The sequence below is a fragment of the Roseibium sp. AS2 genome (assembly GCF_038900065.1).
GTDB lineage: Bacteria > Pseudomonadota > Alphaproteobacteria > Rhizobiales > Stappiaceae > Roseibium.
In genome coordinates this window covers 281,789-339,459 of sequence record NZ_JBBMQN010000004.1, presented here as the reverse complement: position 1 = coordinate 339,459, position 57,671 = coordinate 281,789, and the positions used below count along the sequence as shown (strand labels likewise).

At 62.7% G+C, this 57,671-nt stretch carries 51 protein-coding genes and 1 tRNA gene (2 of these 52 running past the window's edge); 28 read left to right on the top strand and 24 right to left on the bottom strand.

Annotation, left to right across the window (positions count from 1 at the left end; all coding sequences use genetic code 11):
• Together WNZ15_RS13560 and WNZ15_RS13555 are read right to left on the bottom strand one after the other, a co-directional pair.
• Positions 1-146, bottom strand: the 5' portion of a protein-coding gene (locus tag WNZ15_RS13560; RefSeq protein ID WP_342893514.1) for a di-heme oxidoredictase family protein. Its footprint begins 1,384 nt before the window's first position; the window shows 146 of its 1,530 coding nt (coding positions 1-146); it begins with the start codon at positions 144-146; its stop codon lies beyond the left edge, outside the window.
• Positions 147-229: 83 nt separating this feature from the next.
• The gene (locus WNZ15_RS13555; protein WP_342893513.1) at positions 230-1,492 is read right to left on the bottom strand and encodes an imelysin family protein; all 1,263 of its coding nucleotides are present in this window, start codon (positions 1,490-1,492) and stop codon (positions 230-232) included.
• Between the two features lie 510 nt (positions 1,493-2,002).
• Between WNZ15_RS13555 and WNZ15_RS13550 the strand changes: the two genes are divergently transcribed.
• Together WNZ15_RS13550 and WNZ15_RS13545 are read left to right on the top strand one after the other, a co-directional pair.
• On the top strand, positions 2,003-2,479 hold the full coding sequence (locus WNZ15_RS13550; RefSeq protein ID WP_342893512.1) for a TerB family tellurite resistance protein: 477 nt from the start codon (positions 2,003-2,005) through the stop codon (positions 2,477-2,479).
• Between the two features lie 132 nt (positions 2,480-2,611).
• On the top strand, positions 2,612-3,367 hold the full coding sequence (locus tag WNZ15_RS13545; protein ID WP_342893511.1) for a glutamine amidotransferase: 756 nt from the start codon (positions 2,612-2,614) through the stop codon (positions 3,365-3,367).
• Between the two features lie 255 nt (positions 3,368-3,622).
• Here WNZ15_RS13545 and pyc read toward each other — a convergent pair whose 3' ends face one another.
• Positions 3,623-7,066, bottom strand: a complete 3,444-nt coding sequence (gene pyc, locus WNZ15_RS13540) for a pyruvate carboxylase (RefSeq protein WP_342893510.1) — start codon at positions 7,064-7,066, stop codon at positions 3,623-3,625.
• A gap of 883 nt (positions 7,067-7,949) precedes the next feature.
• On the opposite strand from pyc, the gene WNZ15_RS13535 reads away from it, so the two are divergent.
• The 5 genes from WNZ15_RS13535 (at position 7,950) to WNZ15_RS13515 (ending at position 14,418) form a co-directional block, all read left to right on the top strand.
• Positions 7,950-11,213 carry a DEAD/DEAH box helicase gene (locus WNZ15_RS13535; RefSeq protein WP_342893509.1) on the top strand — a complete coding sequence of 1,088 codons (3,264 nt, stop codon included), beginning with the start codon at positions 7,950-7,952 and terminating at the stop codon, positions 11,211-11,213.
• Positions 11,214-11,248: 35 nt separating this feature from the next.
• Entirely contained in the window at positions 11,249-11,614 is a 366-nt protein-coding gene (locus WNZ15_RS13530; RefSeq protein ID WP_342893819.1) for an RNA-binding S4 domain-containing protein, read from the top strand.
• 221 nt (positions 11,615-11,835) lie between these two features.
• Positions 11,836-12,168, top strand: coding sequence for a ferredoxin FdxA (gene fdxA / locus WNZ15_RS13525; protein ID WP_342893508.1), 333 nt, complete (start codon positions 11,836-11,838; stop codon positions 12,166-12,168).
• Between the two features lie 460 nt (positions 12,169-12,628).
• Complete coding sequence (locus WNZ15_RS13520; RefSeq protein ID WP_342893507.1) at positions 12,629-13,216, top strand: CarD family transcriptional regulator; 588 nt, start codon at positions 12,629-12,631, stop codon at positions 13,214-13,216.
• A 344-nt stretch (positions 13,217-13,560) separates the two neighbouring features.
• On the top strand, positions 13,561-14,418 hold the full coding sequence (locus WNZ15_RS13515; RefSeq protein WP_342893818.1) for an RNA polymerase factor sigma-32: 858 nt from the start codon (positions 13,561-13,563) through the stop codon (positions 14,416-14,418).
• Positions 14,419-14,778: 360 nt separating this feature from the next.
• Here WNZ15_RS13515 and WNZ15_RS13510 read toward each other — a convergent pair whose 3' ends face one another.
• Both WNZ15_RS13510 and WNZ15_RS13505 read right to left on the bottom strand, forming a co-directional pair.
• Positions 14,779-16,323 carry a M48 family metalloprotease gene (locus tag WNZ15_RS13510; protein ID WP_342893506.1) on the bottom strand — a complete coding sequence of 515 codons (1,545 nt, stop codon included), beginning with the start codon at positions 16,321-16,323 and terminating at the stop codon, positions 14,779-14,781.
• On the bottom strand, positions 16,316-17,113 hold the full coding sequence (locus WNZ15_RS13505; RefSeq protein ID WP_342893505.1) for a hypothetical protein: 798 nt from the start codon (positions 17,111-17,113) through the stop codon (positions 16,316-16,318). The genes WNZ15_RS13510 and WNZ15_RS13505 overlap by 8 nt, the downstream gene beginning before the upstream one ends.
• Positions 17,114-17,447: 334 nt before the next feature.
• Here WNZ15_RS13505 and WNZ15_RS13500 point away from each other — a divergent pair.
• The 8 genes from WNZ15_RS13500 to WNZ15_RS13465 all read left to right on the top strand — a co-directional run bounded on the left by WNZ15_RS13500 (position 17,448) and on the right by WNZ15_RS13465 (position 26,271).
• Positions 17,448-17,524 (top strand) — tRNA-Arg (locus WNZ15_RS13500).
• A 589-nt stretch (positions 17,525-18,113) separates the two neighbouring features.
• Positions 18,114-19,325, top strand: coding sequence for a transporter substrate-binding domain-containing protein (locus tag WNZ15_RS13495; RefSeq protein WP_342893504.1), 1,212 nt, complete (start codon positions 18,114-18,116; stop codon positions 19,323-19,325).
• Complete coding sequence (locus tag WNZ15_RS13490; RefSeq protein ID WP_342893503.1) at positions 19,322-19,924, top strand: ANTAR domain-containing protein; 603 nt, start codon at positions 19,322-19,324, stop codon at positions 19,922-19,924. The genes WNZ15_RS13495 and WNZ15_RS13490 overlap by 4 nt, the downstream gene beginning before the upstream one ends.
• A complete protein-coding gene (locus tag WNZ15_RS13485; RefSeq protein ID WP_342893502.1) occupies positions 19,902-20,804 on the top strand; it encodes an ABC transporter permease in 903 nt (300 codons plus the stop codon). The genes WNZ15_RS13490 and WNZ15_RS13485 overlap by 23 nt, the downstream gene beginning before the upstream one ends.
• Positions 20,805-20,806: 2 nt before the next feature.
• A complete protein-coding gene (locus WNZ15_RS13480) occupies positions 20,807-21,727 on the top strand; it encodes an ABC transporter permease (protein ID WP_342893501.1) in 921 nt (306 codons plus the stop codon).
• A 74-nt stretch (positions 21,728-21,801) separates the two neighbouring features.
• Positions 21,802-23,424, top strand: a complete 1,623-nt coding sequence (locus WNZ15_RS13475; RefSeq protein WP_342893500.1) for an ABC transporter substrate-binding protein — start codon at positions 21,802-21,804, stop codon at positions 23,422-23,424.
• Positions 23,414-24,367 (top strand): acetamidase/formamidase family protein, encoded by a 954-nt coding sequence (locus tag WNZ15_RS13470; protein WP_342893499.1) that lies wholly within the window; start codon positions 23,414-23,416, stop codon positions 24,365-24,367. Before WNZ15_RS13475 ends, WNZ15_RS13470 begins: the two co-directional genes overlap by 11 nt.
• A gap of 158 nt (positions 24,368-24,525) precedes the next feature.
• Complete coding sequence (locus WNZ15_RS13465; RefSeq protein ID WP_342893817.1) at positions 24,526-26,271, top strand: ABC transporter ATP-binding protein; 1,746 nt, start codon at positions 24,526-24,528, stop codon at positions 26,269-26,271.
• A 27-nt stretch (positions 26,272-26,298) separates the two neighbouring features.
• Here WNZ15_RS13465 and WNZ15_RS13460 read toward each other — a convergent pair whose 3' ends face one another.
• The 6 genes from WNZ15_RS13460 to WNZ15_RS13435 form a co-directional block, all read right to left on the bottom strand.
• Complete coding sequence (locus WNZ15_RS13460; protein WP_342893498.1) at positions 26,299-28,188, bottom strand: alpha/beta fold hydrolase; 1,890 nt, start codon at positions 28,186-28,188, stop codon at positions 26,299-26,301.
• Between the two features lie 13 nt (positions 28,189-28,201).
• Positions 28,202-29,326, bottom strand: a complete 1,125-nt coding sequence (locus tag WNZ15_RS13455) for an ABC transporter permease (protein WP_342893497.1) — start codon at positions 29,324-29,326, stop codon at positions 28,202-28,204.
• A gap of 3 nt (positions 29,327-29,329) precedes the next feature.
• Positions 29,330-32,080 (bottom strand): ribosome-associated ATPase/putative transporter RbbA, encoded by a 2,751-nt coding sequence (gene rbbA / locus WNZ15_RS13450; RefSeq protein ID WP_342893496.1) that lies wholly within the window; start codon positions 32,078-32,080, stop codon positions 29,330-29,332.
• Positions 32,081-32,118: 38 nt separating this feature from the next.
• Complete coding sequence (locus WNZ15_RS13445; protein ID WP_342893495.1) at positions 32,119-33,138, bottom strand: HlyD family efflux transporter periplasmic adaptor subunit; 1,020 nt, start codon at positions 33,136-33,138, stop codon at positions 32,119-32,121.
• Between the two features lie 201 nt (positions 33,139-33,339).
• Positions 33,340-33,486, bottom strand: a complete 147-nt coding sequence (locus WNZ15_RS13440) for a hypothetical protein (RefSeq protein WP_342893494.1) — start codon at positions 33,484-33,486, stop codon at positions 33,340-33,342.
• Between the two features lie 281 nt (positions 33,487-33,767).
• Complete coding sequence (locus WNZ15_RS13435; protein WP_342893493.1) at positions 33,768-34,499, bottom strand: GntR family transcriptional regulator; 732 nt, start codon at positions 34,497-34,499, stop codon at positions 33,768-33,770.
• Positions 34,500-34,731: 232 nt separating this feature from the next.
• Here WNZ15_RS13435 and acuI point away from each other — a divergent pair, with 232 nt between their 5' ends.
• Positions 34,732-35,727: an acryloyl-CoA reductase gene (acuI, locus tag WNZ15_RS13430; RefSeq protein ID WP_342893492.1), complete on the top strand. Its 996-nt coding sequence runs from the start codon at positions 34,732-34,734 to the stop codon at positions 35,725-35,727.
• 98 nt (positions 35,728-35,825) lie between these two features.
• Here the strand turns inward: acuI and WNZ15_RS13425 are convergent, their stop codons facing one another.
• Complete coding sequence (locus tag WNZ15_RS13425; protein WP_342893491.1) at positions 35,826-35,966, bottom strand: hypothetical protein; 141 nt, start codon at positions 35,964-35,966, stop codon at positions 35,826-35,828.
• Positions 35,967-36,082: 116 nt separating this feature from the next.
• On the bottom strand, positions 36,083-36,979 hold the full coding sequence (locus WNZ15_RS13420; RefSeq protein ID WP_342893490.1) for a LysR family transcriptional regulator: 897 nt from the start codon (positions 36,977-36,979) through the stop codon (positions 36,083-36,085).
• Between the two features lie 98 nt (positions 36,980-37,077).
• Between WNZ15_RS13420 and WNZ15_RS13415 the strand changes: the two genes are divergently transcribed.
• From WNZ15_RS13415 to WNZ15_RS13390, 6 genes are all read left to right on the top strand, one after another.
• On the top strand, positions 37,078-37,695 hold the full coding sequence (locus WNZ15_RS13415) for an NAD(P)H-dependent oxidoreductase (RefSeq protein ID WP_342893489.1): 618 nt from the start codon (positions 37,078-37,080) through the stop codon (positions 37,693-37,695).
• 281 nt (positions 37,696-37,976) lie between these two features.
• Positions 37,977-38,174, top strand: coding sequence for a 50S ribosomal protein L35 (rpmI, locus tag WNZ15_RS13410; protein WP_342893488.1), 198 nt, complete (start codon positions 37,977-37,979; stop codon positions 38,172-38,174).
• Between the two features lie 26 nt (positions 38,175-38,200).
• Positions 38,201-38,560 (top strand): 50S ribosomal protein L20, encoded by a 360-nt coding sequence (gene rplT, locus WNZ15_RS13405; protein ID WP_342893487.1) that lies wholly within the window; start codon positions 38,201-38,203, stop codon positions 38,558-38,560.
• 116 nt (positions 38,561-38,676) lie between these two features.
• Positions 38,677-39,204 (top strand): MAPEG family protein, encoded by a 528-nt coding sequence (locus tag WNZ15_RS13400; protein ID WP_342893486.1) that lies wholly within the window; start codon positions 38,677-38,679, stop codon positions 39,202-39,204.
• Between the two features lie 5 nt (positions 39,205-39,209).
• Positions 39,210-39,848: a 3'-5' exonuclease gene (locus WNZ15_RS13395; protein WP_342893485.1), complete on the top strand. Its 639-nt coding sequence runs from the start codon at positions 39,210-39,212 to the stop codon at positions 39,846-39,848.
• 360 nt (positions 39,849-40,208) lie between these two features.
• Positions 40,209-40,538 carry a hypothetical protein gene (locus WNZ15_RS13390; protein ID WP_342893484.1) on the top strand — a complete coding sequence of 110 codons (330 nt, stop codon included), beginning with the start codon at positions 40,209-40,211 and terminating at the stop codon, positions 40,536-40,538.
• A gap of 52 nt (positions 40,539-40,590) precedes the next feature.
• On the opposite strand, the gene WNZ15_RS13385 is transcribed toward WNZ15_RS13390, so the two are convergent.
• Positions 40,591-41,976 (bottom strand): multicopper oxidase family protein, encoded by a 1,386-nt coding sequence (locus WNZ15_RS13385; RefSeq protein WP_342893483.1) that lies wholly within the window; start codon positions 41,974-41,976, stop codon positions 40,591-40,593.
• Between the two features lie 95 nt (positions 41,977-42,071).
• Positions 42,072-43,667 (bottom strand): gamma-glutamyltransferase, encoded by a 1,596-nt coding sequence (gene ggt / locus WNZ15_RS13380; protein WP_342893482.1) that lies wholly within the window; start codon positions 43,665-43,667, stop codon positions 42,072-42,074.
• A 248-nt stretch (positions 43,668-43,915) separates the two neighbouring features.
• Between ggt and WNZ15_RS13375 the strand changes: the two genes are divergently transcribed.
• A complete protein-coding gene (locus tag WNZ15_RS13375; RefSeq protein ID WP_342893481.1) occupies positions 43,916-44,350 on the top strand; it encodes a heme-binding protein in 435 nt (144 codons plus the stop codon).
• Between the two features lie 274 nt (positions 44,351-44,624).
• On the opposite strand, the gene phaR is transcribed toward WNZ15_RS13375, so the two are convergent.
• Positions 44,625-45,200, bottom strand: coding sequence for a polyhydroxyalkanoate synthesis repressor PhaR (phaR, locus tag WNZ15_RS13370; protein WP_342893480.1), 576 nt, complete (start codon positions 45,198-45,200; stop codon positions 44,625-44,627).
• A 557-nt stretch (positions 45,201-45,757) separates the two neighbouring features.
• On the opposite strand from phaR, the gene WNZ15_RS13365 reads away from it, so the two are divergent.
• The gene (locus WNZ15_RS13365; RefSeq protein ID WP_342893479.1) at positions 45,758-46,939 is read left to right on the top strand and encodes an acetyl-CoA C-acetyltransferase; all 1,182 of its coding nucleotides are present in this window, start codon (positions 45,758-45,760) and stop codon (positions 46,937-46,939) included.
• Positions 46,940-47,068: 129 nt separating this feature from the next.
• Complete coding sequence (gene phbB / locus WNZ15_RS13360; RefSeq protein ID WP_342893478.1) at positions 47,069-47,797, top strand: acetoacetyl-CoA reductase; 729 nt, start codon at positions 47,069-47,071, stop codon at positions 47,795-47,797.
• Between the two features lie 46 nt (positions 47,798-47,843).
• Here phbB and WNZ15_RS13355 read toward each other — a convergent pair whose 3' ends face one another.
• Positions 47,844-48,587 carry a DUF3299 domain-containing protein gene (locus WNZ15_RS13355; RefSeq protein ID WP_342893477.1) on the bottom strand — a complete coding sequence of 248 codons (744 nt, stop codon included), beginning with the start codon at positions 48,585-48,587 and terminating at the stop codon, positions 47,844-47,846.
• 139 nt (positions 48,588-48,726) lie between these two features.
• Here WNZ15_RS13355 and WNZ15_RS13350 point away from each other — a divergent pair, with 139 nt between their 5' ends.
• Complete coding sequence (locus tag WNZ15_RS13350; RefSeq protein WP_342893476.1) at positions 48,727-49,365, top strand: septation protein A; 639 nt, start codon at positions 48,727-48,729, stop codon at positions 49,363-49,365.
• 306 nt (positions 49,366-49,671) lie between these two features.
• On the opposite strand, the gene WNZ15_RS13345 is transcribed toward WNZ15_RS13350, so the two are convergent.
• From WNZ15_RS13345 to WNZ15_RS13330, 4 genes are all read right to left on the bottom strand, one after another.
• Complete coding sequence (locus WNZ15_RS13345; RefSeq protein ID WP_342893475.1) at positions 49,672-50,094, bottom strand: hypothetical protein; 423 nt, start codon at positions 50,092-50,094, stop codon at positions 49,672-49,674.
• A 210-nt stretch (positions 50,095-50,304) separates the two neighbouring features.
• A complete protein-coding gene (gene rpmF / locus WNZ15_RS13340; protein WP_306142215.1) occupies positions 50,305-50,490 on the bottom strand; it encodes a 50S ribosomal protein L32 in 186 nt (61 codons plus the stop codon).
• Positions 50,491-50,673: 183 nt separating this feature from the next.
• Positions 50,674-51,417: a monofunctional biosynthetic peptidoglycan transglycosylase gene (gene mtgA, locus WNZ15_RS13335; RefSeq protein WP_342893474.1), complete on the bottom strand. Its 744-nt coding sequence runs from the start codon at positions 51,415-51,417 to the stop codon at positions 50,674-50,676.
• Entirely contained in the window at positions 51,404-52,624 is a 1,221-nt protein-coding gene (locus WNZ15_RS13330) for a cyclopropane-fatty-acyl-phospholipid synthase family protein (protein WP_342893473.1), read from the bottom strand. The genes mtgA and WNZ15_RS13330 overlap by 14 nt, the downstream gene beginning before the upstream one ends.
• 146 nt (positions 52,625-52,770) lie before the next feature.
• Between WNZ15_RS13330 and WNZ15_RS13325 the strand changes: the two genes are divergently transcribed.
• Positions 52,771-53,679: a polyprenyl synthetase family protein gene (locus WNZ15_RS13325; protein WP_342893472.1), complete on the top strand. Its 909-nt coding sequence runs from the start codon at positions 52,771-52,773 to the stop codon at positions 53,677-53,679.
• Positions 53,680-53,745: 66 nt separating this feature from the next.
• Here the strand turns inward: WNZ15_RS13325 and WNZ15_RS13320 are convergent, their stop codons facing one another.
• From WNZ15_RS13320 to WNZ15_RS13310, 3 genes are read right to left on the bottom strand one after another with little or no spacing between them, the layout of a single operon-like run.
• Positions 53,746-54,690, bottom strand: coding sequence for a prephenate/arogenate dehydrogenase family protein (locus WNZ15_RS13320; RefSeq protein WP_342893471.1), 945 nt, complete (start codon positions 54,688-54,690; stop codon positions 53,746-53,748).
• Between the two features lie 8 nt (positions 54,691-54,698).
• Positions 54,699-55,847: a histidinol-phosphate transaminase gene (gene hisC, locus WNZ15_RS13315; RefSeq protein ID WP_342893470.1), complete on the bottom strand. Its 1,149-nt coding sequence runs from the start codon at positions 55,845-55,847 to the stop codon at positions 54,699-54,701.
• Positions 55,844-56,719, bottom strand: a complete 876-nt coding sequence (locus WNZ15_RS13310; protein ID WP_342893469.1) for a chorismate mutase — start codon at positions 56,717-56,719, stop codon at positions 55,844-55,846. Before WNZ15_RS13310 ends, hisC begins: the two co-directional genes overlap by 4 nt.
• A gap of 227 nt (positions 56,720-56,946) precedes the next feature.
• Here WNZ15_RS13310 and WNZ15_RS13305 point away from each other — a divergent pair, with 227 nt between their 5' ends.
• Positions 56,947-57,671, top strand: partial view of a homoserine O-acetyltransferase gene (locus WNZ15_RS13305; RefSeq protein WP_342893468.1) — the 5' portion only. The gene runs 478 nt beyond the window's last position; only the first 725 of its 1,203 coding nucleotides appear in the window; the start codon lies at positions 56,947-56,949; its stop codon lies off the right edge, out of view.

Here is a 57,671-nt window from a genome sequence, read left to right as displayed (position 1 = left end):
GACATCACCTTCGAGACCTTGGCCTTGTCCTTTTCGGACAGGTCGTCCCGGTGCGTCAGCACGGTGTCGGCCGGAGCCGCGCCTGAAGCGAGGCAGATGCACAAAAGGGCGCCGGTCATTGCGCCCACGCTGGGGACCCGGTTCATTGCTCGCATCCTGGCTGGTTTCCGCGAGCCCCAATTCACGGAAGAACCGGCAGGCATCCGGAAATGCCTGCCGGGAGTTGATTTTATTCGAAGACGGCGCCCGGATTGTCCAGGCTGTCGGAGCCTTCGAAGGCAATCTCGTCCAGTTCGAGCACTTTCACAACGCGCTCGATCGACGCGGTCTGGTCAACCAGGGCATCGACGGCGGTCTGGACAACCGCGTTGCCTTCTTCATTGCCTTCGCCGAGCATCTGATCGTAGGCTTCGCCGCCTTCCGCGCGGGTCTTCATCGCTTCAAAAGCGGCCAGGGTCGCGTCGAGCTTGACCTTCATTTCCTCGGCCAGCGCCGGATCCTTCTCGGCGACCATTTCGGCCAGAGACGCCCCCGAAACATCGTTGCCGAGCGGGCTCTTGTATTCGCCGAAATAGACATTCCGGATGCCGACCACGTCGTTGTAGTGAGACATGTGCGTGTTGTCGGAGAAGCAGTCATGCTCTTCTTCCGGATCGTGCAGCATGAGGCCCAGCTTGATACGCTCGCCGGCCAGTTCGCCGTAGGAAAGCGAGCCCATGCCGGTCAGGATCGTGGCAAGACCGCCGGCATCACCCTTGGCGGCCAAGTCTTCACGTGCCGCGCCGCCCGGCGTCCAGGCGGAAACCATTTCTTCCAGATCGGCGATCAGCAGCTCGGTCGCGGCCTTCAGGTACTGGCTACGGCGTTCGCAGTTGCCACCCGTGCAATTGGCCGGATCGAAATCGGTCGCAGGGCGGGTGCCCGCACCGGCATCCGTGCCGTTGAGATCCTGGCCCCACAGCAGAAATTCGATGGCGTGGTACCCGGTCGCGACATTGGACTCCACTTCACCAGCTTCCTGCAGGGTGTCGGCCAGCAGGCTCGCGGTGATTTCGGTGGCGTCGATGGTCTCGCCGCCGACCTTCAGGGTCGGGTTGGCAATCACATTGGCGGTGTAAAAACCGTTTTCTTCCGACTCTTCGCCATACGACACGTCGACATAGTCGATCAGGCCTTCATCCAGCGGCCAGGCATTCACCTTGCCTTCCCAGTCGTCGACGATGGCGTTGCCGAACCGGTAGGCCTCGGTCTGCTGGTAGGGATTGCGGGCTTCGGTCCAGGCCGCACGGGCAGCTTCCAGATTGGCTTCGGTCGGCTCCGCGATCAGCTTGTCGACCGCGGCTTCGAGGGCTTTCGCGGTTCCCAGGGAGTCCGTGAATTTTGCCTGTGCAATATCGCCGTATGTCGACAGCACATCGGCGGGCGCAGCGGCAAGCACCGGGGTTGCGAAAAGGGCGGTTGCGGCCAGAAGGCCGAATTTGAATGATTTCATGGGTTGATCCCCTCACCTGGCGGATGCGGCGCCACAACTCGGCTTCCCCGCATCTTTCCAATTTTCGAGCGGCACCTTGGTGCCTGCAACGACCCGGTGAAACCATTTCATGAGACCGGAAGTCAAGTTATAAATGTAAAAACATCAATAGTTTAGAACTATTCCAAAAAGTTGACTGGAAAATACCGGAATTGAATCCCAAGTCTTGGTGACGACCGGGTTGTGGTCATGATCCGGCCAAGCCGTCCGGAGCCGGAGTGCCGCTGGACAGGTTTTCGCCGGCCAAGCCACAGGAAAGCTCCTGGAAGCTCGGAAAGACCAAGGGCATGGCCTCAAGCTGCGCATCACGGCCTGTCCGCGGTCCTGGGAGTGGAAACAGGCTCGCGCAACCAACGGATTCCAATTGTCCGGGGAACCTAAAGCGGGTGTCAACTCTTTGATGCTAAGGAACCGATGTTATAGCAATAACAAGCGGCCTGTTTGGGGGGCCCGACTACAGGAACGACCAAAATGCTCAATGCACTGAAAAGCTTTGTTCGCGAACTGACCTTCGGCGACAGCGGAGAAAAGGCCTTTGCCGAGGATGACAAGCGTCTGGCTGCTGCCGCCTTGCTGTTTCATCTGATCGACATCGATGGCGTGATCGAGGAAAGTGAAAGCTCGAAGCTCAGGGAAATTCTGCAGAAACACTATGATCTGACCGACAAGGAGACCAGCGAGCTGATCGCCGCCGCCAAACAGCGGGACGAGGAAGCAGTCGATCTCTATGGCTTCACGTCCGTTCTCAAGCGCACCACGGACGAGACGGAGCGCCTGGCGATCGTCGAGATGATGTGGGAAATCGTCTACGCGGACGGCCATGTTCACGAATTCGAGGACAACACCATCTGGCGGGTTGCAGAATTGCTCGGCATTTCGACCCGTGACCGCATGACCCTTCGCCACAAGGTGGCCCAGACCGCGCCGGAGGAAAGTGAGCTGGACTAGCTCACGAACTCATAAATGAGGATGTATTGAGCCGAGGCCGAAGGCACAAACAAGCCTTTAGGCCACACATTTATGCAGGCTCACGGGCCGACAGGACTCGATTTCTGCTCCATCCTGCCTCATATTAAATGCATGCTTTTCAATACCAAAGTCGCAAGTAACTGTCCCAGGGTCCTGATCGTACTCCACCAGGAACACTCGTCGCCCGGGCGGGTGGGCCAGGAGCTGGTCAAGCGCGGCTTTGCGCTGGATATCCGCAAGCCGCGCTTCGGCGACGTGTTGCCGGAGACCATGGACCACCATGCGGGTGCCGTCATTTTCGGCGGACCGATGAGCGCCAACGATCCCGATGCCTTCGTTCAGAAGGAAATCGACTGGATCGGAGTGCCGCTCAGGGAACGCAAGCCCTTTCTCGGCATCTGCCTCGGCGCCCAGATGATGGTGAAGCAGCTCGGCGGCACCGTCGGTGGTCACAGGGAGGAACTCGTCGAAATCGGATATTATCCGTTGCGCCCGACCGACGCCGGAAATTCCATGATGACCTGGCCGAAAAAGGTCTACCAATGGCACCGGGAAGGCTTCGACCTGCCGTCACAGGCCGAGCTTCTGGCAAGCGGCCCCACCTATCCCAACCAGGCGATCCGCTATGGACCGGCCGCCTACGGCATCCAGTTCCATCCCGAACTCACCCACCAGATGATGGTGCGCTGGACCACCAGGGGCGCGCCGCGCATGGCCCTGCCCGGCGCGCAGCAGCGCCGCGATCATTTTGCCGGTCGGTTTGTCTACGACCCCGCCGTCAGGACATGGCTCGACCGGTTTCTGGACTTGTGGATCGGCACCGCGGCGGCCCCGGTCCAGTTTGGCGCGCTCAAGGCGGCGGAATAGGTGGGCAGCCGGCAGTATCACAGCACTGCCGGTGTGTTTTTCGGGCAAGCGGACCATCCTTCGAGACAGGCTTTCGGCCTTCCTCAGAATGAGGATGAAAATGCAGCTCGGCTCAAACGGAACCACCCGATACCCTCATCGTGAGGAAGCGCAAGCGGGGTCCCCATGGACGGCTGCTTGCCCGGCATTGACGCTCCCCGCCCGTAGGTAGAGGGGTCAGGAGCCGCCGGAAGCACTCCCGGCGGGCTCCCTCGATCAGCTTTCGAACACCACCAGAAGGTCCTTGGCGTCGATCTGGGCCCCCGGGCTCACCAGGACTTCCTTGACCTTGCCGTCGCGCTCGGCATGGAGCGCGGTTTCCATCTTCATGGCCTCGATGGAGACCAGCACGTCGCCTGCCGTGACCTCCTGGCCGGCGGCGATCGCGACCGTCGAGATCACGCCCGGCATCGGCGCACCGACATGGGCCGCGTTGCCGTCTTCGGCCTTGCGCATGGACGCCGCACCGGAAGCCCCGTGGGCCCGGTCCGGCACCTTTACGATGCGCGGCTGGCCGTTGAGCTCGAAGAACACCTTCTTCTCGCCCTTCTCGTCCGTTTCGCCGATCGCCTGACACCGGACCACCAGCGTCTTGCCGGGTTCCAGCTCGACGAAAATCTCGTCACCTGCCTCGAGCCCGTAGAAATACACCGGTGTCGGCAGCACGGACGTCGGTCCGTATTGCTGCTGGGCCTTGTCGAAATCGGTGAAGACCTTCGGATACATCAGATAGGAGGCCAGTTCCGTGTCGCTGACTTCATGACCGGTCTTTTCGGCCGCCGCCTTGCGTTCCGCCTCCAGATCGGCTTTTTCCAGCAGGGAGCCCGGGCGGACCGTGATCGGCGTGCCGCCCTTGAGCACCTTTTTCTGCAGCGCCGCGGGCCATCCGCCCGGCGACTGTCCCAGATCCCCATGCAGCATCTGGACGACGCTGTCCGGGAAGGCGACATCCTTGGCGGGATCCTCGACTTCCGCCACGCTCAGGCCCTGACTGACCATCATCAGCGCCATGTCGCCGACCACCTTGGAGGACGGTGTCACCTTGACGATGTCGCCGAACATCATGTTGACGTCGGCGTAGGCCTGCGCCACTTCGTGCCAGCGGGTTTCCAGGCCGAGCGAACGGGCCTGTTCCTTCAGGTTGGTGAACTGGCCGCCGGGCATCTCGTGCAGATAGACTTCCGAAGCGCCGAAGCGCAGGTCGCTCTCGAACGCCCGGTACTGGGCCCGCACGGCTTCCCAGTAGAACGAGATCTGGCGGATGGTCTTCGCGTCCAGTCCGGTATCGCGGTCACTGCCCCGCAGGGCTTCCACGATCGAGCCGAGACAGGGCTGTGAGGTCAGACCGGACAGCGCATCCATCGCGGCGTCCACCGCGTCGGCGCCCGCTTCGACCGCGGCAAGAACCGTGGCCGCCGCGATCCCCGAGGTGTCGTGCGTGTGGAAGTGGATCGGCAGGCCGACCTCTTCCTTGAGGGTCCGGATCAGGACCTTCGCCGCCTCGGGCTTCAACAGACCGGCCATGTCCTTGAGGCCGAGGATATGCGCGCCGGCCGCCTCGAGTTCCTTTGCAAGACCGACATAGTATTTCAGGTCGTATTTCGGCCGGGCACTGTCGAGCATGTCGCCGGTATAGCAGAGCACGCCCTCGCAGAGCTTGTTCGCCTCCTGGACCGCGTCCATGGAAACACGCATGTTCTCCACCCAGTTGAGACAGTCGAACACCCGGAAGAGATCGACACCATTCTCGGCGGCCTGGGCGACGAAAAACTTCACCACATTGTCGGGATAATTGGTGTAGCCGACGCCGTTGGAGCCGCGCAGCAGCATCTGCAGCAGAATGTTGGGCGCTTTCTTGCGCACCTTGTGGAGGCGTTCCCAGGGGCTCTCCGTCAGGAAACGCATGGCCACGTCGAAGGTCGCTCCGCCCCAGCATTCCAGCGAGAACAGGGTCGGCAGGCCGCTTGCATAGGCCTCCGCGATGCCGACGATATCGTGGCTGCGCATGCGCGTCGCGAGCAGGGACTGATGGGCATCGCGCATGGTCGTGTCGGTGACCAGTGCCCGCTTTTGCGTCTTCATCCAGTCGGCAAAACCGCCGGGACCGAGCCGGTCGAGCAACTGCCGCGTGCCTTCCGGGGCGGCGGTGGTGCCGAATTCCGGTGCCACCGGGGCGGCCACGTCCTTCGGCGGCCGGGCCCGGGTCTTGGTTTCCGGATGGCCGTTCACCGACACGTCCGCGATATAGGTCAGCAGCTTGGTCGCCCGGTCCTTGCGCCGGGTCTGCTGGAACAGCGCCGGCGTGTCGTCGATGAAACGGGTGGTGTAGTTGTTGGCCTTGAAATCCGCGTGGCCGATGATGTTTTCCAGAAACACCAGGTTCGTGGCCACACCCCGGATCCGGAATTCGCGCAGGGCCCGGTCCATGCGCTTGCGCGCGTCTTCCGCCGTCGGCGCCCAGGCGGTCACCTTTTCCAGAAGCGGATCGTAGAACCGTGTGATGACCGCGCCCGAATAGGCGGTGCCGCCATCCAGCCGGATGCCGAAACCGGTGGCGCCGCGATAGGCGGTGATGCGGCCGTAGTCGGGAATGAAATTCTGATCCGGATCTTCCGTCGTGATCCGGCATTGCAGGGCGTTGCCGTTGAGACGGATATCCGGCTGCGCGGGCACACCGCTCTCCGGCGTGCCGATCTTCGCGCCTTCGCTGATCTTGATCTGCGCCTGGACGATGTCGATCCCGGTGACTTCCTCGGTCACGGTATGTTCGACCTGAACGCGCGGATTGACCTCGATGAAATAGACGGCGCCGGTATCGGCATCCATCAGGAATTCGACCGTGCCCGCGCCCCGATAGTTCACTGCGCGGCCGATCTGCAGGCCGTAATCGCACAGTTCCGCGCGTTTGGCCTCATCGAGATAGGGTGCAGGCGCGCGCTCGACCACTTTCTGGTGGCGGCGCTGGATCGAGCAATCACGCTCGAACAGATGAACCACGTTCTCGCCGTCGCCCAGGATCTGCACTTCCACATGGCGGGCGCGCTCGACCAGCTTCTCCAGATAGATTTCATCCTTGCCGAAGGCGGCCTTGGCTTCCCTCTTGGCGGCAACCACTTCCTTTTCCAGGGTCGCCTCGTCCGGGATCACGCGCATGCCCCGGCCGCCACCGCCCCAGGAGGCCTTGAGCATCACGGGGAAACCGATTTTCGCGGCCTGCAGCTTGATATCGGCAATGTCGTCCGGCAGCGGATCGGTTGCCGGCATCACCGGAACACCCGCCTCGATCGCCAGATTGCGCGCGGCCACCTTGTTCCCGAGCCGGCGCATGGTTTCCGATTTCGGGCCGATGAAGGTGATGTCGGCCGATTCGCATGCATCCACGAATTCCGGACTTTCGGACAACAGCCCATAGCCGGGATGGATCGCATCGGCACCGGACAGTCTGGCGACGCGGATGATCTCGTCGATGGACAGATAGGCCTCGATCGGCCCCAGCCCCTTGCCGACCTGGTAGGCTTCATCCGCCTTGAAGCGATGCAGGGCCAGCTTGTCCTGCTCGGCATAGATCGCGACGGTCTTCAGGCCAAGCTCATTGGCCGCCCGGAATACCCGGATCGCGATTTCGGACCGGTTCGCAACGAGAATTTTGGTTATCGCCAAACGTCCACACCCCCCTGATGTCGCGCAAACAGCAGCGCCACTTTCGGCATGATTTCTACTTTGGTCGGACGCTCTTGAAAAGAGGCCGTCGCCATGTCCGTTTTCTGGCCTGGCGAATTTTTTTGCGCCTGCGCCGGTAACGTATGGAAATAGATAGCAAAATCGGCTTAAGCCTCGACGTCATAGACACTTTCAAAAAATTTGCGGCGCAGCAATTTCGGCCCAAACCCTGCCGCCGGAGCATCACCGGCACCGGTCCGGCAATTCAGCCGGCTCACTTGCCCGCCGGCAGAGCCCGGCCGCGCTTCCAGGTTATTTGCGCCCGGTGTCTGACGCGCTCGGGTTCGGGCTCGGAGCGGGGTTCAGGGCCGGGTTCAGGGCCGGGCTTGTCGTCAGCGGGCGGAGCATTTTTCCGATAGATGGCATCAGCCTGCACACCACTACATCTTGTAGGAACAAATCCGGAATCTCGTGGAAACACCGATTCGTCCCGCTTCCGTTCACCCTGTGTCCGGCAGGACGGGAGCCCGCGTTCCGGTCCACACCGTCAGGTGACGAGATTCTGATTGACATGGATTCGGCGCAAATCGCCCTGGGCACGCAGGCAAGATTCAACTTGTTGACCCGATTCACGATTTCGTGGCGCCGACCGCCGCCGGATCCACATGTGGTATGGAACAAACCCTGAATCGCCAGGTGTCGCCGATTCGGTTTCGGTTTGTTCCAGAGTCGTTCTCCACACTTTGTTTTCTGCGCGAATAACCGGCCTCCGGGCCAAAAGAGTGGGGACACAGGACAACCGCCTGTGTTAGACACCCGGCACCAGATATAGGTGCCAGGTCCCTGGCACCGAGCCGAAGAAAGCCGATCGTCCAGCTCTTCCATGCCTCGTCTTCAATCCATGCCGCTGCCGACGTCAGCCCGGTCCCGCACAGTGACAGCGGTGCTTGGACCGACCAACACGGGCAAGACCCATCTTGCCATCGAGCGCATGCTTGCCCAGTCCTCCGGACTGATCGGCCTGCCGCTGCGGCTGCTCGCGCGCGAAGTCTACGGACGGGTGGCCGAGCGCGCGGGCGTTGACTCCGTCGCGCTGATCACCGGCGAAGAGAAGATCATCCCGGACAGGCCCCGCTTCTGGGTGTCCACTGTCGAAGCCATGCCGCTCGACCTCGACACCGAATTTGTCGCGATCGACGAGGTCCAGCTGGCCGGCAACCTGGATCGCGGCCATGTCTTCACCGACCGGATCCTGAACCTGCGCGGCCGTTCCGAGACCCTGCTCCTGGGGGCGGCCACCGCACGGCCGCTTCTGGAAAAGCTGCTGCCCGGGCTGAATGTGATCACACGGCCGCGCATGTCCGTTCTGGAATATGCCGGGTCGAAAAAAGTGTCCCGCCTGCCGGCGCGCTCCGCCGTGGTCGCCTTCTCCGCCGATGAGGTCTATTCCATAGCCGAGCTGATCCGCCGCCAGCGCGGCGGCGCGGCGGTGGTGCTGGGATCCCTGAGCCCGCGCACCCGCAATGCCCAGGTGGAGCTGTTCCAGAACGGCGATGTCGACCACCTGGTGGCCACCGACGCCATCGGCATGGGTCTGAACCTGGATCTCCAGCACATCGCCTTCGCCGGCAACCGCAAATACGACGGCTACCAGTATCGTCAATTGACGCCTTCCGAGATGGGCCAGATCGCCGGACGCGCCGGGCGGCACACAAGCGACGGCACCTTCGGCGTGACCGGACGGGTCGATCCTCTGGACGACGATCTGGTCGAACAGATCGAAAGTCATCGCTTCGAAAGCCTGAAAGTGCTGCAATGGCGCAACAGTGCGCTGGATTTTTCATCCGCAGGCGCATTGCGCCAGAGCCTCGACATCGTTCCCAGGGAGGACGGTCTCGCACGGGCACCGACCGGTGACGACATCACCGCTCTTGAACAATTATTGCGCGATCCGGCAATATCCGGCATGGCAAAAGGCCAAAACGCGGTAGAATTGATATGGGACGTGTGTCAGGTTCCCGATTATCGCAAGATCGCCCCGGCAAACCATGCGGAGCTGCTCAACACGATTTACACCCATATGATGCAGGACAATGCCATCGCCGATGACTGGTTCTCGCGTCAATTGGCCTTCGCAGACCGCACGGATGGTGATATCGACACACTCGCCAACCGGATTGCACACATCCGGACCTGGACATATGTCGCCAATCGCCCCGACTGGCTGGCCGATCCGGCCCACTGGCAGGGTGTGACCCGCGGCATTGAAGATCGACTATCCGACGCCCTTCACGAGCGGCTCACACAGCGCTTCGTGGATCGGCGGACAAGTGTATTGATGCGACGTTTGAGAGAGAACGCAATGCTGGAAGCGGAAATTACATCGAGCGGCGATGTGCTCGTAGAAGGACAGCACATCGGGAATCTGCTTGGCTTCCGGTTTGCCCCCGACGCGGCAGCCGAAGGACCCGACGGCAAGACGGTTCGGGCCGCGGCGCAGAAAGCCCTGACGACCGAGATCGAATCCCGGGCCGAAAAACTGGGCAAGTCCGAAAACACCGATTTTGTCCTGACCGCCGACGGCACCGTGCGCTGGCGCGGTGAGCCGGTGGCCAAGCTGATGGCCGGCGAGGACGTTCTGACACCGACCGTGCTGCTGCTGGCCGACGAGCATCTGAACGGGCCTGCCCGTGACAACGTCCAGGGTCGTCTCGATCTCTGGGCAAGGTCACAGATCGAAACCCTGCTGAAGCCGCTTACGGACCTGAAAACGTCGGAGGGTCTGGAAGGCCTGGCGCGCGGCATCGCGTTCCGCCTCGTCGAAGGCCTGGGCATTCTCGAGCGCCAGGAAGCTGCCGACGAAATCCGTCAGCTCGACCAGGACATGCGCGCCTCCTTGCGCAAGCACGGCATTCGGTTCGGCGCCTATACCGTGTTCATTCCCGCGTTGCTGAAGCCGGCTCCCAGCCAGCTTCTGGCGCAGCTCTGGGCCCTGAAGCACGGCGCGCTCGACATGAACGGCATGACCGAGCTGCCGCAATTGTCCGCGTCCGGCCGGACCTCCATTCCGGTCGACGAGACCATCGACAAGGCGCTCTACAAGGTGGTCGGCTTTCGTGTCTGCGGCCCGCGCGCCGTGCGCGTCGACATACTGGAGCGCCTGGCCGACCTGATCCGGCCGCTCATCGCCTGGAAACCGCTGGACCCGGAAGTCAGTCCGCCGGAAGGCGCGACGGCGCAGGGCGGCGCCTTTACCGTCACCGTGGCGATGACCAGCCTTCTGGGCTGTGCCGGCGAGGATTTTTCCGCCGTTCTGAAATCGCTCGGCTACCGCAGTGAGACCAGGGAAGTTCAGCGCCCGGCGCTGCCAGGACCGGCGGGCGAACAAGCCGTCACGAGCGAAACGAACGCCGCGAACGAGACCCCTGCGGATGCAACCGCCGCGACCGATGCCGGCACTCCGGCAGACGTCTCTGCAACTGAGGCAACGGACCCCGTGGCCGGATCCGGAGCGGAAACGGAAGCCGGACCAGACGCCGCGCCGCAGGAGCAGTCCCCGGAAGCAACCGGTGCCGAAGCGACGGCGCCGGCCGCGGACGAGACTGCAGCTGCGGCAGAGCACACTGGCATCTCCGAAGAGCCCGCTCCGAACGAGGCTCCGGCGGAAACCGCCGCAACCGAACCGGCAGCCGCAGTACCTGCACAGGACGACACGCCGGCTGCTGCCGGCGATGCGGTACCGGACACCGATGCCGCCGCCGAACCGGAATCGGAAACGGAAACTGGACTGGAAACGGTCACCATCGAGGTCTGGCGGCCTGGCCGTCCGGACCGGCGGCCGCGTGGCCGCAACGATCAGCGCCGGGGCGACAACCGCCGGGGCGCGCCCCAGAAGTCCGGCCAGGGCGAGAGCAACCAGGGCGAACGGCCCCAGGGTGAGAAACGTCACGGCAAGGGCGGCAAGGGCGGTCCGGGCCGCAATCGCGGCGCCCAGGACGGCACCAGGGGCGGCAAAGGCGGCGGCAAGGGCTCTGACGGCGGCAACCGCCGCGACAAGCCGCAAAGAGACAAGCCCATAGACCCGAATTCGCCCTTCGCGGCGCTGATGGCGCTCAAGGCGAACATGGAAAGCAAGGACAAGAAGTAATTCCGCAGCCGGAGGCACATTCCGAGGGCGCCAGCCTGCGTGTCGACAAGTGGCTCTGGTACGCCAGGGTCACCAAGTCCCGGTCGCTTGCCCAGAAGCTGGCGACCTCCGGTCATGTCCGTCTGAACAAGGACAAGATTTCCTCCCCCAGCAAGACCTTGCGCACGGGCGACGTGCTGACAATCGTGCTTGAACGACGCGTTCTGGTGCTCAAGGTCGTGGCGCTCGGCTCCAAGCGCGGTCCTTACGAGGAGGCGCGCCGGCTCTATGAGGACCTGTCGCCCCCGCCCCCGCCAAAACAGGCAGCGCCACCGCCGCCTCCGGGCCTCCGGGATGCGGGCGCGGGCAGGCCGACGAAGCGCGACAGGCGCAAACTCGACGCCTTTCGCAGCGACGATTGAGGCAGAATCCGGCTTCGGCGGGAAAAACGGAAAAACTTTCTCTTTTCGCCCCTGACTGCGTCATCCGGAGCGCTTGCACGCAGTTGACAAAAGCGATACCCAACATCAACACGAGACACTGATCGTGCCTTCTCGCAGAAACGCGGCACGAACCTGACCGCCGGTCGCGTTTTTCTGGCAACCGCCATGAGGAACGATCCCGGTGCCGAATGAGGATAGAGATGACCTACGTCGTCACAGACAATTGCATCAAGTGCAAATACACCGACTGTGTTGAAGTCTGCCCCGTGGACTGTTTCTACGAGGGCGAGAACATGCTCGTGATCAATCCGGACGAGTGCATCGACTGCGGCGTATGTGAACCGGAATGTCCCGCCGAAGCCATCTTGCCCGACACCGAGCCGGGTCTGGAAAAATGGATCGGGCTCAACGCCGAATATTCCGAAAAGTGGCCGAACATCACCGAAAAGAAGGATGCTCTGCCCGAGGCCGAGGAATTTGACGGCAAAGAGAACAAGCTGGAACAGTATTTTTCACCGAAAGCGCCTGCCTGATTCGTTCCCGCCTGTGCACATCGGAACGTCCGCAAGCACTTCCGAATCTGGTGGGACGATGATTCTCTCTGGAATTTCAGGCACCTGACTCAGGTCACAGGTCAGGTCTGCTGTTGCGTTTGCGCATCTGAAAAGCACAACACTTTAATTTTCCACAAAAGTATGTTATATCTTTAGGACAGTCGCCAACCACGAGAACAACCCCTTAAGTCGGAGTCTTTAATTCCTGTCCCGGGCCTAAACCACCGGACGGACAAAGGCACCGGCAGCTCATGATGACTAATCAAGGTTCTAGTGTGGAATTCAACGACTGACCAGCCCTGACACGCCGCATATCAACAGGCGTTCCACTTCGGATCGCTCGGCGGGCTTCGTGTCACATAAAAATAGAGGGCCGCATCGCAGCGGTTCAGCACAGGTCCGACACGGACTGATCAACTGCGCAGGAGAGAATACCAGAATGGCAACAAACACCAAAAAGACCGCGCAGCGCCAGGGATTCAAAACCGGCGAGTTTATCGTTTATCCGGCACACGGCGTCGGCCAGATTACCGCCATTGAAGAACAGAACGTTGCAGGTCACACTTTGGAGTTGCTCGTTATCGTTTTCGAACAGGACAAGATGACCCTTCGTGTTCCCGTCGCCAAGATCGCGACAGTGGGCATGCGCAAGCTCGGTGACCCGGCTGCGGTCAAGAAGGCTCTGGAAACCGTTCGTGGCCGTCCGCGCGTCAAGCGGACCATGTGGAGCCGCCGCGCGCAGGAATATGAAGCCAAGATCAACTCCGGCGATCTGAACTCGATTTCCGAGGTGGTCCGTGACCTGTTCCGGTCCGAGAGCCAGCCCGAGCAGTCCTATTCCGAACGCCAGCTCTATGAAGCTGCGCTTGATCGCATGGCGCGCGAAATCGCGGCCGTGAACAAGTGTTCGGAAACCGAAGCGGTCAAGCAGATCGAACAGAACCTGGCGAAATCTCCGAGCCGCCTGAAAGCCGCTGCCGAAGCCGCAGCCGGTGATGACGACGAAGACAAGGAAGAAGCCGCCTGAGTTCAGCGCGGATCAATTCCTGAATGAAGTTCAAGGGCCCGGATCGTTCCGGGCCCTTTTGCGTTCAACGGACGCCGTCCCGACCAGTTCACGGGAAAGTGCACAAATTCTGCCCCAGCGGCATCCTCAAGTGATCTAACCTGCCAGGAGGCACGTAATTCAAGCCGAAGTTGAATAGGCCCCATTTGACGGACCCTATCTTTTCGCCGGTCAGGCGCGCGATGCAGGGCATCGACCATTGAACCGCTCCTTGCCGAAGAAACCGATACCGCGGTCAGATGGCACGTCGTCAAGTTCGGTGGGTGTTAATCCGCCGACAACACATCGGAGCGTCGATCATGTCCATGAGCGAAAAACGTCAGCTGGTGCAGACCGCGATGAAAGCCCCCTACCTCACCCGTGAGCAGGAAATGGACCTGGCGCTTCGATGGCGGCACGCGCGGGACGAGAAGGCTCTGGAACAACTCTCGCTGTCGCACATGCGCCTGGTGATCGCGGTTGCCTCCAGGTTCCGGAATTTCGGCCTCAACCTCGGGGACCTGATCCAGGAAGGCCATGTCGGCCTTCTGGAAGCGGCGGCGCGCTTCGAGCCTGAACGCGAAGTCAGGTTTTCGACCTATGCCACCTGGTGGATCCGGGCCTCGATACAGGACTATATCCTGCGCAACTGGTCGATCGTGCGCGGCGGCACCTCGTCATCCCAGAAGGCGCTGTTCTTCAATTTGCGCCGCCTGCGCGCCAAGCTTTCCGGCAACCAGACACCTCTCACCGACAGCGAACTGCATCAGAAGATCGCCGACGCAATTGGTGTCAAACAGTCGGATGTCGCGCTCATGAACGCGCGCCTGTCCGGTCCGGACACCTCCCTGAATGCCCCGATCACCGACAGCGAAGGCTCTTCTGCCGACCGCCAGGACTTCCTGGTATCCGACGCCCCGCTGCCCGACGAGATCGTCACGGGCAACATCGATTCCGAGCGCCGCAGCCGGTGGCTCAGTTCGGCGCTCAAGGTCCTGAGTGAGCGCGAACTGAAGATCGTGCGCGAACGGCGCCTCTCGGAAGATGGCGCCACGCTGGAGTCCCTCGGTACGAAACTCGGCATTTCAAAGGAACGCGTGCGCCAGATCGAAAGCCGTGCCATGGAAAAGCTGAAATCGGCCCTCCTTGCATCCCAGCCCGACCAGACCGCCTACAGCGTCTGAGACAGGGCCGGCGGGCGCGGGCCGCTATCCGGAAGGCCCGCCTCACCCCGGCGCCTTCCCCGACTTGATCGGGGATCCAGCGGTCTCAACGCGGCACGACGGGAAAATCCCTTGTCCGTTCGCGAAAACCGATCCGCCACGGCGGCAAGCGGCAAGCAGGATTGGATCTCCGCGCGGCGACCGGGAAAGCCGCTTCGGGCGGAGGCACGTCACCAACTTCGAAACAGACGGAATCGCTTGTCTCTTCCGCTATCCGCAAAGGCTGCTGCGGGTGTGGGCACGTCGTCATTTTCGAAACTGATGTAATGGCAATACCGGGGGCAGCGCGGGCGCAGCGGCCCGCAGGCATCTGCGTGGAAATCAATCCACCACGAGTTTGATGGCTGTGCCGGCCGGGATGGGCTTGTCGGGGCTGAGATCGTTCAGGATCGAGAAGAACTCGAGCCGCCGCGACGGTTCGACCCCGCTCATGCCGATCGCGAGCTTGCGCGCCGTGTCGCTTGGCTTGGACTGGACCACCTTGACCCGCAGGGATCTGAGGCGCGCGCGCTCCGTCGGCGACAACTGCTTGAAACTGTCCAGGGTTGCGCGGAAGTCCTGATCGAAGCGGTCGTTCGGCGACCGGCTTGCGAAAATGAACCGGTAGCCGGTGCGGCCGATGCGCACGACCGCGATCCGGAACGACCAGCCCTGGGTGATGGCCGCTCCGGTTACCGCCGCCAGGCCGTTGACGGTGGTCTCGCGCACGCTTTCGGGCAGCAATCCGTTGATCCAGCCGGAATTCATGTAGTCGCGCAGGCTGGAATAGCCGCTGACATCCGCGCCGTCGAACCGGATCGCCGTGCCGTCGCCATTGCTGGCAAGCACCGCTTCCGGCGTGTTCTCCAGGATGTATCCGGACGGAACCGTATAGCCGATGCCCAGCGCCTTGTGCAGGAAGGACCGCCCGCGCACGAAGCCTTCCAGTGGATCGTCGCCGAACAGCATGCCGTCGATCTGGCCGAGATAGCGTTCCCGGTCGCGCTCGCCGATACCCGGCGCTCCGATCTGACGGGCGGACCGCACCGCGATCTGCAGCCGCTCGGGCGTCGAGGGATGCGAGGACAGGAAGTCCGGCGCGGAGGAGCCCGACTTGTCAGCCGACTGATAGCTGGCGAAGGCCGCCATGGATCGCAGGAACCGGGCGGCCGCATAGGGATCGAACCCGGCCTTGGCGAGTGTCTTGACGCCGATGGCGTCCGCCTCCAGCTCCTGCACCTGGCTGAAACGGGCGAAGGACAGCTGCGAGGAGATGATCGCCTTGCGGGCTTCCTCGGAATCCTGCACCACATCAGTCAGGATCCGGTTCGCCAGTTGCTTGGCCTCGGCCCGCTGCTGGCGCTTGATGGCGTGGCTGGCGGTCACATGCGCCATTTCATGGGACAGCACCGCGGCCACTTCAGACGTGTCGTTGGCCAGCGCCAGCAGACCGCGCGTGACATAAAGATAGCCCCCCGGCAGGGCAAAGGCGTTGATCGCCGGCGAGTTCAAGATGGTGATCTTGTAGGTCTGGGACGGATCGTCCGATGCAGCAACCAGCCGGCCGACGACACTGGCGACCGCCCGTTCCGCACCGCTGTCCTTGTAGACACCGCCATAGGTGGCCACGACCCTTGGGTGCTCCCGCTCGCCGATATCGGCGGCAAGGTTCGGCCTGAGGGTGCCGGGCGTCACGGTTCCCACTCCCGGCCCGTCGCCAAGCAACTGGCAGGAGGCCGTCAGAAGCGCGGCGCTGCCGGCGGCAAGTGCTCTCAGCCGGCGGCGCAGGCCGGCACGGCGCACCGAGCGTGCATCAGCCGGAGCCGAAGCCGAAAGATGGCCGAAATCCGGAATTGCCCTGGCCGTCATGCCCTGCCTGTCAGTCATCCAGTACCACCAGTTGCTCCGGATGCCGGAGCGCGATATGCGGCCCGTCCCGATCTTCGACCGTGCCGCGCAATTCCACGAAACGGCCGGCCAGATCGTCCAGCGACCGGCCGGAACGGCCGAGAACCGTGTCGAATTCCTCCTCGTCGGAGGTTTTCAAGGTGCCGGTCAGATCCGTTTTCCAATATCTGCCAAAGTTCAGATAGCGGGTGCTGTCGGTTTTTCCAAGGGAAACTATGCGCCCGCGAACAATGACATAGCGCCCGGCCGCGGTCTGAAAAGACTTTGGCCGCGCCGCTGAAAACGCCAGTCCCGCGCCTTTGTTCCGCCAGACACCCACACCGGCCCGCCGCGCCCGGCCTTCCGCCCGGCGCAATGCGTCCGCGCAGGCGGCTTGAGCGCGCGCCGGCGCGAACACCGCCAGCCCCTGTTCAAAGCGCTCCACCTGCCACAGCCGGTCCTTGCCGTCCCGGTCAACGACAATCCAGGCCGGCACCCGGTTCCAGCGGTCCGGCGGCCCGAGCGGCACGGCCCTGCCTGCAAAACCGGCCCGATCCGATGTCGCGGCCTCCCGGACCCGCGGCGGCCCCAAATCGACTTCATTCCGCAGATCCGTTGCCACGTAGCGCGTGCCGTCGGCGGACCTGAAAAGATTGTCGTCCGGCTCATGGATGACCTCGACGGCGCTCTCCGCCTCGCCGACACAGGCCGGCAAGGCCGAAGGCACCGGAGCGGATCTTCCGCCCGCGCTCTCTTGTGCCATGGCGGAGGCGCCAAGAAGCACGATCATCGCGAGCCCCGGCAGGACCGGAGCTGACCCGCGCGAGCGCCGACCGGCCCGAACCGTCCCACCGAATTTCACCAGCCTCCGCGGCACGGGTCATCCTCTCAGCCGTTGTCCAGAGTGCCCCTTTCGCAAGGCACGCAGGGCCAATACGGCTCCGGCCAGGTTGTGAAAGCGGTCACGACAGGCCTTGTGCTACTCAGCGAATACGGCAAGTCCAAGACACGGCAGCCGATTCCGGGCCTGCGCCCCGCCAGGTTTTCCAACGCGGCCCGTTTTCCACCTCCCGCGCAAACGGGAGTCGCCATCCCCGGCAAATCATGCTAATCGACCGCGATAAGGCCCCGTAGCTCAGCAGGATAGAGCATCAGATTCCTAATCTGAGGGTCACTGGTTCGAATCCAGTCGGGGTCACCAAATTCCTGTTTTCAGCGCAAAGACATGAAAAATACGCGCGAAGAGTAGGCGTTTCCTGGTCCACGTAACCTTCGCAGTGCAAAAACTCCCGCGTCACCGCTCGGGTTGCCTCGAAAGCGCTATTCCGACGGTCTCGAAGCCCCTGCTTCAAATTTGGGCGCTCGTATGAACCCTGAGCAGGTTCAATCCTGAATTGACTCTGGCGGAAGGATTCGCGTGGCAGGAACCAGACTGGCCCCGGTCCCATCGCCCGAAGGCCCTCGCCTTGTTTGACCGGTCATTTCAAAACCTTCATGCCGATACGCTGCCCCCCGGACGACCGGCACCGCAGAACCTGCAGGCCCGGTTCGGCGTTCCAGGCACGCCACCCGGATATGCCGCGAAATTAAGCTCGCTTATTTTTTCACCGGCATTGCGATTGACAAGCGCAAATGCTTCGGCAATCCTGAAACTCATATAGCGGCATCTGGTCAGCCGCGCGGCAATCGAGCCCCGATCTTGCGCAAGTTTCGACATTGCGGGTCGGGGTTTTTTTATGCCCTGACCAATGTCCTGACCTGAAGGAGCGGCCCGCAAGGGCCGGAAAGACATGAGCGTTCGCACCATTCCGGTTGGCGTGCTTTTTTCGCAATCCGGGTCCTATTCGGAGATCGGGCGGGAAGCCTATTGGGGCGCCCGTCTGGCCATCGACGAGGTCAACGCCTCGGGCCGGTTCGGCTTTACCCTGGAGCGGGTGGAAAGCGATCCGGCGGGTCTGGCGGAAAACTATGCCTGCCAGGCGGATCGCATGATGCGGCAGGAAGGCTGCCAGCACATCGTCGGCACGCAGACCTCGTCTAGCCGCAAGGAAGTCCTGCCGGTGCTGGAGCGCGGCCGCGGCCTGCTCTGGTACGCAACGCCCTATGAGGGCTTCGAAAGCCACGACCGGGTCGTCTATACCGGCGCCTGCCCCAACCAGGGGGTCGTGCCGCTGTTCCGGCACGTGGTGCCGAAGTTCGGCGGCAATGCCTTTCTGCTCGGCTCCAACTACATCTGGGGATGGGAAACCAACCGCATCGCCCGTGAACTGCTTGCCGACTGCGGCGGACATGTTCTGGGCGAGCGCTACATCGCCATCGGCGATGAGAATATCGCGCATCTGATATCCGAGATCCGGGAAAAGAAACCCGATTTCATCCTGAACAACCTGATCGGCGTCAGCAGCTATGCTTTCCTGCGCGCCATGAAGGACCTCGCCCGGGAAGACGCCTCGTTCGGCCCCGGGCGCTGCCCGATCCTGAGCTGCAACCTGACCGAAGCCGAGTTGCCGGTTCTCGGCGCGGCCGCCGAGGGCCTGATCTCGACCTCCACCTATTTCGAAACGCTCGAAACAGCGGAGAACCGGGCGTTCCTGATGCAGATGCGCGGATTGCGGGACCCGGACCGGGCCATCTCGTCGATGTTTGTCGGACCGTATGAGGCCGTATGGCTGCTCGCGCGGGCGATCGAGGCCTGCGGTTCCGCGGACCCCTCCGAGGTGCTCGAACAGATCTGCAGCCGGCCGCACCAGACCCCCATCCGGCAGATCAGGATCGACCGAAGCACCCACCATGCCCATTTGCAGCCGCTGATCGCACGTGTCGAGACTTCCCCTGACGCGACAACGCCCCGGTTCCGGATAACCGAGACCCTGCCGGGACCTCTGGCGCCGGATCCCTATCTTGTCGACTACGCTCCCCTGGGTACGGACACCCGTCCGAACGCGGGAAGAGAGGACAGCAATGACCGCCTGCCTCCCCTCCTGAGGCTGGTGTCGTCATGAGCACCCTGTTCCGCACCCCCAGTTTCCGTGGCTGGTCCGCGATCATCCTGCACAAACCCCATGCCGACCGGGATGCGGCCGCGCGCCAGCTCGAGCGTCTTGGTGTTGGCGTCACCACCGCCTGGCCGGATCTGCCCGCAAACGCGGAAACGGCGGATCTCATCGTCTTCGACGCGGACGTCTGCCATGACGCCCAGTTTCCCTGGCCTGTCGAGGCCCAGCCCATGCCGATGATCGCCCTGATGGGCACCGAGGCGCCGGGCCGGGTCGAATGGGCCATCCGCCGGGGGGCCATCGCCCATCTCAACAAGCCGATCCGGCCCACCGGCGTCTATGGCGCGCTGGTTGTCGCCACGCAGACCTTCGCCATGCGCCGGTTGTCGAGCGAGCGCATCGCAAAACTTGAAGAGCGCCTGTCCCTGCGGCCCCAGGTCGCCGAGGCGATCCTTCTCTTGATGCAGCATCAGGACGGCGACGCGGACGGCGCCTATCGCGTCCTGCAGGACATGGCCATGACGAGCCGCCAGACCATTGAGGACGTCGCCCTCGATCTGCTGGCCCGCGCCGGAGGGACCGATGTCGGCAAACGCAAGGCCTGAACCGGTGCCGGTTGCGGCTCTGACCGCCCCCGACGGCGTCCTGTCGCGCCTGCTGCGCCGGAAGCTGGCGGTGCTGGCGCTCGTCCTGATCGCGATCATTGTCGGCGCGGCGCTGTTCGCGCCGGTGCTGGCGCCATTCGATCCCGCCGAACAGTTTTTCGACGGATTGACCCTGGAAGGCGCGCCCCTGCCGCCCGGCCCGGTCTTCTGGCTCGGCACGGATCTTCTGGGACGGGACCTGTTGTCCCGGCTGATCTACGGCGCCCAGACCTCGCTGATCATCGGCGTTGTCGCCAACGGCATCGCGGCCTCCTTCGGCGCGCTGGTCGGCATTCTGGCCGGATATTTCCGCGGCTGGGTCGAAACGGTGCTGATGCGGTTCACCGATCTGATGATGGCGTTCCCGGCGCTGCTGCTGGCCATCACGCTGGCGGCGCTGTTCCGTCCGTCCCTGTGGATCGTCGCCATGGTGATCGCCATGGTCAACTGGGTGCAGATGGCCCGCGTCGTCTACACGGAGACACGGTCCCTGTCCGAACGCGAGTTCATCCTGGCCGAACGGGCCATGGGCGCCGGGCGGAGCCGCATCCTGTTCCTGCACGTCCTGCCGCATCTGCTGCCGACCATCGTCGTGTTCGGCACCCTGGGGATTTCCACCACGGTGCTGCTGGAGGCAACGCTCAGCTACCTGGGCATCGGGGTTCAGCCGCCGACCCCGTCCTGGGGCAACATCGTTTACGAAAACCAGACCTATTTCACTTCCGCGCCCTGGCTGGTGTTCTTTCCCGGCCTGGCCATCATCGGGCTGGCCCTGGGGTTCAACCTTCTGGGCGACGCCCTGCGTGAAGTGCTCGACCCGACCCAGAAGGGAAAGCACTGACCATGGGCGGATATATCCTCAGACGCACCTTCCAGTCCCTCTTGATCATGCTCGGGATTTCCTTCGTCACCTTCGTGCTGCTCTATCTGATCCCGGCCGATCCGGCACGGCAGATCGCCGGGCGCAGCGCGACGGCGCAAACGGTCGAGAACATCCGCGAACAGCTCGGCCTCAACCTGCCCTTCTATCAGCAATACGGTCGCTATCTCGCCGGGCTCGTCCAGGGTGACCTGGGCCGGTCCTACCTGCAGAAGACCGAGGTCGGTGCCCTGATCTGGTCCCGGCTGCCGGCAACGCTTCTCCTGATGGCCGGTGCGATCGTGTGCGAGCTCGTCATCGGTCTCACCATGGGTCTGATAGCCGCCCTGCGCCGCAACACGGCGACGGACACCAGCTTGATGGTGCTGTCCTTCATCGGCGTGTCGTCGCCCCAGTTCGTGATCGGCATCCTGCTGCTCTATGTCTTCGCCGTCCAGCTCGGCTGGTTTCCCATCGGAGGCTACGGCACCTTCCGGCACATGGTGCTGCCCTCGCTGACCCTGGGTCTTCTGGGCGCCGGCTGGTACTCGCGCATGATGCGGTCCTCGATGATCGACGTGTTGCGTCAGGACTTCATCCGCACCGCGCGCGCCAAGGGTCTGCGCCGCTGGCAGGTCCTGTTCGGGCACGCCTTCCCCAATGCCATGCTGCCGATCATCGCGATGATCGGCATCGATATCGGCCTGTTCATGAGCGGCATCGTGGTCGTTGAAAGCGTGTTCGGCTGGCCCGGCATCGGCCAGCTCGCCTGGCAGGCCATCCAGCGCGTCGACATTCCCATCATCATGGGTGTCACGCTGGTATCCGCCATGGCGATCGTGATCGGCAATTTCGTCGCCGATCTCGTCGCCCCCCTGATTGATCCAAGGATCAAGCTGCGCTGACGCGCAACCCTCACGCCGGAGACAGCCGCCGTCAGAGCGGTCCGGCACCCAGGACCTGAACCGGAGGTTGGAATATGAAATACACTGTATTGGCAGGCGCCGCGGCGCTGCTCGCGGCGACATCCCTGTCGCCGGTCATGGCCGACGACATCAAGCAGGGCGGCAGCATGATCGTCACCTACAAGGACGACGTTTCCACGCTGGACCCGGCCATCGGCTACGACTGGCAGAACTGGTCCATGATCAAGAGCCTGTTCGACGGGCTGATGGACTATGAGCCCGGCACCACCACCCTGATGAAGGACCTTGCCGAGGACTACACGATTTCCGACGACGGCACGGTGTTCACGTTCAAGCTGCGCGAGGGCGTCAAGTTCCACAACGGCCGGGAAATGACGGCGGAAGACGTCAAATATTCGCTCAACCGCGTATCCAATCCGAAAACCCAGAGCCCGGGCGCCGGGTTCTTCGGCTCGATCAAGGGCTTCGATGCGGTCTCGTCCGGCGAAGCGGAGACCCTGGAAGGCGTCACGGTCGTCGATCCCTATACCGTCAAGATCGAGCTGTCCCGTCCGGACGCCACCTTCCTGCATGTCATGGCCATCAACTTTTCCTCGATCGTGCCGAAGGAAGCCGTCGAGGAATGGGGCGCCGATTTCGGCAAGCATCCGGTCGGCACCGGTGCCTTCTCGCTGGAGGACTGGACCCTCGGCCAGAAGCTCGTCTTCAAGCGCAACGCGGATTACTGGCGCGCCGGTGTTCCCAAGCTCGACCAGATCACCTTCGAGGTCGGCCAGGAGCCGGTCGTGGCCCTGCTGCGCCTTCAGCGCGGCGAAGCCGACATTCCGGGTGACGGCATTCCGCCGGCGAAGTTCCTCGAGGTGACCGGCGATCCCCAATACAAGGACCTGATCATCGAAGGTGGCCAGCTTCACACCGGCTACGTCACGATGAACGTCAAGATGCCGCCTTTCGACAAGCTGGAAGTGCGTCAGGCCGTCAACATGGCCATCAACAAGGACCGCATTGTGCGGATCATCAACGGCCGCGCCGTGCCGGCCAACCAGCCGCTGCCGCCGACCATGCCCGGCTATGACACCGCCTATGAAGGCTATCCCTTCGATCCGGACGGCGCGAAGGAACTTCTCGCAAAAGCCGGTCTCGCGGATGGGTTCGAAACCGAGATCTACGTCTACAACACCGACCCGAACCCGCGCATCGCCCAGGCCATCCAGGCCGACCTTGCCGCCATCGGCATCAAGGCCGAGATCAAGGCGCTGGCCCAGGCCAACGTGATCGCGGCCGGCGGCGAGCCGGACCAGGCGCCGATGATCTGGTCGGGCGGCATGGCCTGGATCGCCGATTTCCCGGATCCGTCCAACTTCTACGGTCCGATCCTGGGTTGCGCCGGTGCCGTTCAGGGCGGCTGGAACTGGTCCTGGTACTGCAACGAGGAGCTCGACAAGCTGGCGACCGAGGCCGACAGCATGACCGATCCGGCCCAGAAAGCCGCTCGCGAGGAAGCCTGGCGCAAGATCTTCATCTCAGTCATGGACGACGCGGCCTGGGCACCGGTGTTCCACGAACAGCGCTTCACCATGCGGTCCGAACGCCTCGGCGGTCCGGACGCCATCTTTGTCGATCCGGTTCATATCCCGGTCAACTACGACTACGTGTGGGCGAAAGATGTGCAGTAAGTGCAAGGCCGCGAGCTATACGATCCACGCGGCACAACACCATTTCGGCTGGGACAACTCGTTTGTCCCGGTCGAGAGAGTTGCGCCTGGAACCGTGCTCGAATTCGAGTGTCTGGACAGTTCCGCCGGCCAATTGACGCCCGGCAGCACCGTCGAGGACGTTGCCACCCTCGATTTCGGCAAGATCAACCCTGTGAACGGCCCCATCCATGTGGACGGGGCCGAGCCGGGCGATGCACTCGTGGTGAAGATCCACGAGTTCAAGCCGTCCGGCTTCGGCTGGACCGCCAACATTCCGGGTTTCGGACTGCTGGCGGACCAGTTCACCGATCCCGCGCTGCATGTCTGGTCCTATGACAAGGACAAGCTGGGCACATCCGCCTTCGCGCCCTTCGGCAAGGTTCCGCTGAAGCCCTTTGCCGGGACCATCGGCGTCGCCCCGGCCGAAACCGGGCTTCATTCGATCGTGCCGCCGCGCCGGGTTGGCGGAAATCTCGATATCCGGGATCTGGCCGCAGGCACCACGCTCTACCTGCCCGTGGAAGTCGCCGGGGCGCTGTTCTCCATCGGCGACACCCATGCGGCCCAGGGCGATGGCGAGGTCTGCGGCACAGCGATCGAAAGCCCGATGAACACCGTCATCGAGCTGGACCTGATCAAGGGTGCCAACCTCAAGATGCCGCGCTTCGAAACGCCGGGACCCGTGACCGGCCACCTGGACACGCTGGGCTACGAGGCGACCACCGGCATCGGCACGGACCTTTTCGAAGGCGCACGCGCGGCGGTGTCGAACATGATCGATCTGTTGTGTGCCCGTCATGGATACAGCCCGGTCGAGGCCTACATGCTGTGCTCGGTCTGTGGCGATCTGCGGATATCCGAAATCGTGGATGCCCCGAACTGGGTCGTCTCATTCTACTTCCCGAAAATCGTCCTTCAGTGACAGTGCGCGGATGGCAGTGACTGCTCTGCCATCCGCCAATTCTCTGCGCAATGAAACCAGCTCGAGAGACCGACGTGCTCACAGTCCCGGAACACATTTCTGAACAGACCCCAGGTACGGGACTCCCAGCAGATCGCAATGCCGGCGACGAAACCGTTCTGTCCGTCAGAAACCTGAGCACCGACGTGGCGACACCCGGCGGGCGCAAGACGGTTGTCAAAAGCCTGTCGTTCGATCTGAAACGCGGCGAAACCCTGTGCATCGCAGGAGAATCCGGCTCGGGAAAGTCCATGACGGCCCTGTCGGTGATGCGCCTGCTGGCCGAACCCATGGCCCGCCTTTCGGGTGGCGAAATCCTGTTCCAGGGCCAGGACCTGGCCAGTCTGGGCGAAGGCCGTCTCAGGCAGATCCGGGGCGGTGACATCGCCATGATCTTCCAGGAACCGATGACCTCTCTCAATCCGGTTCTCACCATCGGCCGCCAGTTGCGCGAGGCAATCCTCGCCCATCAGCAGGTGAACCGGACGGGCGCGGACAAACGATCCCTGGAAATGCTCGAGGCGGTGCATCTGTCGGAACCCGCCAGACGGTTGAAGCAATATCCGCACGAACTGTCCGGCGGCATGCGCCAGCGGGTCATGATCGCCATGGCGCTGGCCTGCAATCCGAAGGTGCTCATCGCGGACGAGCCGACGACGGCGCTCGATGTCACCATCCAGGCACAGATCCTTCAGCTCATCCGCGACCTGCAGAAGGACTTCGACACCGCCGTGATCCTGATCACCCACGACATGGGCGTGGTCGCCGAAATGGCCGACCGGGTGATCGTCATGAACCAGGGCGAGATTGTCGAGCAGGGTCCGGTCGGCGACATCTTCGATCGTCCGGCCCACACCTATACGCGGCAGCTTCTGGCCGCGGCCCCCAGGCTGGGGGCCATGCGCGGAACCGGCGGCCCAACTGCCACCGGCACGAAACCCGAGGCGCCGGTGCTTGAAGTCGAGGACCTGACCGTCCGGTTCGATCTGCACGGCGGTGTGCTCAACCGCGTCGTCTCGCGGGTCCACGCCGTGGAAGGCGTGTCGCTGCACCTGAACGAGGGCGAGACCCTCGGCCTGGTCGGCGAAAGCGGCTGTGGCAAATCCACAATCGGCAAGGCCCTGATGAACCTGGTGCCCTGGCAGGGCACCATCCGGGTCAACGGCAGACATTCGGGCATCGGCGGCCCGCAGCAGCAAAAGCAACTCCGCCGGGACCTTCAGATGATCTTTCAGGATCCCTACGCGTCCCTCGATCCGCGGATGACCGTCGGTGATCTCGTCGGAGAACCCCTGGCGATCCACGGTCTGGCCAGTGGCAGCGCCCGCGAACAGCAGGTGGCGTCCCTGTTCGATCGGGTTGGCCTGCCCACGGAGATGATGACCCGCCATCCCCATGAATTTTCCGGCGGCCAGAGGCAACGGATCTGCATCGCCCGGGCGCTGGCCCTGTCGCCCAAGGCGATCATCGCCGATGAATGTGTCTCCGCCCTTGACGTCTCGGTTCAGGCCCGTGTCCTGGATCTGCTCCGGGAGCTTCAGGACGACCTCGGCCTGTCCTACCTGTTCATTTCCCACGACATGGCGGTGATCGAACAGGTCTGTCACAGGGTTGCGGTCATGTATCTGGGCCAGATCGTCGAAACCGGCACCCGCCGGCAGATTTTCGAGAACCCGCAGCATCCCTATACGCAGAGCCTGCTCGAGGCCGTTCCTATCCCCGACCCGAAACAGCGCAGGGTGCATTTCGATGTGCCACCGGGCGAACCTCCCTCGCCGGTGATCCCGGCCGGGGCATCCGTCCGCCGGGTCAGCTACCGCGATGTCGGCGACACGCACCTTGTGGCGGACGTGCAGCCAGGCTGATCCCGCAAGCCCGGGCCGGGCCGCCGCCTATTTCAGGAACACATATGTCCCCGGCGCGTCGATGATCGGGACGTAGCCTGCCTCGGCGTTGCCCATCGGCGGCGGCGCCACGGCTTCACCCGAATGCGCATCGAGCCAGTCGGTCCAGGCGGTCCACCAGGAGCCCTCCCGCGACGGCGTGGTCGCCGCCCACGTATCCGGATCGGTGTAGAGGTCGTCATGCTGGCGCGTGGCGATCTGATAATGCCTGTTGTGATGGGCCGGCTCAGACACGACACCCGCGTTGTGACCGCCATTCGTCAGGACGAATGTCACCTCGGTATCCGTCATCCGGTTCCAGTTGTAGACCGAGCGCCACGGCGCAACGTGATCGCGGTCGGTGCCGACGCAGAACAGCGGTACGCGGATGTCGCTGATGGTGACCGGATGGCCGTCGACCTCGAAGCGGCCTTCGGCAAGGTCGTTGTTGAGGTAGAGGCTGCGCAGGTATTCCGAATGCATCCGGTAGGGCATGCGGGTGGAATCAGCGTTCCAGGCAATCAGGTCGATCATCCCCGGCCGTTCGCCCAACAGATACTTGCGCATGTTGCTTGACCAGAAAAGGTCACTTGACCGCAGCAACTGGAAGGCACCCGACATCTGCTTGGAATCGAGGAAGCCCTGCTCCCACATCATGTCCTCCAGGAACTGCACCTGGCTCTCGTCGATGAACAGCTGCAATTCGCCCGGGTCCTCGAAATCGATCTGGGCCGCGAAAAAGCTGAGCGACCTGAACGGCTGGCGCGGTTTGCGCGCCATGGCGGACGCGGCGATGGCCAGCAACGTGCCTCCCAGGCAGTAGCCGACACCATGCACCTCCTCATCCGGGACAATCGCGGCGATCGCATTGAGCGCAGCGATGATGCCGAGATTTCCGTAATCGTCCATGCCGAGATCGCGGTCACCCGGATCGGGATTTTTCCAGGAAATCGCGAACACCGTATAGCCCTTGCCGACCAGGTACCTGATCATCGAATTGTGCGGCGACAGGTCGAGAATATAGTATTTGTTGATCCATGCCGGCACGATCAGGACCGGCTCGGGACGCACAGTCTCCGTTGTCGGCGTGTACTGGATCAGCTCGATCAGCCTGTTGCGATAGACGACCTTGCCCGGCGTCGCCGCCACTTCCTGGCCCGGCCGGAATTTCTCCGCTCCTGCCGGGGGTTTCCCTCCGGCTTCATTTTGCCAGTCCTCTAGAAAATTCTGGAACCCACGGACGAAGTTCAGGCCGCCTTCGGCCAGGGTCCGGGCCAGGATCTCAGGATTGGTCGCCACATAGTTCGACGGCGCGAACACATCCAGGAGCTGGCGCGCCGTGAATTCGAGAACCCGCTCGTGATGGGACGACACGCCCGGAACGCCCGTGGTGGCGACATGCCACCATTGCTGCGCCAGCAGGTGCGACTGATACAGGACGTTGAACGGCCATTGCTGCCAGGCTTCGGCCTGAAAGCGCCGGTCCTGCGGCAACGGCTCGATGCAGGCATCCGCATGGCCCTGACTGGCCGCGCATTCGAGCATGAAGTGCTGCAGGCGCACCAGCTTTCGAATCGCCTTTTCGCTCAGTTGCACCTGCTTGCCGGGAGCGCAGGCAAGGTGAATGAGCCAGTCGAAATAGGCGGCAATCAGCGACGTCGGCGACAATCCCTTGGTCACCTTGGCGAAGGACGCGTGGGTCGCCCGGTTGAGCACCTCGGCAAGGGCGTTGGAGGTGTAGGAATCGTTTTCCAGGAAAGCCGGCGACGGCAGCCTGGGGAACAGCTTTTCGTCCGGCCAGAAGCCGGCGGGACCCGTCATCGTGACGGTGCGGCCGGATTTCGCTTTTGCCGATGACCCGGCAACGGCAACAGACTTCTTTTCGGCATGCGGGACCATGGCTAGAGTGTCCTTATCTGGCAACTGAGATCGAACGGCGGAACAAGGCGAGACTGGAGACGAAGAAGACGGCCCCAAGGCCGGCGACGGCAAGAAATTGCGGCCAGACGACATCCAGTCCGGCACCCCGGAAAACAACCGACTGCGCGAAGGCCATGTAATGGCGCGACGGCAGCAGCAAGGTGAAATACTGCACTTCCTGCGGCTGGCTCTCGATCGGCGTCATTCCGCCGGACAGCATCATCATCGGTATGATCGTCATCATCATCAGCAGCGAGAACTGCGCCATTGTACGGGCCACGGTGCCGAGAAAGATTCCGATTGCGGACGCGGCAAACAGATAGACGACGGTGCCGGACAACAGCACCCACTTGGAACCGGCGATCGGAACATCGAGCACGCCCTCGACCATGAACAGCATCGACAGGGAGAAGGCGGCCAGGATGATCAGGCCGTTTGCCCAGACCTTGGCCATGACGATCTGGAACGAGGTGAGCGGCATCACCAGAAGATGCTCGATCGTGCCGTGTTCCCGCTCGCGCAGCAATGCCGCACCGGTCAGGATGATCGTCAGCATCGACAGCTGGTCGAGCAGCGCCACGATGGCGCTGAACCACTTCTGGGTCCCGTTGGGGTTGAATGCACGGCGGTCGACAAGATCCACCTGATACGACGTCTCCTCGTCGGAACGGTTCTTGAAATGGGCCACTTCCGTGCTGATGATGCTCTGGATGTAACCATTGCCGAGACTTGCCTGGATGACGGCCGTCGCATCGATGTTGATCTGAACGTTCGGCTGGCGCCCCTTGCGCACATCCTTCTCGAAATCCGGTGGAATGACGACGACGAACATGAACCGGTCCTGGTTCATGTACCGGTCGATGTCCGTCGCCTCGATCAGTTCGGGTGTCTGGAAATAGGGCGGATAGAGCGCATTCCCGATCGCGCGCGACAGGGTCGACCGGTCCTCGTCGACAATGGCGATCGAGGCGTTGTTGACCGTTTCGCTCATCCCGGTCGATTGGGAATAGATCGCGAAACTGAATGACCAGGCGATGAGCGCGAGCAGGAAGACGTCTCCGAGAACGCTGCGCAGTTCCTTGGTGCCGAGCCAGAAGATCCTGATCCAGGTCCGCATCCGTCAGGCCTCCTGCTTCTTCAGGAAGGCCGCGGCGATCACGATGAAAACCGGTCCGAACAGAAACAGCACCGCCAGATCCGGCATCAGGTCCGCGAAGCCGAGACCCTTGGTATAGGCGCCGACGCTGAGATGATTGTAGTAGGTGGCCGGCCAGACCGATCCGATCAGGCGGCCTCCGCCCTCAAGTGTCGAAACCGGCTGGATCATGCCGGAGAACTGGATCGTCGGCAGCATGGAAAGCACCGTTGTCGCGAACACGGCGGCGACCTGCGTGCGGGTTACGGACGACACCATCAGCCCGAAACCGGTGACCGCGAAAGCGTAGAGAACCGCCCCGACGAAAAGCGCCGCGAAGCTGCCTTTCAGGGGCACTTGCAGGAAAAACACGACAAGAAACGTCAGGATGACAAAATTGATCATTCCGATCAGCACATAGGGCAATTGCTTGCCGATCAGGAACTCCAGACGGCGTGTCGGCGTCACGTAGAAATTGGTGATCGTTCCGATCTCTTTTTCCCGCGCCATGCTGATTGCCATGAGAACCGCGGGAAACATCAGCAACAGCATGCCCGAAGCCTTCGGACCGATCGAATAGATGGATTCGAACGACGGATTGTAACGGTAGCGCGGTTCGAGCGTGACGAGCAGAGAAGCGTCCGCATCCACCCCGGCAGCCGTTGCCAGATCGGAAAGATAATGGGCGTGTGCGCCTTCGACGTAGCCTTCAAGCGTGCCGGCGCGCATCGTGTTGGACCCGTCGATCCAGGCGGATATGGACGGCGTCTGGCCGTTCTTCAATTCGCGGCCGAAGCCGGGAGGTACTTCAATGGCCAGCGTGATGTCGTTCGACTGCAGCCGCCGTTCGAGGTCGTCCCGGCTGACGAGTTCCTCCTGCTCGATGAAATAGCGGGAGCCCTCGAAACTGCGCAGGTACTGCCGGCTTTCGGGTGTCCTGTCGAGGTCGAGCGCCGCATAACGCAGATTCTCGACATCAAGCGAGATACCGTAGGCAATGACGATCAGCAGGATCGAGCTGCCCAGGAAGGCGAATGCAAGGCGCACCGGGTCGCGCATGACCTCCTTCGCTTCGCGAAAGCTGTAGGCGAGAAGACGCGCAAGACTGAAACCGTGGACAGCACCGGCAACGGCTCTGGATGGGCCTGTGCGGGCTGTCGCCGGCGCCAGAATCTCCGCAGGCACCGGGTCCGTGCCACTGTCGCCAATCGCCTCTTCGATATAGGCGATGAAGGCTTCTTCGAGCGTGGTCTTGCCCTTGGCCTGAATGAGGTGCTCCGGCTCGTCGCAGACAAGGACCCGGCCGGCATGCATCAGCGAGATGCGATCGCAACGCAACGCCTCGTTCATGAAGTGCGTGGAGATGAAGATTGTCACCTTGTCGCGCCGTGACAGTTCCACCAGCAACTCCCAGAACTCGTCACGTGCCACCGGATCGACGCCGGACGTCGGCTCGTCGAGGATCAGCATTTCCGGCTCGTGAATGACCGCCACGGCCAGCGACAGGCGCTGCCGCATGCCAAGTGGCAGAGACGATGCCAGAGCGGACATGTGCGGCGCCAGACCGAACCGCGTGACCAGCGCATCGATCCTCTCCGCCGTCTTTTCCGCGCTCAAACGGAACAGGCGCGCATGCAGTGTCAGGTTCTGTTCGACCGTCAGTTCTCCATAGAGCGAGAACGCCTGGGTCATGAAACCGACGCGCTTGCGGGCCTCCGTGTCACTGGCATCGACCGGCTGGCCGAACAGGAGTGCCTCGCCCTCTGAAGCCGGCAACAGGCCCGTGAGCATTTTCATCGTCGTGGTCTTGCCGCAACCGTTGGATCCGAGAAATCCGAAGATCTCACCGCGCCCGATCTCGAAACTGACATTGTCGACTGCGGTGAAGTCCCCGAAACGACGGCTCAGGCCCCTGGCGGCAATCGCCGGCGCGCGGTCGGTCTTTTCAAGGGGCGGAATGGTCAGATCGACCGAGCCGCGGGCGCCTTCGGGCAACAGGCGCATGAAGGCCGTATCGAAATCGTCGGCACCGGTCTTTTCCTTGAGCTGCCGGGGGCTGCCGGCATCCAGGACAGAACCGTCGTTCATGGCCACGAGCCAGTCGAACAGCTCGGCCTCGTCCATATACGCCGTCGACACGATGACACTCATTCCGGACCGCTCGGCGCGGATCGCGGCGATCAACTGCCAGAACTGGCGCCGCGACAGCGGGTCGACACCCGTTGTCGGCTCATCGAGGATCAGGAGGTCCGGATCGTGGAGGAGGGCGCAGCACAGGCCGAGCTTCTGTTTCATGCCGCCCGACAGTTTGCCGGCGGGCCGCTCGAGAAACGGATCCAGACCTGTTGCTGCCGTCAGGTGCCGGATGCGCGCGTCTCGCTCGGCGGTGCCCTGACCGAAGAGCTTGCCGAAGAAATCCAGGTTTTCCCGCACGCTCAGATCGGCGTAGAGATTCTTGCCCAGACCCTGCGGCATGTAGGCGATACGCGGCCCGACATCGTTGCGATGACGGGACGAGGCCATGTCGCCGTCCAGAACCTCGAGACGGCCCTGCTGCAGCTTGCGCGCGCCCGCGATCAGCCCGAGCAACGTCGATTTGCCGACGCCGTCCGGCCCGAGCAGACCGACCATCTGTCCGGCGGGAATGTCGAGGCTCACGTCATCGAGCGCACGCCTGCTGCCGTAGAGATGCGTGACCTCCGTGATGCTCGCAACAGATTGGACCTGGTCAGCCATGCCGCTTCCTCGTTGCCGGCGATGCCGGGACCGGCACGCTAGTGCGTGCCGGTATCACCGGTTTCCGGCGCGAGCCCCGCAGGCATCGGCTTGAGGATCGCCGGCCAGGCCGAGGGCTCCCCGTCCAGTCGGGTCAGCCGTACGTAAGCGACACCCCGGATGCCGGTCTTGACACTTTCAATGTGATTGAGAACCAGGTCCGAGGGCACCCGAACCTTGACCCTGAACATCAGTTTCTCGCGTTCGCTGGGTGTTTCCACTTCCTTTGGCGTGAACTGCGACTCAGGAGAGACAAAGCTGACCGTCGCCGGAATCGCGAAATCGAGAATATCGAGCTGGACACGCGCCTCTGCGCCGATGGCGACCCGGTGCGCCTGCGATGAGGGCAGGAAGATCTCCATGTAGATGTCCCGGAAGTTGACCAGCGTCATGACGGCACCGCCGCTGGCGAGGACCTCGCCCGGCTCGGCAAGGCGATACAGCACCCGGCCGATCACCGTCGACTTGAGCACGCCGTCATTGATCTGGGTCCGGATTTCCGTGGCAACCGCACGGGCGGCATCGACGCTGCGCTGCTGTGCCACCAGCGTCGCCTCCGCCGAAGCAACATTGGCCCTGGCGACATTGCGCTCGCTGACTCGCACGTCCCGATTTTCCTGGCTGTCATGGCCTTTTTCGACAAGCACCTCGGTGCGGGCAAGCTCCTGTTCGGCCAGAACAAGCCTTGCCTTTGCCTCTTCGATCGAAGCCCGGGCCGCCGCGACCGCGCTTTGGGCGCTGGCAACATCGGCCTCGGCGCGCAGCAACTGGGCTTGCAGTTCGGCAACATCGATCGTCGCGACGGTCTCGCCGGGTTCGACAAGATCGCCTTCCCGCGCGAGCACCTCCTTCACGCGGCCGGCGATTTTCGTCGAAATATCGACTTGCGTGGCCTCGATGCGCCCGTTTCCGGACGCAATGTCATCTGGAAGCGAGCTGCCGTCGCGGCTGACAACGTAGTAGCCAACGCCCGCCAGGAGAATGGCGGCACCAAGCGCGAAGATATGGGTTTTCTGCATGTCTGACCTGAACCGCCTCGTCAGGAAATCAGCGCACCGGAACGGTGCGGTCCTGATTGACCCGATGGCTCCCAGATCTTGTTACCCGTTTCCGCCCATCCGTCGTTTGATCTATCTCAGATGCGCTGCACAAACAGTGGGCGTCGCCCCTCGGCGGACCGATGCAATGCCACCCGGCGGACACGCAGAACGGGCGAGGTTCTAAGGCGTTGCCGGCGTATGCAGTGTCGTGACCGGGACACCGGTGCTGACCGGGTGATCGCTCAGGACATGGCTGGGATTGGAAGCCCTGCTGGCGGCAGCGCCGACGAGAACCAGCACGACAACTGCGATGCTCCAGAATTTCATGGGTCTGCTCCGTGTGGTTATAGCCGCCTTGTGTGGAGGTGATTGCGGCGTCAGTCCAGCCGGCGAACCAGGTCGCGAACGATTCAGGCGCGACTCAGTCTTCGACTTTCGTATATATTATACTTTAGGATGATATTGTGCAATGCCGCTGCGTCATCTGCTCGCCCGTCCGGCACCCTGCGCCCCTGGAAAGGCCCCACGCCCGGGTCACGGCGACGTCCGGAACGGAAAACCGGGACCGTTTCCGGATCGCGGCGGGTGCGGGGTCAGGGTGTGCGGGATCAGGGCGAGCGGGGGCTGCGGCGCTCGGCGGCCAGATCCTTGGTATAGGCCGCCAGGGCTTCGAGCTGGCGGTGCGCCGCATCGGCATCCGCCGCGTGGAGCGCATCGGCCAGCGCCTCGTGAAGATCTGCGATCCGCTCGCGGTCGCGCAGGCGGTAGACCAGCATGTTCATCAGCGGCTGCATGGCTTCAAAGGCCGCCGAAAGCTGAAAATTCAGCAATGGATTGCCGGTAGCGTCGGCAATCGCCGTGTGGAAGGCAACATCGGAGGCGCAAAAGTCCTGGTCGGAGGTTTGCGGATCCCGCTGGCACTGAATTTCCCGGCGCATGTCCGCCAAATGGTCCCGGGTCCGCTTTTCCGCCGCAAGCGGCAGCGCCGCCGTCTCCAGCGCGAACCGGGCTTCGATCGCATCTTCCAGTGGAATATCGTTCATGCCGATCAACAGGCGCGTCGCCGTCACCAGATTGCCCTGCGCCTCGGCCCAGGTCATGCGGTTGACGAACGCACCGCCGGATGAGCCACGCTCGCTGCGGATCAGGTTCTGCGCGGCCAGCCGCTTGAGCGCCTCGCGCACGGTCGATCGGGAAACACCGAACCGGGCGGCGAGTTCGGCTTCGCTCGGCAGACGTTCCTCACCGGCGAGTCGGCCTTCCAGAATCGCATCGCGGATGGCATTGGCGATCTGGACCGACAGGCCCTCTTTCTGAATCGTGTTGAATTCGATCGCCAACGATCTCTCCGGCGCGTGTTGACCCGCCGACAAAACTAGAGAGGCGGCATACGGGGGTCAATTCAAAATGTTTAAATGTCGGACAATTAAATGTTTGACTTTTAAAAGCGGTGCGCGCAGCGTGTCGAAAACAGGGACCGCAAGGTCTCCGCAGGCAATCACGACGCCACCCATCGGCAGCGATCCCGCCTGCGCAACCGTTAGAATTCAAAAAAGGAAATTTGGAGGCCACATGATGACGTTCAAGGCGCTGATTGTCGACAAGGACGAGGACGGCAAGACCCACGCGGCGATCCAGGAAATTGACGAGAACCGGCTGCCGGAAGCCGACGTGACCGTCGCTGTCGAATATTCGACCCTGAACTACAAGGACGGTCTTTGCCTTGGCCCCGGCGGCGGACTGGTGCGCACCTATCCGCATGTGCCGGGCATCGACTTTGCCGGCACCGTCGAGGAGTCCTCGGACGACTGGTACAAGCCCGGCGACAAGGTTGTGCTGACCGGATGGCGGGTCGGGGAAGCCTGGTGGGGCGGCTATTCCCAGAAGGCCCGCGTCAAGGGCGAATGGCTGGTGCCGCTGCCTGAAGGCCTGACAACCCGCAACGCGATGGCGATCGGCACGGCGGGTTTCACCGCCATGCTCGCCGTGATGGCGCTGGAAGATCATGGCCTGAAGCCGGAAAACGGACCCGTCCTGGTGACCGGCGCCGCCGGCGGCGTGGGCTCGGTTGCGACCGCCATCCTGGCCAATCTCGGCTATGAAGTTGCCGCCGTAACGGGACGGGACAGCACCTGGGATTATCTGAAGTCGCTGGGCGCCAGCAGCGTTGTCCCGCGTCAGGATATCGCTGAAACAGTCAAGCGGCCGTTGGAAAGCGAAACCTGGGCAGGCTGCGTGGACGCGGTCGGCGGTTCAATGCTGGCGCGGGTCCTTGGCCAGATGAAATACGGCGCGTCCGTTGCCGCCGTGGGCCTGGCCGGCGGCGCGGCCCTGCCGGCAACTGTCATTCCGTTCCTGCTGCGCGGGGTCAATCTTCTGGGCATCGACAGCGTCCTGAAACCCTATGGCGCCCGCCTAGAGGCCTGGGAGCGGCTGGCGAAGGACCTGCCGATGGACAAGCTCGAGGCGATCGTTCAGACGGCCACCCTGGAAGACCTGCCGAAACTCGGTGCGGACATCCTGAAGGGCCAGGTCAAGGGGCGTGTGGTTGTCGACGTAAACGCCTGACCATCCTGTCCCGATCTAGCGGGACAGGCACAGACTGCCAACCTGCGGCGTATCTTATGCCAGCCGCAACAAATAGGGTCTTATTTGTTGCGGCTGGTTTAACAGGACAGAGCCCGGTCGAGCGGCTCGCGGACCGTGGTGATGACAGTGTATTCGTTCCACAATTCGTAGGGCGTGTTCACCGTTGGAACACCGTGATTGCCAGGACCATCGAAGCCCAGCCACTTCCGGAAGCTCATTCCTGCAGCTTTCGGGTTGTGACCAAAAAACGCTACGTTGGACGATGCCTGTTTTCTTTTCTGACTGGTAACGCGCTTCATCCGAGGCAACAACGCAGCCAGTCGGGATCAAACCACTAGCTGATTTTCTCCTTCAGGAAGTCGATCATGACCCGCACCTTCTGGGGCAGATAGGACCGGCTCGGATAGAGGATCCAGGCCGCCGTCTCGAAAGTCGCCGCTGCACAGGCATGATCCGGGAAGAGATCGACAAGCGTGCCGTTTTCAAGGTCCCGCTGCACCAGCATGATCGGCAAAAGCGCAACCCCCATGCCGTACCGCGCCGCAGAGCGGATCGACAAGGCATTTGAAATCACCGTCGCGCCACTGACCGGGACGCTGAAGGGCTCGGTCTTTCCTTCTCGCAGAAACTGCCAATAGGTCCGGAAACCCGGAATGGCGAACCGGATGCAATCGCGCTCCGACAAGTCATCGGGATGCGAAAGCGGACCGTTCTTTTCCAGGTATCCCGGCGAGGCAACAACGCGATAGCTGGTGGTCATCAGCCTCGTGACGATCCAGTCTCCCTTGGGCATGGACCCGAATCGCACCGCCAGATCGATCCCCTCCGCCCGCAGGTCCAGATTGGCGTCGGATGCCAGCAGCTCGATATCGACCTCCGGGTATCTGTCCCGGAATTCGGGAAGCAGCGGCATCAGGCACTCCTGAACGAAGGAGATGCTGGCGGTCATGCGCAAGGTCCCGCGCGGCGAGACTGCCGTTGTGCGGGCCTCTTCTCCGGCTGACTCCAGTTCCTCGACCAGGGGTGCGATCCGGTTCAGGTAAAGCTCCCCTTCTCCGGTCGGCGCAAGGCTCCGGGTGCTGCGCTGGAACAGCCGGAACCCGACCTCCTGTTCCAGTTGGGCAATGACCCGGGACACGCTTGAGGCGTCCAGGTCCTGAAGCCGGGCAACGGCGGCAAAACTGCCGAGGTCCCGGACCAGCAAGGCCGTCTTGAGTGATGTCAGATCCATTCATGCACAATACGCACGAATCCAATGCATTTCGATCTGTTTTTCGAAATCTCGCAGGAAACTAAACCCGGCTTGCCACGCAAAAAGGAGGCAAGTTCATGACACAGTTGCTCCGCATCAATTCAAGCTCCCGGCTGGACGGGTCCCATTCCGCTGCCATTGCCGACACGTTCGAAGCCGGATTTCGGGCGAAACACCCGGGATGCCGGGTCATTACCCGAAACGTCGCAGACGGCTCGATCCCGTTCATCGCCCAGAAAACCATCGAAGGGTTTTATGCGCCGCAAGACAACCTGCCCGATGATTTGAAAGCGGCGACAGCCCTGTCGGATGCGCTTGTCGAAGAAATTCAGGGGTCCGACACCTTGCTCTTCGCGGTTCCGATCTACAACTTCTCCATTCCTGCGGCTCTCAAGGCGTGGATCGACCAGATCATGCGGATCGGTCACACGTTTTCGATGGACGAGACCGGTTTCAAGGGACTTGTGAAAGCGCGGCGGGCCGTCATTGTTTGTGCCTATGGCTCCGAGGGCTATTTGCCGGAGGAACCTTTTGCAGCCGCCAATTTTCTCGAACCCTACCTGAAGTTTCTGCTCGCTTTCCTCGGCATCGAGACTGTTGACTTCATCCGTCTTCAAGGCACTGCAACAGCAACACCTGATGCATTTGCTGTCAGGCTTGAGGCAGCCAGGGCGGAAGCCAAACGGGCCGCATAGGGCTGCGCACTCCATGTCGCCGCGGTCTGTAGCCGGAAGCAGGCGCAGGAGCGCAGATAAACGTCCCTTGTGCGCTCCCGATTCCGGTTGCATTTGGCCGAAAGCTCCCATATAAGCGCCCGGTCCAGAGTCGTCCGGCTCGTCGTGGACTGGTTTCCTGTATCCTGATCCAGCATCGTGATGCAGACCCCCGCGACAACCAAGGGCATGCCGTGTCGGCTCTGAATGCACCAAGAAAGAAGTGCCTGTTTCTGACAGGCACACCAAGGAAAGGATGCAAAATGCCCAAGCTGAAGACGAAATCCGGCGCCAAGAAGCGCTTCAAACTGACTGCGTCCGGCAAGGTGAAAACCGCGCAGGCCGGCAAGCGTCATGGCATGATCAAACGCTCGACGAAATTCATCCGCAACGCCCGTGGCACCACCACGCTGTGCGACCAGGATGCGAAGATCGTCAAGCAGTTCCTGCCCTACGCTTAAAGCCAGCCCCGAAGGAGATTACCTAGATGTCACGCGTCAAACGGGGCGTAACCGCCCACGCTCGCCATAAAAAAGTTCTGAAGGCTGCCAAAGGCTATTACGGCCGCCGCAAGAGCACGATCCGCGTTGCCAAGCAGGCCGTCGAGAAGGCCGCTCAATACGCCTACCGCGACCGCAAGGCCAAGAAGCGCAACTTCCGTTCGCTCTGGATCCAGCGCATCAACGCGGCAACCCGCCAGCACGGCATGACCTATGGCCGCTTCATCGACGGTCTGACCAAGGCCGGTGTCGAAGTCGACCGCAAGGTTCTGTCCGACCTGGCCATCAATCAGCCGGACGCCTTCAAGGTTCTGGTCGACAAGGCACAGGGTGCCCTGCCCGCTTAACGCCGGGTCCCGATGAAATTCGTCAAGCGCGGCCCTCAGGGCCGCGCTTTTCTTTTGCGCTGTCATGTGATCCTCTGCGGGCATCGAACAGGATGCAACCGACCGGTTCCGGACACATGCCGCTTTCCGACAAACAGAGCCCTGTCCTCAAGGGCATGATCGCCGCCATGGCGGTGTCCGTCCTGGCGCTGAGCGCCGGCGCCGCATTCATGCCGGCGGACTGGTTGCCGGCCGATACGGCCGCCGGGCGGCTGGCGTATGCGGCCCGGTCCGTTCTGACCATTTGTGCCTGGCTGCTGCTTTCCATCGGCATTCTGGCCCGGCACCGCTTTTTCACCCCTGAAGACATCGACGGCAGCGGCCTGACCGCCGGAACAGCGGACGCAAAAAGGCTGCAGGCGGTGCTGCAGAACACGCTTGAGCAGACCGTTCTGGCCGTCCTTGTCTATGGCAGCTTTGCCGCCCTCGCGCCGGCGCCGCTGCTCGGCGCCCTGCCGGTGGCCGCCCTGCTGTTCTTCTGCGGGCGCGCCCTGTTCTGGCGCGGCTATGCATCCGGCGCCGGCGCGCGCGCCTTCGGCTTCGCGCTGACATTCTATTCCACCGTGCTCTTGTTTCTCGCCACCGTATTCCTCATCTGGATCTGACCGCCATGACCCATGCCATCATTTTCGATTGCGAATTTCTGACCGCCACCGGTGCCATGAACCGTATCTGGGGCGGCCCGCTAGACCCGGATCCGTCCGTGGCCCAGATCGGGGCCGTAAAGCTCTCCCTCGACCCCGGCCATGAAATTCTGGATACGTTTCAGGTCCTCATTGCCTCCAGGGACAGGCATGGCCGAAAGGCCGTTCTCGACCCGTTTTTCACGGAACTGACCGGGATCGATCAGGCCTCGGTCGACCGGGACGGTATCGGCATGGCCGAGGCGCACGACCTTTTCGACAAATTCGCCGGGGACGGCACCTTGTGGTCGTGGGGCAAGGACGAGCTCAATCTGTTTGCCATCAGCTGTTATGTAGAGGGATTTGCGCCAAAAATGCCGATACAGCGGTTCGGCAATGCCTCCGGCCTTCTGCTCAACGCCGGCATGCCCCGGGAAGATGTTGCAAGCACGACCAGCGGCAGACTGGCGGATTATTTCAACATCGAAAGCGCGCCGAGGCGCCAGCACGACGCCCTCGACGATGCCATGTCCGTCGCCTTGACCCTCCAACTTCTGCTGCGCACCGGCAGGCTCTGGCCGCTGGAGTTTAAACTGCCGCTCACGGTGAAAACGCCGTCTGGCTGACCATCGCCAGCCCACGGACCGACCGCACGCTCTCGCGGCGGGACCACAATAACCGCCGATATTCATGACCGGATCCTGACCGGTCCCCGGCCATGACAACCGGGCAGGCTGCTGCCTCGTGGCAGGACAGTCCACGTCATCGCGATGGCAAGGGCGCCCCGTCGGTTGCCACCGCTATCCCCGATTCTCACTGAATTTGTCCGGTTTTGCACCAACCTGTTAACTTTTGTGACCGGGAATCGGCACAAAACTGCGGACAAAAGGTTAACGCGTTCCCATATTGGCATGGTGATTGCGAAGTTTCAGACAGGGCAGGCCTTGGCGTGCCATTTTGAAACAGTGAGGCGTTGAGCTGTGCGAGTGAACCCGGTAACTTCGGCAGGCCGTTCCAATGTGAGGCGCAAGCGTCCCTCTCTGGGAGAGACGGAATCCGAACGTCAGGCCGGCGATTTCTCCGCGCATCTTCCCGCCCCCCAGCAACCCGTTCTGGAGCGCGATCAGACCGCGTTTTCATCACGCTACCTGCCGAACTCGGTCTTCCTGGCACATCTGATCGCCACCCGCGATGGCGACAGTCAGACCAGGGCATTCAGACAGACCGCCTCGCTCAACGGTGCAAACACCTACCGGGACACGGCCTCCCTGCCGCGCCGCCGCGCCGCCGGGCACTTGTTCAAGACGGAACGCTAGCGCGCACCTGCTGCTGTCCGGCCCGAACCGGATGTACCGGACAGCGATAATCTCATTCCGCAATCCGCAGAAAACCGGCCAGTCCGGTCTTCTGGTGTTCGATGACATGGCAATGGAATGCCCAGTCGCCCGGATTGTCGGCCACCAGGGCCACCTCCATCGTCTCGTTCTCCAGCAGCAAGGCCGTATCGGTCACCAGCGGCGCCAGCTGTCGCTTGTTCGACCTGAGCAGCCGGAAGGAGACGCCGTGCAGATGGATCGGGTGCGCGTTCGGCGTCTCGTTCCTGAACCGCAGGATGTAGGACTTGCCAAGCCGCAGCGTTGCCAGCGGATCGAACGGGCCCGGCAGGTCCCCGGCCCAGGCAGTGCGGTTGATCGACCAGAATGTATAGCCGAGCGATCCGCAGATACTGGCCTGCGGCGCACCGCCTTCCGGTGACCAGCCGAACACGAAGTCCAGCACCTCCGCATTGGCAAGATCCGGCTCCGGCACCGGGTTCGGCGCAAGCGGTTTCAATTCGCGGAGATCGCGGCGGGCGCTCTGTCCCCGCGGCAGGAACACCGCCAGCTCCTTGTCGCCATTGGGGCGTTTCAGGTGGAGGCGCACCGTCCCGCCATCATTGTCCGGGACGCGCAGGGCGATGTCGGCCCGCTGCCCGGGAGACAGCACCACGTCTTTTGCGGGAATTGGTTTGGGCAATGGATTTGAGTCCAGCGCGATCAGCTGTGCGTCACCGCCGGTGATGTCATACGTTCCGACCCGGGTGACGTCGGTCACCGCGAGACGCAGCCGCACCAGACTGCCGGCAGCAAGCTCATAGTGCGGCGCGACCTTCCAGTTGACGGTCGAGACCGTGCCGTAGGTCCCGCCGCGAGCCGCGTTGCGGGGCTTGAACAGATCGATGAACTGGCCGTCGCCACCCAGACGGAAGTCCCGGATGTTCAGCGGCAGGTCCTGGTCGAACCCCGGGTCCTCGTCTTCCTCCACGACCAGGACCCCGGTCAGGCCGCGGGCCATCTGTTCCAGCGTGTTGCAATGGGGGTGGTACCAGAATGTCCCGGCATCCGGCGGCGTGAACTGATAGCGGAATTGCTGCCCCGCCTCGATCGGAAGCTGGGTCAGATAGGGCACCCCGTCCATGCCGTTGGCAATCCTCAGCCCATGCCAATGCACAACCGAGGCCTCGTCAAGCCCGTTCCGGACGTCGATCGAGGTCGCCTGACCTTTTTTGAAGCGCAGCACCGGCGGCGGGCCGTCCGGGGCAAAGCTCATCATGTTTCCGGTAATCGTGCCGGGCAGAACGGAATGGCGGATCCTGGCAAGCGTCAACGAATGGGCGGCGGCCTGCGCCTGGCGGGACAGGAAACCGCCGGCGGCGAAGGCGGCAACGGTTCCCGTGCTTCCAAGCAGAAGTTCGCGCCGCGAAATACCGGCCATGATCAATCCTCGATTATCTGTCGGAGCGTCCAGGCGCACTCAACACCCGCTTTGCGGCGGCCACAAGGATCAAATTGACGCGCATGGCAGCCGCCTCAATACCCGGCGGCGTGCCCGTCCTTGCGCGGATCGGAGCCGGCAATCAGCATCTTGCGCGCCCTGTCGATCATGATCGCCTGGGCGCCGCCGATTGGCCCGTCCGCCGGCACGACCTTGTGACCCAGTGCCCTCAGGCCGTCCAGAGTCGACGCCGGCACGAGCCTTTCGGCCTGCAAATCGTGGCTGTCCATGTCGAAGAACATGCGCGGGAAGTCGATGGCCGCCTGTACGTCCATGCCGTAGTCGACGATATTGGTGAGCAGATGCGCATGGCCGCAGGCCTGGTACTGACCTCCCATCACGCCGAAGGACAGATACGGCGCGCCATCCTTCAGCATCATTGCGGGAATGATGGTGTGCATCGGGCGTTTGCCGCCATCGATCGAATTGGGATGTCCGGGAGCCGCCCGGAAAGACTTGCCGCGGCTGTGCAGCAGAACGCCGCTTTCCGGCGCGACGATGCCGCTGCCGAAATCGGTGAACAGGGAATTGATGAAGGACACCGCCAGGCCGTCCTTGTCGACCACGGACAGGTAGACCGTGTCGGTCTGAGGCGCCAGTCCGCTTTGGGGAATCGCGGCAAGGCGCTTTTCCGGCGAGACTTGCGCGGCAAGCCGGTCCAGATAGGCCGAGCCGATCAGGTGGGAATGACACACATCCATATGGCCCGGATCGGCCACGAACCGGTCGCGGACCGCATAGGCAAGCCGCGCCGCCTCCATTTCCAGATGAAAGCGTTCCGCGCCCAGCGGATCGAGATTTTCAAGATCGAACCGCTCGAGAATCCCGAGCATGACCAGGGCGATGATGCCCTGGCCGTTCGGCGGCAGCTCCGCCACCGTGTGACCCTTGTAGTCCCGCATCACCGGTGAGACCGCCGTGGTGTGGCAGGCAGCAAGATCGTCCAGGGTCATCAGCCCGCCCCGGGAGCGCAGTGCTGCGACGATGTCCTCGGCAATGTCGCCGGAATAAAAGGCATCGGCCCCGCCTTCGGCGATCTTTTCCAGCGTTTCGGCCAGATGCGGGTATTTCAGGATCGTCCCGGCCTTCGGGGCCTCGCCCTTGACCAGATAGTGGGCCGCGGTAACCGGATCGGCCCGCAATTTGTCCACGTCACCCGCCCAGTCGCGCGCGACACGCGGCGCCACCGGAAATCCCTCGTGGGCGTATCGTATGGCGCGCGTGAAGAGAGACTGGAACCCACGCGTGCCGTGAGCCTTGAGCAGCGTCTCCCAGGCGCGCACGGCACCGGGAACGGTAACCGAATGCGGCGAGGTGTCCGTGATCTCTTCGACCCCGAGCTCCGCCAGCTTCTGCGGTGTTGCCGCGCGCGGTGCGGCGCCCGAGCCGTTGAACCCGGTCAGGCGGCCGTCAGGCTCCATCACGATCGCGAAACAGTCGCCGCCGATTCCCGTCATGTGGGGTTCGACAACACATTGCACGGCGACCGCAGCGATGGCCGCATCGACCGCATTGCCGCCAGCCTGAAGTGTTTCAAGCGCCGCACTGGTCGCAAGGGGATGCGAGGTTGCCACGGCGGCTTCCCTGGCGAATACCGGAGACCGGCCAGGTGCCTGAAAATCACGCTTCACTGAAATCCTCCTGCGGGAAACCGCATTCTTTCCGATATGTTCCAGAAGCTTCTCGGGAATACCGACTATTCCGCAAGCTTCTGTTCTGATAGCAAATTCAATTCGCGGGCAGCACCTTAAGGAGAACCGGCGAAATGCGCAAACCTCTGCTCATTGCCGTTTCAAGGCAGTCTCCCGACAGGATCGCCCGGCGCTGAGACGTTCCCGTTTCAGGTCGAAGATATGAACCACCAGAAGGGTGCCAATCAATGACAATCGGTATCGGACTTTCAATCGCAGAGACCATCACTTCCGCCGCATTCGAAAAGGCAGCCGAGCTGAAGCTCAAGCCGCTGACGGTCGCGGTCCTGGATGCGGGCGGTCACACGGTCCTGCTCAAGCGCCAGGACGGGTCCTCGATCATGCGGCCCCAGATCGCCACGGGCAAGGCGGTCGGCGCCCTCGCGGTGGGCACCGGCACAAGGTGGCTCAACGCCAATGCCGAATCGCGTCCGCATTTCGTCAACGCCCTCAATGGCGTTTCCGGCGGCGCCATTGTTCCGGTGCCCGGCGGTGTGCTGATCAGGGGTGCGGATGGGCAGACGCTCGGCGCCGTCGGCATCACCGGCGACACATCGGACAATGACGAGGCCTGTGCCGTTGCCGGCATCGAAGCCGCCAGCCTCACGGCCGATTGCGGCTGAGCATCACGGTCGAAGCGGAGCAGGCAGGCGATCCTGCGGGACGCCGCCTGCGCCGCTTGCCGGGTTGAGGACAGGCCTTCCCGAGCGGTGTGGTCCCCACACCGCTCTCATCCTGCAAAGGCGCGGAGACTCTCCCTCAGGAGGGATGTCGTGCTCCTGCAATCCACTGTCCGGCAATCCACTGCTCAGCGATCCGCAACCCGCCGCTTGCGAAATTCCAGGATCCGGAAATGCGCAAGCCTTCGGGCTGATCGACAGGACATGAAATCCGGATTCAGGATTTCTCGCCAAGCTGGTTGATCTTTTTCTGCATTTCCTCAAGCTGGCGCTTCATGTCGTCCAGATCCGACCCGCCCGCCTTGTCGTCAGTCGCCTCGGTCTGGGCCGACCCGCCTTCGCCGGCCGGGAACGGCATGAACATCTTCATGGCGCGCTCGAACATTTCCGTGTTGCGCTTGACCTGGTCCTCGATGGCATCGAAGGCCGTCGCGCCGAAGGCACCGCCCATTTGCGAGCGCAGCTTTTCCTGCTCCTTGGTGAGGGATGTCATCGAGTATTCCAGAAAACTCGGAACAATCCCCTGCATGCTGTCGCCGTAGAAGCGGATCAACTGCCGCAGGAATGTGACGGGAAGCAGGTTCTGCCCCTTGCCTTCCTGCTCGAAAATGATCTGGGTCAGGACGGACCGGGTAATCTCGTCACCGCTCTTTGCATCAAAAACGACGAAGTCCTCTTCCCCCTTCACCATCACCGCCAGGTCCTCAAGGGTGACATAGGTGCTGGTGCCCGTGTTGTAGAGCCGCCGATTGGCGTATTTCTTGATGATTGTCGGCTCGTTTGTCTTGGCCATTCGTCACTTCCGCCTATCTGCCTCACGGCTAGATCGGCCTGCATTCACATAAATTCCAATGAATGCAGAAATCCGATCCATCCTCAGGGATCCGAGCCTCTCGTCCGTGTTCTGGAGAACACGGGGTGCGCTCGAGGGGGAGTACTCCCCGCTCCCGTTTTCCATTTGACGACAAGGCCTTCGCGAGCCTGCCATCACCTCCGACAATGAGACTAAGCCAATCGTATCGGATCGTGCCACCCTTTTTATGTGCGCCGACGAAAGGATGATGCCGCAATTGCGAAAACAGGGCTTCAATTAGGAGTGTTACGGTTGACACGACTGCGGGTGAGGTTTCTAGTTCCGGCATAAACAAGGATCAGAGTGCCCTTGGGGTACGAACCCTTGGACAGGGATGGAACGGCACGAGAAATCGCGGACGCACGCACTGACGGGGGCCCCTGCCCGGTCAGGCGCGCTGCCTCCGCCGTGAACACCGTTACAACCTCATTCATGGGTCCGTGCCCTGGTGGCACCAAACTGCTACGGCCGTCCGGCCACGAGTCCTGGAGAGTAGAATGAGCGCTTTCAACGATATCGTTATTGTCAGTGCGACCCGCACGCCTGTCGGGTCTTTCAATGGGTCTTTCGCCAACACACCGGCGCATGACCTTGGTACGATCGTCATGAAGGCCGCGATGGAAAAGGCCGGCGTCGACGGCGGTGACATCGACGAAGTCGTGTTCGGCCAGGTGTTGACCGCCGGACAGGGCCAGAACACCGCGCGCCAGGCCGCCATCAATGCCGGCATTCCGGACAAGGCCACCGCCTGGACCCTCAATCAGGTCTGCGGTTCGGGCCTGCGCACCGTTGCCATCGCAGCGCAGCAGATCCTCACCGGAGATGCCACCATCATGATGGCCGGCGGCCAGGAGAGCATGTCTCTTGCACCGCATTGCGCGCATATGCGCGCCGGCTACAAGATGGGCGACTTCAAGATGATCGACACCATGATCAAGGACGGCCTCTGGGACGCCTTCAACGGTTATCACATGGGCCAGACCGCCGAGAACGTCGCCGAGAAATGGCAGATCAACCGCGACCAGCAGGACGAATTCGCCGTCGCCTCCCAGAACAAGGCGGAAGCTGCCCAGAAGGCCGGCAGGTTCAAGGACGAGATCACCCCGGTGACGGTCAAGGAGCGCCGGGCCGAGCGTGTTGTCGAGGATGACGAGTACATCCGCCACGGCGCGACCCTGGAAAGCCTCGCCAAACTGCGCCCGGCCTTCACCAAGGAAGGCTCGGTCACCGCGGGCAACGCATCGGGCCTGAATGACGGCGCCGCCGCCATCCTGGTCATGAGCGCCGCAGAAGCCGAAAAGCGCGGTCTTACGCCGCTCGCCCGCATCGCATCCTGGGCGACTGCAGGTGTCGACCCGGCCGTCATGGGCTCCGGTCCTATCCCGGCGTCGCGCAAGGCGCTGGAAAAAGCCGGCTGGAACGCCGCCGATCTCGATCTTGTCGAGGCCAACGAGGCCTTCGCCGCCCAGGCCTGCGCGGTCAACAAGGACATGGGCTGGAACCCCGACATCGTCAACGTCAACGGCGGCGCGATCGCCATCGGCCACCCGATCGGCGCGTCCGGCGCGCGCGTCCTGACGACGCTGCTCCATGAAATGGGCCGCCGCGACGGCAAGAAGGGTCTGGCCACATTGTGCATCGGCGGCGGCATGGGCGTTGCCATGTGCCTGGAACGCTGATCTCGAAGATCATTTGACGGAGATCATGGCCAGCCACCACTGGCCATGATTGGAAAAAGACGGTTCCTGAACCACTCAGGAACCCATGAGGTCCGAAGGACCCGGAGCGGGAAGGCAGGAGGAAGCGGAATGAGCAAGGTCGCATTGGTCACAGGTGGCACACGCGGAATCGGAGAGGCGATTTCTCGGGGATTGAAAGACGCAGGCTACACTGTGGCGGCCACGTATCACGGCAATGTAGAGAAAGCGGAAGCCTTCAAGGCCGAAACCGGCATTCACGTCTACAAATGGGACGTTGCCAATCCCGATGAATGCGCCGCGGGCATTGCCCAGGTGGAAAGCGACCTCGGTCCGGTCGAGGTGCTGGTCAACAATGCCGGCATTACGCGCGACGGCATGTTCCACAAGATGGACTTCGACCATTGGCGCGCGGTGATGTCCACCAACCTCGACTCGATGTTCACGATGACCAAACCGGTCATCAACGGTATGCGCGGACGCAGCTCGGGCCGGATCATCAACATTTCCTCCATCAACGGCCAGAAAGGTCAGATGGGGCAGACCAATTACTCCGCCGCCAAGGCCGGCGTGATCGGTTTCACCAAGGCGCTGGCGCAGGAAAATGCCTTCAAGGGCATCACCGTCAACTGCATCTGCCCGGGCTACATCAACACCGACATGGTCGCCGCCATGCCTGAGAAGGTGCTGGAATCGATCGTCTCCAACATCCCGGTCGGCCGTCTCGGCCATCCTGAGGAGATCGCCCAGACAGTGGTCTACCTGGCTTCCGACGCTGCTGCCTTCATGACCGGTGCCGTCATGACCATCAATGGCGGCCAGTACATCGCCAACGGTTGAGACAACAGGTTTCATTCGGTGAAAAAGCGTCCCCGGGGGCGCTTTTTTATTGGCCGCTTTCCGCCGCCGGCTTTCCGAAGTTCAGGAAGTTCTTCCAGAGCCGGTTTTCCGGATTGGGGCGCGTCTTTTCATCGAGACTGCGCACCTCCGTGACATCCATGTGGAAGGCGGCAATCATGTCGACCTGACCATCCAGCAGCGTGATCTGCTGGCGCACGGTTTCAATGGACAGCTTGCCGGTCAGCAGGACAGGTTCATAGATGTATTGCGCCTCCCATCCGCTCGACACACGGTAGCGGATCATCTGGTTGGGATCGGGTGCAGGCATGTGGCTGCACATGCCTTGTTCCGGCACCAGGTAGCCGCCGGTCACCCCTCCACCGCCAGGGTCCTGGACAGGGATCACGTAGCCGGTGATTGCAATTTCCTTGCCCGCCAGTGCGGGATTGCCCGCCAGCGCCGCGGCGGCCCGTTTCCTGCCGATTTCCACCCGCTGCGACAACAGCCAGTCCGTGCGCACGCCTGCCGCCGCCAATCCGGCTTCCTCGCTCCGCAGCCTGCCCTCGATCCGGCGTCTTGCCTCATCCGCCAGGCTGGCGTCTTCAAGACGCTGGCGCAGCCGCAGCACTGTCCCGAGCGACCTGAGGTCCTGGATGCCAAGGGCAGCAAACGGATCGATGAATTCCGCTGCTTTCGGATCCTTCAGGTTTTCCCAGATGACAGGCGTCGCCGCATGGCAGATCTGCATCGCCAGAAAATTCGTCAGAAGAAAGACAATGACACGTCTCACGGGGCAGCCTCCACACGCATTGTTCCCCCAGCTCCGTCCAGAGCATTTAGCATCTTTGGCCGCATAAGACAGCCCTCCCACTTGACCCGTCCGGTTCTGTGCCCCTATCTCCCGGTAACCAACCGCGGAGCAGCACAACATGGAATTCGAACACGCCCCCAACGATCCGACCCGCAAGGAATTGTCGCCGCTTCTGAAGCTGGCGCTGGAACTCGGGCCCCTCGGCGTGTTTTTCCTGTTCAACGCCAGGGGCGAACAGATCACCGCGTCGTTTCCCGTGCTGGAAGCCGTCGGCAAGCCGATCTTTCTCGCCACCGCGGCCTTCATGGTGGCCATCACGATCTCGCTGGTGGTATCCCTGTGGCTGACACGACGGCTGCCGATCATGCCGCTGGTGTCCGGCGTTGTCGTTCTTGTGTTCGGCGCCCTGACGCTGTGGCTGCATGACGAGCTTTTCATCAAGCTGAAACCGACCATCGTCAATTGCCTGTTCGGCTCGATCCTGCTCGGCGGCCTCCTGTTCGGCAAGGCCCTGCTCGGCTATGTGTTCGACAGCGCCTTTCGGCTGACCGACGAAGGATGGCGCAAGCTGACGTTCCGCTGGGGTGTGTTCTTCTTCGTCCTGGCGATTGTCAACGAAGTCGTCTGGCGCAGCTTCTCGACCGATTTCTGGGTCAGTTTCAAGGTCTTCGGCATCATGCCGATCACGATCCTGTTCACGCTGTCCCAGCTTCCGCTGATTCAGAAACACGCGCTCGTGGAAGACGGCGACACCTGAGCGCGGCGCGCGGGACGCGCAATCCGCTCCGCCATCTAATTTGGCGAGAGCTGAGACAGAAGACATTGTCGAGGATGGTGAGGCGTGAGGCGCGCGCGCGCCCGCTGACGGGCCACATTTTTGACCGGTCCGACCCTCCAGGGTGTCATTCCCGCGAAAGCGGGAACCCCGGACTCCTCATAATCGGCCGTACTGACACCGCAAGGCCCGGGACTCCTGGGTCCCGGGTCCCGGGTTTCCGCTTCGCGGCTCCCGGGATGACAGCAGTGCTATTCTGCGAAGGCCGCACCAGCCCCGGCAATGCCCTCAGTGCACCTGTCCGTGTCCGAAGGACACGTCACGGCGGGCGCCTGTGATGGAGATCGAAAAGCCCGCGATCACATCGATCAGCGAGATCGCCATCAGAATGAAGAACAGCGACGTGGCCGCCTGTTGCACCACCAGAAACTCCACCAGATAGACAACAAAGACCAGCACCGAGAACATGTGGTCGAGCAGCGCCGTCGTGCCGATGCGCGTCGCCTTCAGGATCTCGATGAACAGGAAGAACAGGCCGACCGTGATCAGAACGTCGCTGGTCAGGAGCTGGAACGTCGCGCCCGAGACCATGGCGATCGTGATCAGGGGCTGCGCCCAGAAGCCGGCATCGGAGGCACCGGCCGTAAACGCAAGCGCGTTGTAGATCAGGAGAGAAAACAACGTGAAGGGAATGGCGGAAAATAGGCGCATGAAGCGGCTCCCGTATGACTCTTGCCCGAAGCGGGCCGAATGCGGCGAGCTGACACGATCTTGAGAGCCAATTCAAGGCGGGCCAAAAGAAAAAGGCCGGCCTGTCGAAACAGGGCCGGCCTCAATCCTGATTTGCCATTCGGCGATCCGCCCGAAGAGAATCAGAGCCAGGTCACGGGTCCGCTTTCAGAAGGTGAAAGCAAGCCGGTCTCAGGCGTCTTCCTTCGGGGACAGGATCTGACGGCCCCGGTACATGCCGGTCTTCAGGTCAACGTGATGCGGGCGGCGAAGTTCGCCCGAATCCTTGTCCTCGACGTAGGTCGGCTGCTTCAGGGCGTCCGTGGAACGGCGAAAACCGCGCTTCATGCGCGAAGTTTTTCTCTTTGGAACGGCCATTTTATCTTTTTCTCCGTGGTCCATAACCGCGCGGCCCGGACCGGGTTCGCCCGGGGCGTGGCGTCACGCAACGTGTTTGAATGCGCGGCGTTATACAGGCAACACCGGCGTTTTGCCACCCCATAGCGAAAATTTTCTTGGCACGGCCGGCGAAAGCGCTCCCGCACGGGTCTCCCGCCAGGTTCAATTCTCCAGAACGCACCCGAAAATGGCGCCCGCACCCTTGACCCGGGCCAGGTTGGTCGCCGCCAGCCGGCGGTGGCCCGGAGACGGTTTCGCCGGGTTGCGGCCGCGCGGATTGGGCAGCGCCGTCGCCAGCCGGGCGGCCTCGGTCCGTGTCAGGTCGCTGGCCGGTTTGCCGAACCAGGCCTGCGCGGCGGCCTCCGCACCGAAGATGCCCTCACCCCATTCGGCAATGTTCAGATAGATTTCCATGATGCGCTTTTTCGACAGGATCGCGTCCAGCATCAGCGCCAGGGGAAGTTCCATTCCCTTACGCAGATAGGACCGGTCTCCCCACAGGAACAGGTTCTTGGCGGTCTGCATGGTGAGGGTACTGGCCCCGCGCGGCCGTTCCCCTTCGCTGAGGGCCTCGACCTGCTCCTGCAAGGCTCCCCATTCCACGCCGTCGTTCTCGCAGAACCCGCTGTCTTCCGAGGCGATCACCGACCTGACAAGATGCGGAGAGATCCGCTCGAGCGGCTCCCATTGCCGGTCGACCCACAGGAACTGGACATAGCGGCCGATCATGAGCGTGCTGACCGGGGGCACCACAGAGTAGATCACCGTCAGAACCGGCGGCAGCAGGAGCAGGACGAGCAGCAGTTGAAGCATCCGCTTGCGGACGGTAGGCCACAATCCCGTCTTCCGGGCGGGTGTCCGTCCCGATCCTGATCCGCCGCCCTTCGCCGGCTTAACTCTTGCCATTCAATTCCCGTTCGTTGTCGATAATGAAGTCCCGGACGATCGGCACGGCATCCCGTTCCTTCGACAGGAGAAGCTGGAAGACCATGTTGGACCCGTGCAGGAACCCCAGTTCGACGGCACACAGGTAGAATTCCCACATCCGGCAGAAAGCCTCGTCATAGAGACTGGCAGCCGCCGCACGGTTCTCCTCGAACCGCCGGCGCCAGTCCCGGATGGTGTAATAATAGTGCAGCCGCAGGATTTCCGCATCGCAGACCCATAATCCAAGCCGTTCGGTCGAGGCAAAGACTTCCGACAACGCCGGCACGTAGCCCCCGGGAAAAATGTGTTTGCGGATGAACGGTCCGGTCGTTCCCGGCGGCGTCATGCGCCCGATGGAATGAACAACCGCATACCCGTTCGGCGTCAGGCAGTCGCGGATCTGGCTGAAATAGGCGTCCAGATGGCCGATCCCGACATGTTCCATCATGCCGACCGAAACGATGCGGTCGAACCGGCCCTCGAACTCCCTGTAGTCTTTCAGGACGAAGGTCACCCGGTCCTCAAGCCCGGCGGCACGGACGCGCTCCTCCGCGATTTTGACCTGCTCGGGGGACACGTTCAGCGAGGTCACGCGCGCGCCGGCCTGGGCCATGCGGATCGCCAGGGACCCCCAGCCGCCGCCGATCTCGAGCACCTCCATGTCCGGCTCCAGATCGAGCTTGGCGACCAGATGGGTCAGTTTCGCCGCCTGGGCCGTTTCCAGCGAATCGTCCGGATCCGTGTAATAGGCGCAGCTGTAGTTGAACCCTTCGTCCAGAAACAGCCTGTAGAGATCCGTCGACAGGTCATAGTGGTGCCGGGCCTGGGTCTTGGCGCGCTCCACGCTGTTCTTCTGCTGGTGGCGTCTGAAGAGCTTCCAGCCCTTGCGCAGCAGGCCCTGGACCGGGTTCGCCCCGAGCGGTGCCCGGTTGATGGAGAAAAGGAACATGAAATCGTAACAGGTCGACCCTTCTTCCATGGTCAGCGTGCCATCCATGTAGGCTTCGCCTGCCGCGAGCTCGGGATTGAGGAACAGCGACCGGTAAAGAGCCTTGTCGTGCAGACGGATGGTCACCGTCGGCCCGTCCTCGCCGGACCCGAATTCATGCACCCTCCCGGCAAGGTCGATAACGCGCATGCGCCCGCGCTTGATGAAGGATCGCAGCAGGCTCGACAGCAGTTTCATGAGGAAAGTCTCCAAATTGTTTGGTTTGAAAGTGTCAATCGGCCGGTTGAAGGGCCTTTTTCAAATTCGAGCCTTGACGATACAGCCAATTGGTTTCAGGGAAACCCGGTCCTTGCAAGAGTTATTGATCGATCGTCCTGGAGCACATGGTGACCTTTGACCTGAAACAGCATCTGGCAGCGCGGACCGAGAGTGTCGAAGCGGTTCTGGATCGCGCACTGAGCGGCACCGCCTCTCGCGGAGAGACCGCGCGCCCGCCGCGGCTGGTTGCGGCAATGCGCCACGGTGCCCTCAACGGCGGCAAGCGGCTGCGCCCGATCCTGGTCTGGGAGACGGCAAGCCTGTTCGGGCGCTCCGATGACGGCGTCGTCAGGGCCGCCTGCGCGCTGGAACTGATCCATTGTTATTCGCTGGTCCATGACGACCTGCCGGCCATGGACGACGATGACCTGCGCCGGGGCCAGCCGACGGTGCACAAGGCCTTCGACGAGGCAACCGCCATCCTGGCCGGTGACGCCCTGCTGACGCTGGCTTTCGACGTCATCGCGGAGGACGCCGTCCACCATGATGCCGCCATCCGCCTGCGCCTGTCCCGGGACCTCGCGCGCGCCGCCGGCGTCGGCGGCATGGCCGGCGGACAGATGCTCGATCTGGAATCGGAACACCGGCCGCGAACCGAAGCGGACATTCGCCTGCTGCAATCGATGAAAACCGGCGCCCTGCTGCGCTATGCCTGCCGCGCCGGCGCCCTGCTCGCCGACGCGCCGACCGCCGATGTCGACCGCCTGACGCGCTTCGGCGAGGTCATCGGGCTCGCATTTCAGCTGGCCGACGATCTGCTCGATGTCGAGGCAAGCCCGGAAGCTGCGGGCAAGGCGACGGGCAAGGATGCCGACGCCGGCAAGGCAACGCTTGTCGGCCTTTGGGGCGTTGAAAAAACCCGTGGGGAACTGGCCCGTCTGCGGGAGGAGGCCGCCGCCTTGCTGGCACCCTACGGCGACAGGGCGGACATCCTGGGCGCGCTCGCAGGGTTCATCGTCAGCCGGACCAGCTGACAGCCCGCGCCGCGCTGTGGGCCCTGCCCGGAGACGGCGCCCAGGCGCGTCCCCAGAGGGAGAGGATTATTCCGCCGGCCCCTCGGGCTGTCCCTTGCCGTGCCGCCCGAAATCCGGCGCGTCGGTTTCCTGGCCCGCCTCGATGATCGACCGGCGGATGCCCCGGGTTCTGGTGAACAGGTCGAACAGCATCTGGCCGTCGCCCCAGCGGATCGCCCTCTGGAGAGCGGACAGGTCCTCGGAGAACCGCGACAGCATCTCCAGGATCGCATCCTTGTTGTTGAGGCAGACATCGCGCCACATCACCGGATCGGACGCCGCCAGACGCGTGAAGTCGCGAAAACCCGAGGCCGAATACTTGATGACTTCGGATTTGGTCACGGTCTCGAGGTCGTCGGCGGTGCCGACGATGTTGTAGGCGATCAGATGCGGCAGATGCGACACCATCGCCAGCACCAGATCATGATGCTTCGGATCCATCCGGTCGACGTCCGATCCGCAGCCCCGCCAGAAGGCGCTCAGCTTTTCAAGCGCGTCCGGATCGACATCCTCCGGCGGCGTCAGGATGCACCAGCGGTCATCGAACAGCGTCGGAAAACCCGCATCCGGACCGGACTGTTCTGTGCCGGCGATCGGGTGTCCGGGTATGAAATGCACACCGTCGGGCACATGCGGGCTCACCTGATCGACGACCGATCCCTTGGTCGAGCCGACATCGGTCAGGATCGCGCCTTTTTTCAAGGCAGGCGCGATCCACTTGGCAATCGCCTCGTTGGCGCCCACCGGCGCGCACATGATGACCAGATCGGCGCCTTCCACGGCAACGGCGGCGTCGGCCTCGTAGCGGTCGCCCAGACCGAGTTCCTCGGCCCGTTTCAGGGTTTCCTCCGAGCGGGTCGAAATCGATATGCTGTTCACCAGGCCGCGCTGGCGGGCGGCCTGGGCCAGGGAGGACCCGATCAGGCCGATGCCGATCAGGGCCATGCGCTCGAAAAGGGGGGCAGCGGTCATGGTGATCTTTACTTCTGTCCCAGAAAATCTTTCAGATGCGCAATCACGGTCCGGTTGGCCTCTTCGGAACCGATGCTCATGCGAAGGGCATTCGGCAGCCCGTAATTGCCGACCAGCCGCAGCACGCAGCCGCGTTCCAGCAGATAGGCATCGGCATCCGGGGCGCGCTTGCCGGCCGCGTCCGGAAAATGCACCAGAATGAAGTTGCCGACGCTCGGGGTCACCTTCAGACCGAGCTTTTCCAGTTCACCCGTCACCACCGGCAGCCATTTTTCATTGTGCTCCACGGATCTTGTGACGAACGCCCGGTCGCGGACGGCGGCCATGCCCGCGGCAATGGCCATGGCGGATACGTTGAATGGCCCGCGAATGCGGTTGAGGGCGTCAATCACATGTGCGGGGCCGAACCCCCAGCCGAGGCGCAGACTGGCAAGGCCGTAGATCTTCGAGAAGGTCCGCGTCATGATCACGTTCTCGGACGTGGCCGCGAGTTCAAGCCCGCTCTCATAGTCATTGCGGCGAACATATTCCGCATAGGCGGCATCCAGCACCAGCAGCACGTGATCCGGCAGGCCTTCGTGCAGGCGCCGGACCTCCTCGAAGGGCAGGTAGGTTCCTGTCGGGTTGTTCGGGTTGGCGATGAAGACCACCTTGGTCCGGTCGGTGACCCTGGCCAGGATCGCATCCACATCCGTCGTCAGGTCTTTTTCGGGCGCGATCACGGGCGTTGCCCCGGCGGCGCGGATGGCAATGTCGTAGACCAGGAACCCGTGCTCGGAATAGATCGCCTCGTCGCCTGGACCGAGATAGCCATAGGCGATCAGGCTCAGGACCTCGTCGGAGCCGGCTCCGCAGATGATCCTGTCAGGATTGAGACCGTAAACCTCGCCGATCGCCGCCCTGAGGTCCGTTGCCGCCCCGTCTGGATAAAGCTCCAGCGCCCCGGCCACGGCTTCGATGGCCGCTCTGGCGTCAGCGCTTGTGCCAAGCGGCGTTTCGTTCGAGGAGAGTTTGTGAATGGTCTTGCCATGCGACCCCTTCGACTTGCCGGGGACATAAGGGGCGATATCCAGAACGCCCGGCTTCGGTTGCGGACGCGCCGACGGCATCTCGCCAGCTGTTTTACCGGTCTCACTCACTGTGCTCATCTCGTTCATTCCTGAGGCTCCCCGGCCTGAGGCTCCTCGCCCTCGGCGGCAAAAATATCTTCCGGATCGCCGTCTATCGGAGCAGCGTATCCGCCGACACGTCTCAAGACGTCCGGCTCGGCACCTGCGCAGGCCGTCATGACCTCTTCCTCGCTCAGGTCTCCCGAAATCGCCAGCAGCGCGTCGACGCCGCTCGCGGACCGGAAGAAACTGAGCACCTCTATGCCCTGATCCATCAGCCTGACCGGCAGGAGATCAGACCAGCGGGCGTCATAGACCGCAATGTCCGCATTGTCGATCATGCTGTCCGCCCTGGCCAGAACCAGCGCCGGCAGATCCGCGGGCCGTTCGTCGAGAACCACGAACGGCAACCGCGCCCGGACAAGGGCCCCCGTCTCGCTCAACCCGCGCCACCAGGGCAGTTCCGCCCGGTCGGTCAGGGCGACGAGGCCGAGATCGCCCGCGGAAGCAGTCACCGCCCCGACAATGTCGGCCGCATCCGCGCCCGGCACCAGTTCCACGGAAAATCCGAAATAGAAGCGCGCGAGATCGAGCATTTCGATAACGTCCGCGCTGCCGTCAAGATGAACCGCAATGTCCGTTTGCGGACTGGTGCAGGCGCAGATCAGATCGCGCCAGAGATGTTCAACGGTTGACAGCGGCAGGTCGCCCTGATGGCGTTCCACCATGCGGCGCATCATGTCCGCGTCCCGCTCGGGATGAAACAGCGTGGGGCTTTCGCCGGCCGCGCGCCGGGCCGCCTGGATGCCGGCTTCCGCCTGCGCGCGCTCCATCAAAGCCTCGTGAATGCGCGCGTCGATCTCGTCGACCCGCGCCCTCAGATCATGCAGCGACATTCCGCTGTCCGGCAATTGAGACATGACTTTTTCCGGTTTTCGTCAAAGGGTCAGCGGCGCATAGTCATAGGCACCCGAATGCGCAAACGCAAAAGAAAACATTGACTCGGCGCGCGCGGCGCGGCTAGGTCGCCAGTCTGGCCATCGCGTGGCCGCGCGCCCGTCCCGTCCGGCACGGGCCGACGCAGCAGGCGGTCGGCCGGAGCTTCCCGCCCGGGCCCGATCGGGAACAAACACCAAACCCGAGAGCCATGTCCGCAGACACACCAAATTCCGCCACATCACCGGATGCGAAACCGAATGAAGCCGTTGCGCCCTCCAGCAAGCTCGCCCGGTTTCCGGCCGAAGAGCCGCTTGAACTGGATTCGGATGTCCGGCTCGGTCCCTGGCAGATCGCCTATGAAACCTATGGCGAGCTCAATGCGGACAGGACCAATGCGGTCGTGGTCTGCCACGCCCTGACCGGCGACCAGTATGTTGCCTCGACCAACCCGGTGACCGGCAAACCCGGCTGGTGGAGCCTGATGGTCGGTCCGGGCAAGCCGATCGACACCAACCACTACTTCGTGATCTGCGCCAATGTCCTGGGCGGCTGCCTGGGCACCACCGGACCGGCGACGATCAATCCCGAGACCGGCAACGCCTACGGGCTGGACCTTCCCGTGGTCACCATTCGCGACATGGTCCGTGCCCAGGCACGGCTGCTCGATCACCTGGGCATCGACACGCTGTTCGCCGTGATCGGCGGCTCGATGGGCGGCATGCAAGTGCTGCAATGGGCAGTCAGCTATCCGGAGCGGGTCTTCGCGGCCATTCCGATCGCGGCGGCGGCGCGGCACACGTCCCAGAACATCGCCTTCCACGAAGTCGGCCGGCAGGCGATCATGGCCGACCCGAACTGGCGCGGCGGCAGTTACATCGCCGAAGGCGTCCGGCCGACCAAGGGTCTGGCGGTGGCGCGCATGGCCGCCCATGT

Coding starts and splice junctions, on each gene's coding strand:
- WNZ15_RS13480 (WP_342893501.1), top strand. CDS start 20,807: ATGGGCGGATATATCCTCAGACGCACCTTCCAGTCCCTCTTGATCATG.
- WNZ15_RS13535 (WP_342893509.1), top strand. CDS start 7,950: ATGCCTCGTCTTCAATCCATGCCGCTGCCGACGTCAGCCCGGTCCCGC.
- acuI (WP_342893492.1), top strand. CDS start 34,732: ATGATGACGTTCAAGGCGCTGATTGTCGACAAGGACGAGGACGGCAAG.
- WNZ15_RS13515 (WP_342893818.1), top strand. CDS start 13,561: ATGAGCGAAAAACGTCAGCTGGTGCAGACCGCGATGAAAGCCCCCTAC.
- WNZ15_RS13510 (WP_342893506.1), bottom strand. CDS start 16,323: ATGACTGACAGGCAGGGCATGACGGCCAGGGCAATTCCGGATTTCGGC.
- WNZ15_RS13555 (WP_342893513.1), bottom strand. CDS start 1,492: ATGAAATCATTCAAATTCGGCCTTCTGGCCGCAACCGCCCTTTTCGCA.
- WNZ15_RS13505 (WP_342893505.1), bottom strand. CDS start 17,113: ATGATCGTGCTTCTTGGCGCCTCCGCCATGGCACAAGAGAGCGCGGGC.
- WNZ15_RS13420 (WP_342893490.1), bottom strand. CDS start 36,979: ATGGATCTGACATCACTCAAGACGGCCTTGCTGGTCCGGGACCTCGGC.
- WNZ15_RS13495 (WP_342893504.1), top strand. CDS start 18,114: ATGAGCGTTCGCACCATTCCGGTTGGCGTGCTTTTTTCGCAATCCGGG.
- rpmI (WP_342893488.1), top strand. CDS start 37,977: ATGCCCAAGCTGAAGACGAAATCCGGCGCCAAGAAGCGCTTCAAACTG.
- rplT (WP_342893487.1), top strand. CDS start 38,201: ATGTCACGCGTCAAACGGGGCGTAACCGCCCACGCTCGCCATAAAAAA.
- WNZ15_RS13445 (WP_342893495.1), bottom strand. CDS start 33,138: ATGCAGAAAACCCATATCTTCGCGCTTGGTGCCGCCATTCTCCTGGCG.
- hisC (WP_342893470.1), bottom strand. CDS start 55,847: ATGAACGAGATGAGCACAGTGAGTGAGACCGGTAAAACAGCTGGCGAG.
- phaR (WP_342893480.1), bottom strand. CDS start 45,200: ATGGCCAAGACAAACGAGCCGACAATCATCAAGAAATACGCCAATCGG.
- WNZ15_RS13470 (WP_342893499.1), top strand. CDS start 23,414: ATGTGCAGTAAGTGCAAGGCCGCGAGCTATACGATCCACGCGGCACAA.
- WNZ15_RS13375 (WP_342893481.1), top strand. CDS start 43,916: ATGACAATCGGTATCGGACTTTCAATCGCAGAGACCATCACTTCCGCC.
- phbB (WP_342893478.1), top strand. CDS start 47,069: ATGAGCAAGGTCGCATTGGTCACAGGTGGCACACGCGGAATCGGAGAG.
- rpmF (WP_306142215.1), bottom strand. CDS start 50,490: ATGGCCGTTCCAAAGAGAAAAACTTCGCGCATGAAGCGCGGTTTTCGC.
- WNZ15_RS13490 (WP_342893503.1), top strand. CDS start 19,322: ATGAGCACCCTGTTCCGCACCCCCAGTTTCCGTGGCTGGTCCGCGATC.
- WNZ15_RS13415 (WP_342893489.1), top strand. CDS start 37,078: ATGACACAGTTGCTCCGCATCAATTCAAGCTCCCGGCTGGACGGGTCC.
- WNZ15_RS13345 (WP_342893475.1), bottom strand. CDS start 50,094: ATGCGCCTATTTTCCGCCATTCCCTTCACGTTGTTTTCTCTCCTGATC.
- WNZ15_RS13425 (WP_342893491.1), bottom strand. CDS start 35,966: ATGAGCTTCCGGAAGTGGCTGGGCTTCGATGGTCCTGGCAATCACGGT.
- WNZ15_RS13520 (WP_342893507.1), top strand. CDS start 12,629: ATGGCAACAAACACCAAAAAGACCGCGCAGCGCCAGGGATTCAAAACC.
- WNZ15_RS13320 (WP_342893471.1), bottom strand. CDS start 54,690: ATGACCGCTGCCCCCCTTTTCGAGCGCATGGCCCTGATCGGCATCGGC.
- WNZ15_RS13395 (WP_342893485.1), top strand. CDS start 39,210: ATGACCCATGCCATCATTTTCGATTGCGAATTTCTGACCGCCACCGGT.
- WNZ15_RS13310 (WP_342893469.1), bottom strand. CDS start 56,719: ATGTCTCAATTGCCGGACAGCGGAATGTCGCTGCATGATCTGAGGGCG.
- WNZ15_RS13330 (WP_342893473.1), bottom strand. CDS start 52,624: ATGAAACTGCTGTCGAGCCTGCTGCGATCCTTCATCAAGCGCGGGCGC.
- WNZ15_RS13460 (WP_342893498.1), bottom strand. CDS start 28,188: ATGGTCCCGCATGCCGAAAAGAAGTCTGTTGCCGTTGCCGGGTCATCG.
- WNZ15_RS13485 (WP_342893502.1), top strand. CDS start 19,902: ATGTCGGCAAACGCAAGGCCTGAACCGGTGCCGGTTGCGGCTCTGACC.
- WNZ15_RS13545 (WP_342893511.1), top strand. CDS start 2,612: ATGCTTTTCAATACCAAAGTCGCAAGTAACTGTCCCAGGGTCCTGATC.
- WNZ15_RS13325 (WP_342893472.1), top strand. CDS start 52,771: ATGGTGACCTTTGACCTGAAACAGCATCTGGCAGCGCGGACCGAGAGT.
- mtgA (WP_342893474.1), bottom strand. CDS start 51,417: ATGGCAAGAGTTAAGCCGGCGAAGGGCGGCGGATCAGGATCGGGACGG.
- WNZ15_RS13400 (WP_342893486.1), top strand. CDS start 38,677: ATGCCGCTTTCCGACAAACAGAGCCCTGTCCTCAAGGGCATGATCGCC.
- WNZ15_RS13550 (WP_342893512.1), top strand. CDS start 2,003: ATGCTCAATGCACTGAAAAGCTTTGTTCGCGAACTGACCTTCGGCGAC.
- fdxA (WP_342893508.1), top strand. CDS start 11,836: ATGACCTACGTCGTCACAGACAATTGCATCAAGTGCAAATACACCGAC.
- WNZ15_RS13365 (WP_342893479.1), top strand. CDS start 45,758: ATGAGCGCTTTCAACGATATCGTTATTGTCAGTGCGACCCGCACGCCT.
- WNZ15_RS13475 (WP_342893500.1), top strand. CDS start 21,802: ATGAAATACACTGTATTGGCAGGCGCCGCGGCGCTGCTCGCGGCGACA.
- WNZ15_RS13385 (WP_342893483.1), bottom strand. CDS start 41,976: ATGGCCGGTATTTCGCGGCGCGAACTTCTGCTTGGAAGCACGGGAACC.
- rbbA (WP_342893496.1), bottom strand. CDS start 32,080: ATGGCTGACCAGGTCCAATCTGTTGCGAGCATCACGGAGGTCACGCAT.
- WNZ15_RS13350 (WP_342893476.1), top strand. CDS start 48,727: ATGGAATTCGAACACGCCCCCAACGATCCGACCCGCAAGGAATTGTCG.
- WNZ15_RS13455 (WP_342893497.1), bottom strand. CDS start 29,326: ATGCGGACCTGGATCAGGATCTTCTGGCTCGGCACCAAGGAACTGCGC.
- WNZ15_RS13440 (WP_342893494.1), bottom strand. CDS start 33,486: ATGAAATTCTGGAGCATCGCAGTTGTCGTGCTGGTTCTCGTCGGCGCT.